Genomic DNA, 57,380 nt, shown 5'->3' with positions numbered 1-57,380 from the left:
CCGTGCGCGAGCTGCCGGCCCGCCGTGTCATCGCCCTGGTCGAGCACGACGTCCTGGCGCAGGCGCTCGTCCGCGGCGCCCAGCTCGCCGCCGGTGTGGGCGCCGAGCAGGTGCGCGTGGGGGTGGACGGGCGCGGCGTGCACGTCTCGATCCGCCCCACCTCCGGCGTCCCCGTGGACGCGGAGGCCGTGCGCGCGGCCGTGGCCGCGGACCTGGAACGCAACGGGCTGGACCCGGCCACGCCCGTGGCCGTGCAGCTCGCCGCGACCGGGGTGGTGGGACAGTGAACCGCACCCCGCGCACGCTCAACCGCGTCCTGCTCGGCCTGCTTGGCCTGCTGTGCGTGGCCGCCGGTGCCCACCTCGTGCTGGTCTGCCTCGTCCCCGCCTACGCCGGCTGGGTGAAGGGGGTGTTGGCCGAGGTCGACGCCTCGCGGCTCACACTCATGAATGACACCCGCTCGCCCGGCCGCGACGCCTCCTGGCTGTGGCTCGGGCTCGCGGTGCTTGCCGCCGTCGTTCTGGTCTTGCTCGTCGTGTGGGCCCTCGTCCAAGGACGCGGGCGCGTGACCCTCTTCAGCCGCGAGGCCGTCCGCGAGGGCGACGGACGCGGCGTCGTCGAAATTGCCGCCGCCGTGCCCGAACAGCTCCTGCGCCAGGCCCTCACCCAACGCCCCGATGTGCTGCGCGTGAGCATCAGCGCGTGGGACCAGCCCGGCGAGGCCGCCGGGCTGCGCATCAAACTGCAACCGCGCGCGGGCGCCGATCCGCTGCGGCTCGTCGAGGACGTCGACGCCCTCGTGGAAACGCTGGACGAGCGGCTCGGGCTGCGCGGGCCCGTGGTGCTCGAACTCGTCTCCGGCGCCAGGGCGCGCCTCGCCTCGGCCGAACGCGTACGCTGATGTGACACGTCGGAGGGGGCCGGTGCCCCGGAGAGCAGGAGCTTGGGGATGACGCAGCCGCAGTGGGACCAGAACCCGCAGGATCCGTACGCGCAGGGGCGCCCCGGCATGCTCAGCGGGGCCCAGCCGGGCTACCGGCCCGGCCAGAACCAGCCGGGCTACCTGCAGCAGCCCTACCCGGGCGCGCAGCCCATGTACGTGGATGCCTACGGCCGGCCCGTCTACCCCATGGTCAAGCAGCCCACCCCGCCCGGAAATCCGGCCATGGGCATCTGGTCCACCATCCTGGCCGTGGCCGGCAGCGTCCTCTGCCTCGTGAGCTTCATCTGGATCGTGGGGCAGATCGAACAGGCCGTCCGCGACCGCAACGTCGACGGCTCCGTCTTTGTGCAGTCCTTCTTCTCCGGCTTCATCATGGCGCAGTGCATCCTGGGCCTCGCGCTGCTCGCGGCGCTCGTGCTGGGGATCATCGCCACCGCCACGAACAAGGGGCGCGGCTGGGGGATCGGCGGGATCGTCGGCTCCGTGGTGGGGCCCACCGTCGCCGGCTACATCGGCATGATGTGGATCGCCCAGAAGGCCGTCGAGTGGAACAACGCGGTGCAGTCCAGCCTGGGGGCCTGAGCAGGCTCCCGAGCCGGCTAAGGAGCCGGCTCAGGAGCCGGGCGCTGCGCTAGCTCGCGCGACCCAGCGCCCTCACGCGATTCCAGCGCAACACCAGGCGGCGGTGTGCCGCGGCGGCGCTCAGGTAGTCGCCCTCGTCCAGGGCGTCGAGGCCCTCGCGCAGATCGCTCGGGGAATCATCCGGCCACACGTAGTCGGCGAGCGGGCCGTAGTCCAGCTCCACGGCGGAGCCCCGGTGGAAGCCGCCCAGCCACTCGCGCAGCTCGTCGATCTGCGCCAGGAGCGGTAGCTCGTCCGCGGTGCGGGAGAGGATCGCCGCCGCGCGGCCCAGGCGCTCCAGCACCAGCACGAGCGGCGCCACGAGCCGGACCGAGGAGAGCACCTCGTCCTGGTCATCGACCTCCTCGTGGTCGTCCTCGCGGATCGCCGCGAACCACGCCAACGGGACGCCCCACGTGGCGTCGCGCGTGTGCACCAGATCGTCGTCGAGCCACATGCCGTGCTCCTGCAGGCGCTCCGAGTGCGCCTCGGCCGCCGTCACGGGGATGACCACGTCCATGAGGGTGAAGGGGATCTCGTCCTCGAGGAGGCCGGCCGCCATGCCCGCGCGCAGCGGCAGCTGCTCGGGGCAGTAGAGGGCCACCACACCGTCGTCCCCCTGCCAGTGCAGCACCCGGTAGCTCTCCAGCGTCTGGTGCGGGAACGGGTCGGTGACGTCCCGCGAGATGCGCGCGAGCAGCGCCTGCCGCGCCTGGATCTCGAAGAGGGCGCGCGAGCGGGGCGGCTGCTCCTTGATGAGCGCCTGGTCCACGTCGTCGAACGCCCGCAGCGGCGAGAAGACGCGCAGGTGCGCCGTGGGCGGCAGGTTCCGGCGGACGCCGGGCGCGACGTCCGCGGGCATCATGCCAGCTCCACCACCACGGGGGCGTGATCGGAGGCGCCCTTGCCGCGGCGCTCGTCGCGGTCCACGTTGGCGTCCGTCACGCGCGCGGCCAGCGCGGGGGAGAGCAGCTGGAAGTCGATGCGCATGCCCTCCTTCTTGGGGAAGCGCAGGGCCTTGTAGTCCCAGTACGTGTAGACGCCAGGGCCGGGGTGACGCTCGCGCATGGGGTCCACGAGGCCCTCGTCGAGGAAGGCCTGGAAGGCCGCGCGCTCCGGGGCCGAGATGTGCGTGAGCTCGTTGTCCAGGAAGTACTGCACGTCCCAAACGTCCTCGTCCTTGGGGGCGATGTTCCAGTCGCCCACGAGCGCAAACTGCGCCTCCGGATCCGCCTGGAGCCAGCCGGCAGCGTCCTGACGCAGGACGTCGAGCCACTCGAGCTTGTAGGGCATGTGCTCGTCCTGCAGGCCACGGCCGTTGGGGACGTAGAGGCTCCAGACGCGCACGCCGTTGCACGTGGCGCCGATCGCGCGGGCCTCCTGCACGGGGTCAACGCCGCCCTTGCCGAAGGCGGGCTGGCCGGCGAAGGTGCGCTCGACGTCCTCGAGGCCCACGCGCGAGGCCAGGGCCACGCCGTTCCACTGGCTGAAGCCGAAGTGCGCCACCTCGTAGCCCAGGCGCTCGAAGAGCTCCCAGGGGAAGTTCTCGTCCTTGCACTTGGTCTCCTGGATGGCCAGGACATCCGGGTCGTTGGCCTCGAGCCACGCCTCGACGCGGTCGGCACGGGCACGGAGGGAGTTGACGTTCCAGGTGGCGATCTTCACGGGTTCAACGCTACCAAGCGCGCGGCGGGGGCGGGTGCGGCCGCCGGGCGCGGGGCCGGGGTCGCGGCCCCGTGGACTTTGCGTGCCTTGCGTCGTGATGCGGTCCGCCGTGACGGCGCGAGCCACGCAATCTCTGGGCGCGGGCGGCCGGGGACGTGAGCGCACGACGGCGCGGGGGGAGCCTGGGTCTCCCCGCGGCCCCCGGGCGCGGGGCCGGGGCCCGGATGCACGACGGCGCGGGGGCGCCACGGTCTCCCCGCGGCCCCCTGGGCGCGGGGCCGGGACCCGGCCGCCCGTCGTCGTGCATTGGGTGAGGCCGCCCGCGCGGCCCTGTGCCGCGCCCGTGGGGTCCGCGCGGGTGCCGGGGTCCACCTCCCCCAAGAATGCGTGCCTTGCGCCGTGAAGACCGGGGTCTTAACGGCGCAAGGCACGCAAACTCGGCGGGATCAGGCCTTCTTGCCGCGGAAGTCCGTGTCACGGTACTCGGTGCCGAGGCCCTCGGGGAGGTCCCCGCTACCGCCGGCGCCGTGGCGGCGCTCCTCGGCGGCGCGCAGCTCCACGCGGCGGATCTTGCCCGAGATGGTCTTGGGCAGCTCCGCGAACTCGAGGCGGCGAATGCGCTTGAAGGGCGCGAGGTGCTTCCGGCAGTACTTGAGGATGGACTCGGCCGTCGCGGCGTCCGGCTCGAAGCCCGCGGCGAGGACCACGAAGGCCTTGGGCACGGAGAGGCGGATCTCGTCGGGCGACGGGACCACGGCCGCCTCGGTGACGGCCGGGTGCTCGATGATGACCGACTCGAGCTCGAAGGGGCTGAGCTTGTAGTCGGAGGACTTGAAGACGTCGTCGCCGCGGCCGATGTACGTGATGACGCCCTGCTCGTCCATCTCCGCCATGTCGCCGGAGTGGTAGTAGCCGCCGCGCAGCACCTCGTCCGTCTTGGCCTGGTCGCCGAGGTAGCCCTTCATGAGGCCGACGGGGCGCGGGTCGAGGCGCAGGCAGATCTCACCCTCCGTGGCCTCCTGGCCCGTGGAGGGGTCGATGAGGACGACGTCGTAGCCGGGCATGGGGCGGCCCATCGCGCCGATCTTGATGGGCAGGCCCGGCGGGTTGGCGATCTGCACGGTGGATTCGGTCTGGCCGAAGCCGTCGCGAATGGCCTGGCCCCAGGCCTGCGCCACGCGGTCGATGACCTCGGCGTTGAGCGGCTCGCCGGCGGAGACGAGCTTGGCCGGCGGGTTCTCCAGGTGGCTGAGGTCCGCCTGGATGAGCATGCGCCAGACCGTGGGAGGGGCGCAGAAGCTCGTGACGTTCTCGGCGTCCATCTGATGCATGAGCGCCTTCGCGTCGAAGCGCGAGTAGTTGTAGATGAAAACCGTCGCCTCGGCGATCCACGGGGCGAAGAAGTTGGACCACGCGTGCTTGCCCCACCCGGGGCTCGCGACGTTGAGGTGCACGTCCCCCGGCTCGAGGCCGATCCAGAACATCGTGGAGAGGTGGCCCACCGGGTAGGAGGTGTGGGTGTGCTCGACGAGCTTGGCCTTGGACGTGGTGCCCGAGGTGAAGTAGAGCAGCAGGGCCTCGTCGGCGCGCGTGGGCGCGTCCGGGGTGAAGGCGCTCGGCTGGGCCGCTGCCTCGCGGTAGTCCCAAGCGGTGGGCGTGGCGCCGTCCACGTCGATGAGCTGGCACGGGGCCGTGACCTCGGCGAACTTGGCGAGGTCCTCTGCACGGGCGATCGCGAAGGCAGCGCCGCCGCGCTCCACGCGGTCCTGCAGGTCGGCGGGGCCCATCTGTGTGGTCGTGGGGATCATGGCGAGGCCGTACTTCATGCCGGCGAGCATGATCTCCCAGAGCTCCACCTGGTTGGTGAGCATGAGGATGACGCGGTCCCCGCGCTGGATGCCCTCCGCCCGGAACCAGTTGGCCACCCGGTTGGAGGCCTCGGAGAGCTCGCGCCACGTGCGGGCCGTGCGGCTGCCGTCCTCCTCGACGATGATGAGCGCCTCGGTGTCGGCGCGAGGACCGGCCGCGACGGCGTCGAACCAGTCGAGGGCGTAGTTGAAGTGCTCGAAGCGGGGCCAGACGAACTCGGCCTTGGCGGTGGCGTAGTCGGTGCGCAGCTCGAGGAGCCGGTCCCTGGCCGCTCGGTACTCGTCGGTGACGGACATGGTGCATCCCTTCGCTCCGGTGCGCCCGCTGGTGCGGGGTGTGGGGGCGTCGGCCGTCCCACCTGCGGGAGGCGATCGTGCCCTGCTGAGTACGGTAGCGCGCCGTCGTGCCGGTGGGCCGGTCCGTGAAGGCGGTCTTCGCCGGGCGCTGGCCGAAGTTGGAGTGCGAAATGCGCTCAAGTAGCCGTCCTTGAGCGCATTTCGCACTCCAACTTGGGCGGCACGGCCCGTGGCTGTGGACAACCGCAGCGGGGCCGGGCGGAGTTGGCGACACTGGGCGGATGATCCGGATGACTCCTGTGCCGGGCCACCTGGGCCGGTCTTTCACGGTGCGAGAAGCCTTGGGGTGCGGAACGCCCCGGGCAACCGTCGATTCGGCGGCGCTCCTGCGCCCCTTCCACGGGATCAGGCTGCACCGTTCCCCGCCGCGCGATGACGCCAACCCGTTCGAGGCCGCACGTGAGGCGGCGATCGAAAGGATCAAGGCACTCGCGCCGGTGCTCTCGGAGCATGCCTTCTTCAGCGGACCGTCAGCGGCCTTGTTATGGGGGCTGCCACTGCCTGGGGCCGCGGAAGAAACGCCTCACGTGGGCGTGAGGTACCCGCACACGGCGCCGCGCCGGAGAGGCGTTCGGGGGCGGCGGTTCCGCCCGCATCTCGTCTCGACGACCACCGTCATGGAGTTGCCGGTGACCGACCCGGCGACGACGTGGGCGAGCCTCGGTGCGCAGCTGAGCCGAGATGACCTGGTGGCCGTGGCCGATGCGCTGCTCTGGGTTCCGCGGGATCCGGGTGGCTACAAGCCGTGGCTGCGGCGCGACCCGCTGTGCAGGCCCACGGATCTGCGTCAGGTGCTGCAACGCGGGCAATGGCGAGGCGGTGAGGTCTTGAGGGCTGCGCTCGACCTGGCGAGGTCCGGGAGCGCCTCGCGCCCCGAGACGCTCCTGCGACTCCTGATTCTGGAGGTGGGACTACCCGAACCGGAGCTCAACGCGGACATTCACGACGACTTCGGGCAGCGGCTCGCCAATGCCGACCTCGTGTTCCGGAAACGTCGCGTTTGCGTGGAATACCAAGGGGCTCAGCATCGCATCCCGCAGGCATACGCGGCCGACCTCGACCGTCGCCGCAGGCTGGGTGAGGCCGGGTGGGTCATGGTGGAGGTCTCTGCCACGCACCTGTTCCGGACACCGGCGGAGGTGGTGCGCAGGCTACGGGGCGCGCTCGGCGCGTGAGAGATGTGATTCGTAGCCTGCGGAAAGAACTTGGAGTGCGAAATGCGCCGAAACCCAGCGGTTTCAGCGCATTTCACACTCCACGTTCGCGGGGAAGGACCCCCGCGGGCGGTCAGTCGACCAGATCGGCCACCGAGGAGAGCACGTGGTTCGGGCGGAACGGGTAGCGCTTGATGTCCTCGCGCTGCGTGATGCCGGTCAGCACCAGGAAGGTCCGCAGGCCCGCCTCCATGCCGGCGATGATGTCGGTGTCCATGCGGTCGCCGATCATGGCCGTGGTCTCGGAGTGCGCCTGGATCCGGTTCATCGCCGAGCGGAACATCATGGGGTTCGGCTTGCCGACCACGTAGGGCACGCGGCCCGTGGCCTTGGTGATGAGCGCGGCGATGGCGCCGGTCGCCGGCAGCACGCCCTCCAGCGACGGCCCGGTGGCGTCCGGGTTCGTGGAGATGAAGCGCGCGCCGCCGAGGATCAGGCGGATCGCCTTGGTGATCGCCTCGAAGGAGTACGTGCGGGTCTCGCCGAGCACCACGAAGTCCGGGTTCTGATCGGTGAGGATCACGCCGGCCTCGTGCAGCGCCGTGGTCAGCCCCGCCTCGCCGATGCAGTACACCGTGGCGCGCTCCTGCTGATCCGCGATGAACGCGCCCGTCGCCAGGGCGGACGTCCAGATGTTCTCCTCCGGCACCTCGAGCCCGGACGAGGACAGGCGCGCTGAGAGGTCTCGCGGCGTGTAGATCGAGTTGTTCGTCAGCACGAGGTAGCGCTTGCCCTGCTCGCGCCACTGCTCCAGCAGCTCGGCGGCACCCGGCACCGGCGCGTTTTCGTGCACCAGCACGCCGTCCATGTCGGTGAGCCAGCAGTCGATGTTCTGTCCCAGATCGGTCATTACTTCCTCCACCACGTGTCGAAGATCGTCACCGGCGTGGTGCGCTTGTGACGGCTGCGAAGGTACTTCTCCTCGAGCGCCACGGCCACGTCCTCGGGGACCTCGCGGCCCTCCAGGTAGGCGTCGATGTGCTCGTAGGAGATGCCCAGCTCGTCCTCGTCGGAGCGGCCCGGCCGGCCGTCGAGGAGATCTGCCGTGGGCACCTTCGACCACAGCCTTTCCGGCGCGCCCAGGTGGCGCAGCAGCTGCCGGTTTTGTTCCTTGTCCAGCCCGAAGAGCGGCAGGATGTCGGCCCCGCCGTCGCCGAACTTCGTGAAGAAGCCGACCACGGATTCGGCGCCGTGATCGGTGCCAACCACGAGCAGATTGCGCTCGCCGGCCAGGGCGTACTGCGCCACCATGCGCAGCCTGGCCTTGACGTTGCCGCGGTTGAAGTCGGAGATCGGCCGCCCCGTGGTGGCCTCGAACTCAGAGGAGAGCCCGTCCACGCCGGCCTTGATGTTGAACGTCCACTCGGTGCGGGCGGCGACGAAGTCCATGGCCGCCTGCGCGTCCGCCTCGTCGGCCTGCTCCCCGTAGGGCAGGCGCACGGCGACAAAGTCGACGTCCTCGCCCCGCTCGCGCAGCCCGTCCACGGCGAGCTGGGCCAGGCGCCCGGCCAGCGTGGAGTCGAGACCGCCGGAGATTCCGAGCACAAAGCCCTTCGTGTGCGTCGCCAGCAGGTAGTCCTGCAGGAACGCCACGCGGGCGGCGACCTCGGTGGCCGGGTCGATCGTGGGCTTGACGCCCATCTCTTCGATGATGACGCGCTGCAATTCTCGCATGCCCCTCAGCCTAGTTTCCCGATGTGTCCGGGAGATAGACGGACGCCAGCGTGACGTCTCCCACCGTGGTGAGTGCCCGACGTCGGGCGCTCACCTCCGCGCCCGCCGCACCGTGGGTGCGGCGCAAGAAACGCGAGGGGCGCGGGCCCAGCCTGCAGGCTGGGCGCCGCGCCCCGTCGTCGAGCGTGACCTTAGGAGGCCGGAGCGAAAGCGATGTCCTTGCCCTTCACCGTGAGGGTGCCGCGGAAGGAGAAGCCGCTGACCTTGCCGGAGACGCTGCGGTCCTCGCCGTCCACCTTGGCCTTGCCGGACACGGAGGCCGTGCCGCCGCTGCCGCTGACGGTCTCGGCGCCGATGCCGTAGTCGTGGAAGGAGAGCGTGGGGCGCTGGTCGATGGACCACTTCACGTCGGTCACCTTGGCACCCTCGAAGGTCGTGGGCCCGGAGAAGGGGCAGCCGGAGGGCTTCATGTCCTTGGACGCGGCGCACTTGTCGAGCCAGGCGTCCACGGCCTTGGTCGCTGCGGTCTTGAACTCGTCGGTGCGCTTGGGCTTGAGCGACACCGAGCCGGCGTTGGCGCTGCCCTCGGTCCCGAGCGCGGTGATCGGGGCGTTGAGCGTCTCGGCCTTCGCGAAGGACGTGAAGGTGTCGGCCTTGCCCTCCACGGCGTAGCTGCCCGGCAGCACGCGGAAGCGGGTCGTGGAGTAGTCGCCGGCGGTGCCGGGCACCTTCACGTCGGCGCCGTTGACCTTGATCGTGGTGCCGCTTGCGTTGGAGACGCGGATCGTCGGTAGCGTGGACGGGTCAACGAACCAGGGGCCAGTGGTGGTGGAGCGGCGCACCTGGAAGGTCGTGGGCACGTCCTTGCCGTTCTGCGTGACCACGGCGGTGACGCGGGCGCTCGTGATGTCCTCGGCGACGGCGGCCGTGGAGGCCGGGTCGATCTTGATGGCCGTGGGGCGGTTCTTCGCCGCCGCGTAGGCCTCGTTGCTCAGGAGCGCGTTGTCCACGTCGCGGGCCGGGGCGGTGAGGGACTCGTCCAGCAGGCCGAGGGCCGTGGTCGCTTCGCCCTTGGCGAGGGCCTCGCCGAGGTCGCGCACGGCCGCGGCGGGGCTGCCGTCCGCCACCTCGCCCGGCGCGGTGTTCTGCGTGGGCTGGCTCTGGGAGGGGCCCGTGCTCGGGTCGGCCGTGGGGGTCTTGTCCCACGGCTGCCACGCGAGCAGCACGATGCCCACGATGAGCGCCGCACCGATGAGGGCGCCCACGAGGATGGCCCAGACCGGGGTCTTCTTCTTCTCGGGAGCACGACGCGCGGCGCCGCGCGGACGCATCGCCGGGGCCCCCGCGGGGGTCTCGCCGTAGCCGGGGATGGGCGCCTGCGGCTGCGGCGTGGGTGGCAGCAGCGGCGCGTGAAGCATGGTGGCGTCCAGATCCGTTTCGCCCGGGCCGCCGGGACCGGCGGGTGCCGCCAGGGCCTGGATGCCCGACGTCGGCTGCTTGGCTCCGGGGGAGACCAGCCCGAAGGGGGTGGACGGGAAGGCGGCCGCGAGCTCGGCCTGCGTGGGCTCGTGGGGCGCGGCGGCGGCCTCGGGGGTCGCCGCCGGCGGGGCGACGTCGGCTGGCGGGGCGACGTCCATGGCCTGCGTGGACGGCTGGGCGGCCTCGGCCGGTGCGTCCTGAGCGGCAAGGGCGGGCTGCGCCGCGGCCTCGGCGGCCGGCGGCGCGACGTCCATGGCCTGCGTGGCCGGCTCCTCGGCGGGCGCCACGATGGGCGGCAGCGCCTGGGTCGCGGGCTGAGGGTCCTGGCCCGCTGAGGTCGCGGCGGGCAGATCGGAGGCGGCGGCGGTTCCTCCCACGGAGGCAACGCCAGTCACGGCGGCGGGGCCCCAGGCGCCGCGGTCGCGGATCGCGGTGTCCTCCGGGTCCTCATCATCCTCACCGGCGGCCTCGGGCGCCTCGGCGTTGGCCGCCGCAAAGCGGTCCTGCCAGGCGGTAGGCCCGGCGGGAGCCGGGGCGGGGCTGGAAGGCGCGTCCGCGCCGTCGTGCAGCGCATCCGCTGCCGTGGGCTCGCGATCCTCGGCGGCGTCGATGACCTCGGCGACGGAGGGGATGCTCACGGTGGGGTCCTCATCGAGGATGGAGTGCTCCTCGGCGGGGGCCTCGTCCACCGTGGTGGGAGCGTGCGGCTCCCACGCGGCGGGCTCCCAGGCCTTGGCCTCGTCGAGACGCTCCTCGACCTCGGGCTCCAGCGCGTCCTCGATGGACTCGGCCAGCTCGGCCGCCTCGGTGGCCGCCTCGTCCGCGGGAAGCTCCTCGTGCGGGCGCACTGGATCCTGCCCCGCCGGGCGCGCGTCGTCGTGATCCTGGGGACCGGTCACGGTCCACCCCCTCATCAGGCCGTAGTCGTACGCCGCCAGGGTACCAATCGCGCCCGATAGACTGGGGGCATGACCGTTGCACAGGACCGCGCCCGGCTGCTCGAACTCGTCAAGGACCTCGCCGTGGTGCGGGGCAAGGTGACGCTCTCCTCCGGCAAGGAGGCCGACTACTACGTCGACCTCCGCCGCGTCACGCTGCACCACGAGGCCTCCGTGCTCGTGGGCCGCGTCATGCTGGCCATGCTGGACGAGGCCGGCATCGACTTCGCCACCGCCGGCGGCCTGACCATGGGTGCCGACCCGGTCGGCACCGCCATCATGCACGCCGCCCGCGAGGCCGGCCGCGAGGTGGATGCCTACGTGGTCCGCAAGGCCCAGAAGTCCTACGGCATGGGCCGTCAGGTCGAGGGCCCCGGCGTGGACGGCCGCGCCTGCCTCGTCGTGGAGGACACCTCCACGACCGGCGGCTCCGCCCTGACCGCCGTGGAGGGCGTGCGCAACGCCGGCGGCCTCGTGACGGCCGTCGCCGTCATCGTTGACCGTGCCACGGGCGCCAAGGAGCGCATCGAGGCCGAGGCCAACGTCCCGTACCTCGCCGTGTTCTCCAAGGACGAGCTCGGCCTCGACTGACTTTTTTCTGCACGACGCCGCGGGGCCGGGTTCCACAGGGAACCCGGCCCCGCGCGCGTGGCGGGCAGTGCTTTCTTCTCCCTTCGGAGGGGGAGAAGCGTCCCAACCTGAAAGACACCTCTTGACCGCGCCGCGCTCCCGGTGAACGCTCATGTCAAACCGCCCGCGCGGGGCGGCACGACGAGAGGGTGGTGCGGCACATGAAGAAGCTCATCAACGACGTGGAGAAGGTCGTCTTGGACTCGTTGACGGGCGTCCAGGCGGCGCACCCGGAGCTGCGGGTGGACCTGGAGAACCGCATCGTCTTCCGCGGCGGCACGCCCCGCCAGGGCAAGGTCGGCGTCATCTCCGGCGGCGGCTCGGGCCACGAGCCCCTCCACGGCGGCTACGTGGGCACGGGCATGCTGGACGCCGCGATCGCCGGCGAGGTCTTCACCTCTCCCACCCCCGACCAGATCCTCGAGGCGACCCGCGGCGTGGACGCCGGAGCGGGCGTCCTGCACATCGTGAAGAACTACACGGGCGACGTCATGAACTTCGAGATGGCGGCCGAGCTCGCCGCCGTCGAGACCGGCGTGCGCGTCGAGGCCGTCATCGTGGACGACGACGTCGCGGTGCAGGACTCGCTCTACACGGCCGGCCGACGCGGCGTGGGCCTGACGGTCCTGCTGGAGAAGATCGTGGGCGCCGCCGCGGAGGAGGGCCTGGACCTGGACGCCGTGACGGCGCTGGCCAAGGAGGTCAACGCGCGCGGCCGCTCCATGGGCATGGCCCTCACGAGCTGCACCGTCCCGGCCGCCGGCCAGCCCACCTTCGAGCTCGGCGAGGACGAGATGGAGCTTGGCATCGGCATCCACGGCGAGCCGGGCCGCAAGCGCGTGCCGCTCGCGTCCGCCGCCGCGGTGGCCAAGGACCTCGTGGAGCCCATCCTCGCGGACCTCGACTTCACGTCCGGCCCCGCGATCGTCATGGTCAACGGCATGGGCGGCACGCCCCAGCTGGAGCTCTACATCCTCTACTCCGAGGTCGCGAAGCTGCTCAAGGACGCGGGCGTCACGGTGGCCCGCAACCTCGTGGGCAACTACATCACCTCGCTCGAGATGGCCGGCGCCTCCGTCACCATCCTGCGCGCGGACGAGGAGATGCTGCGCCTCTGGGACGCGCCGGTGAACACCCCCGGCCTGCGGTGGGGGGCCTGAGCATGCAGCTGAGCGCCTTGGTGGACTGGATCCATCGCTACAAGGACGAGGTGGTGGCCCGCAAGGACGAGCTCACCGACCTCGATCGCCAGATCGGCGACGCCGATCACGGCTCGAACATGGCCCGCGGCATGCAGGCGGCCTCCGACAAGATCGACGCCGCCGTACCGGCCACGGTGGGGGAGCTCGGCAAGAGCGTGGGCATGACCCTGGTCAGCACCGTGGGCGGCGCGAGCGGCCCGCTCTACGGCACGTTCTTCCTGCGCTTCGGCACGGCGGCGGGAGGCGTCACCGAGCTGGACGCGGCCGGCCTCTCGGCGGCGCTGCGCTCCGGGGTGGAGGGCATCGTGGCGCGCGGCAAGGCCGAGCCGGGGGACAAGACCATGCTGGATGCGCTGCTCCCGGCCCTCGACGCGATCGATGACGCGAACGCCGCCGGCCGCCCCGAGGTGGAGGCCCTCGAGGCCGCGGCCACCGCGGCCGAGGCCGGCAGTGCAGCGACCCTCGACCTCGTGGCGCGCAAGGGGCGCGCGAGCTACCTGGGCGAGCGCTCCGCCGGGCACCTCGATCCCGGCTCGGTGTCCTCCGCGATGCTCGTGCGCACCCTGGCCGACGCGGCGAAGGGCTGAGCATGGTCGGCCTCGTGGTGGTCTCGCACAGCGCAGCGCTCGCGGAGGCCGCCCTCGGGCTGGCCTTGGAGATGGTGGCGGGGCAGCCGCCCCGCGTGGTCCTTGCCGCCGGCATGGACGACGGTTCCTTCGGCACCGACGCCGCGCGCGTCGCCGCCGCGATCGAGGAGGCGGAGGACGGGGGAGGGGTCGTGGTCATCACCGACCTCGGCTCCGCCGTCCTCTCCGCCGAGATGGCGGTGGAGTTTCTGCCGGATCCGGACGCGCCCGTGCGCATCGTCCCCGCCCCGTTCGTGGAGGGGCTGCTCGCCGCCGTGGTCGCGGCGGCGGGCGGCGGCGACCTCGCCGAGGTCGCCGCGCAGGCCTCCGGCGCCCTAGCCTCGAAGCGGGAGCAGCTGGGGGAGGTTGACCCCGCGCCCGACGGCGCGGGGCCGGGTCTCGAGCCCGGCCCGCCGGGGGCGGGAGCGGGCCAGAGCGCCGAGGGCGCCGGGCCCGGCGGGGCCGGGCCGGTCGACGCCGCGTCCGTCGGCACCGAGGCCGGCGCGAGTGCCGACGTAGTGCTCGTGAATCCCATGGGCCTACACGCCCGCCCGGCGGCGACGCTGGCGGGGGCACTGGCCGGCTTCGACGCCGAGGTCAGCCTCGAGGTGCCGGGCCGCAGGCCCGCCCCGGCGCGCAGCCCGCTCTCCGTGGCGGGGCTGGGCACGCGCGGGGGCGACACCGTGCGCGTGAGCGCGGGCGGACCCCAAGCGCAGGCCGCGGTGGCCGAGGCGGTGCGGCTCATCGAGGAGGGCTTTGGGGAAGCGGGGGAGGCCCCGGCTGCCGCTCAGCCCGACTCCGCCGTCTCGACCGGGCGGCCCGCTGGCCCCGGCCTCGGGGTGAGCCCCGGCCGCGTCGTGGGCCCCGCCGTGCACATGCCCCCGCCCCTCGCGGCCCCGGCCGAGGCGGCAGCCGTGCCGCCCGAGGCGAGGCCCGCGGAGGCGAGGCGCCTCGAGGCGGCGGCCTCCGCGGTCGTGCGGGATTTGCACGACCGCGCCCGAGCGGCCCACGGCGACGCGGCGGCCATCCTCTCCGCAACCGCGGCCCTGGCCGCCGATCCGGGCCCGCTCGAGGCCGCGCTCGCGCTGCTGCGGGACGAGGGGCTGGACGCCGAGCGGGCCATCTGGTCCGCGTATTCGGACGTGGCGGAGCAGTTCGGCGCCGCGGGCGGCGCGCTGGCCGAACGGGCTAGCGATGTGAGGGACCTGCGCGGGCGGGTCGTGGCGGCCTTACGCGGCGTCCCGGCCCCTGGCGTCCCCGAGCGCGACGCGCCGTTCGTGCTTGTGGCGCGCGACCTCGCCCCCGCCGACACCGCCGGGCTGGATCCAGCGCGCGTGCTCGCGATCGTCGCGAGCGAGGGCGGGCCCACGTCCCACACCGCGATCCTGGCTCGTTCGCTCGGGATCCCGGCCGTGGTGGGCTTCCCCGGCGCCGCGGCGCTGGCCGAGGGCGAGCCGGTGCTCGTGGACGGCGGCAGCGGCGAGGTGGTGGCCGGCCCCAGCGAGGAGCAGTCCGCTGGCGCGCTGACGGCCCCCGTGCCCAAGGAACGCCGGGCCTTCACCGGATCGGCGGCCACGGCCGACGGGCACGCCGTCTCGCTCCTGGCCAACATCGGCACGGCGGCCGACGCGGCCAAGGCCGCCGCGGCGGGGGCCACGGGCTCCGGCCTGTTCCGCACCGAGTTCGCGTTCCTCGACCGGGCCCAGGCGCCGAGTGAGGACGAACAGACCGAGCTCTACGCGGGCGTCCTGCGGGCCTTCGAGGGCTCCAAGGTGGTGCTGCGCACGCTGGATTCTGGCTCGGACAAGCCCCTGCCGTTCCTCGATCCGGAGCCGGAGGAGAACCCGGCCCTCGGCGTGCGCGGCCTGCGCACGGCGTTCAGGCACGAGGGGCTCCTGCGCACGCAGCTCGCGGCTATGGCCAGGGCCCAGACCCTCGTGCCGGGCACACAGGCCTGGGTCATGGCCCCCATGGTGGCCACGGTCGAGGAGGCGGCGTGGTTCGCGGGCCTGGCGCGGGCGGCCGGGCTGGCCACCGTGGGCGTCATGATCGAGACGCCCGCGGCCGCGCTGAGCGCCGAGCACGTCCTGGAGCACGTGGACTTCGTGAGCCTCGGGACCAACGACCTGGCGCAGTACACCATGGCGGCGGACCGGCTCTCGGCCCCGCTCGCGGCGCTGAACGACCCGTGGCAGCCCGCCGTGCTCAGGCTCATCGAGGCCACGGTCAACGGCGCGGGGCTGGCCTCCGCCCGCCCCGGCGCCGCGCGGCGCACCGTGGGCGTGTGCGGCGAGGCGGCCTCCGATCCGTTGCTCGCCCGCGTGCTCATCGGCCTCGGCGTGGACAGCCTGTCGATGTCGCCCGGCGCGCTCGCGGCCGTGGCTGAGGCGCTGGCCGCCTCCACCCTCGAGCAGTGCAGGGCGGCGGCGACGGCCGCGCTGACCGCCACCGGCGCGCGCGAGGCGAGGGACGCGGCGTCGGGCGTTCTGTGAGACGACGGCGGGGCCGGCACCTCGGTGCCGGCCCCGCCGGGTGTCCGCCCACGGGCGGCTCAGCCGCCCTCGGTGTAGACGATCTTGTTGTTCCTGACGGTCACGGTGCCGTTGAACGTCACGGAGAGGTTCCCTTCCAGGGTGGTCGGCTCACCGGCGTAGCGGCCGGTGCCGCTCACGGAGACCCGTCCGTTGCCGCCGACGACGCGTTCCGAGCCGATGGAGCCGACGAGGTGCGGCGTCCCGGGGTCCTTGGTCTGGCGATACCTGATGTTGCGGGGCTGGCTTACGCCGCTCGCGTTGACGCTGAAGGGGCAGTTCTTGAGGACCAGGTCGGTGAGCCTGAGGCAACGCTCGTAGTTGGCCCGGGCCGCCGCCAGGGTCTCCTTCTTGAACGCGGCGGTGCGCTCCCCCCGCGGGGAGACGAACACGGAGCTGGCGACCCCGCCGGAGGACACCGCGCGTGTCGCCGAGGCCGTGACCGGGTTCTCTCGCCAGGCGGTGTACTTGCTCTTGGCCAGGCTGACCGACACCGTCCCCGGCCAGACCGCCACCGGGAGATCGGCCTTCTTCAGCGCCGAGACGTTCACCGGCACGCCGTTGATCTTGGTGGTTTCGTTGGGGAGGTCGCCGGCGTCGATCTCCGGGAAGGCGAGCTTCTCGGCGACCCACTCGGCGCCGTCGTCCGCGCGCGTGAAACGTAGGTTGAGGGTGATGTAGTCCTCGCCGCTGTAGTACTCGCCCGTCACCGTGGCGCTCGTGCTGAACACCGAGGAGTCGGTGACCTCGAAGCTCGCGTCCTCGCCCATGACCAGGCGCGCGGAGGCCGGCGTGAGGGTCGAGAGGTACACGCCCTTGGCGCCGACCAGGGTCTTGACGGCCGCCGGCTCCCCCGCGAGGAGCCCGTCCATGAGCGAGGTGACGGTGTCGGCGAGCTCGGGGTCCTGGGTCTCCAGGTCGAGCTCGCCGGAGTAGGTCCAGTCGCCGGTGTCGTCATCGTCGCTCGAGTCGTCCCAGGGCAGGCCCGAGACGCCGGAGCTGGCGTCGTCGAAGATCGAGTTGAGGGGTCCGGCCAAGACCACGCCGCCCACCACGAGGAGACCCACGATCGTGCCGAGCGGGCTGGCCTTCTTCTTGGGGCGGGTGCTGGCGGGGATGGCGGCACGCGGTCCAGGCGCGGGGGAGAAGGAGGTGCCCGACGGCGCGGGGTGGCCTGGGTGCGCGGGCGCCGGCCGGGCGCCGGGGGCCTGGGCGGTGCCGGCGGTGGGGGCGGCGCCGGCGACCGGTGCCTGGCGCGCGGCCTGGGCCGGGCGCTGGGTGACGCTGCGTGCCGCCGCGGCGAGGCGGGCCAGCTGCTCTTCGAGCTGGGCCTGCTCGGCGGCCGCGGCCTGCGGGCCCGTTGCCCCGGGGGTGCGCTGGGTGGAGGGGCGCGCCCCGGAGGCGCCGCCCGGCGTCGTGCCGGTGGTGGGAGCGCGCCGCGACTGGCCCTGCCGCCCGCCTGGCGGGGCAAAGCGGCTCTTGATGGCCTGGGGGTCCTCGCGATACGCGGGCGGGAAGTCCTTGGCGGGGTCGGCGGGCAGGCCGAGCCGGCGGCGCTCCGCCAGCCATTCCTCTTGGTTCATGCTGTGTCCCCCCATCGATGCGCGCCGCGCGCCGGCACACGTGATCCTAACCGCGCTCGGCGGGTGAGCAAGCTCACGGAATGACAAGTGGGGTCGTCGCGGTTATAGTTGACGTATCAATCACCTGGACGTGGGGAACGTCCGAGAGAGCAGGGAGACGGACATGGAGTTCGGCATCTTCACCGTGGGCGATCTGACCCCGGACCCGACCGGTCGTAAGTCTCAGACCGAGCGCGAGCGCCTGCAGTCCATTCGCAAGTACGCGCTCAAGGCCGAGGAAGTCGGCCTCGACGTCTTTGCGCAGGGCGAGCACCACAACCCGCCGTTCGTAGTCTCCAGCCCCACGACCAACCTCGCGTGGATCGCTGCCAAGACCGAGAAGATCAAGCTCACCACGTCCACCACGCTGATCACCACGAACGACCCGGTGCTCATCGCCGAGGACTTCGCCATGCTGCAGCACGTCTCCGACGGCCGCGTTGACCTCATGATGGGCCGCGGCAACACGGGCCCCGTGTACCCCTGGTTCGGCAAGGACATCCGCCAGGGCATCCCGCTCGCCATCGAGAACTACCACCTGCTGCGCAAGATCTGGCGCGAGGAGGTCGTGGACTGGGAGGGCCAGTTCCGCACCCCGCTGCACGGCTTCACGCTGGCCCCGCGCCCGCTGGATGACACCGCGCCCTTCGTGTGGCACGGCTCCATCCGCTCGCCCGAGATCGCCGAGCAGGCGGCCTTCTACGGCGACGGCTTCTTCCACAACAACATCTTCTGGAACATCGAGCACACCGCCCAGATGGTCAAGCTCTACCGCGAGCGCTACGAGATATACGGCCACGGCGCCAAGGAGAACGCGATCGTGGGCCTCGGTGGCCAGGCGTTCATGGCGGAGACCGAGAAGAAGGCCAAGGACTTCTTCCGCCCCTACTTCGACAACGCGCCCGTCTACGGTCACGGCCCCTCCATGGAGGACTTCACCAAGATGACGCCGCTGACGGTGGGCACGCCCGAGCAGGTCATCGAGCGCTACCTCGGCTTCGCCGATCAGGTGGGCGACTACCAGCGCCAGCTCTTCCTGCTGGATCACGCCGGCCTGCCCGAGGAGGTTGTCCTGGAGCAGATCGAGCTCCTCGGCAAGGAGGTCGTCCCCGTGCTGCGCAAGTAGTTCGAGGCTCGCCGCCCCGCCGGCGTGCGATCGAACGCCCCGAGCCACGAGGAGCTCGCGGCCCTCCCGGCCGACGCCGACTACCGCCAGGTCATCTCCTCGCCCGTGGCCCGCGCCGCGCAGGCCGAGGAAGCCGCCAAGAAGGCCGAATCCAAGTGAGCCTGACCGTCGCCGTCGTCACCGCCGGCCTGTCCCAGCCTTCCAGCACGCGCATCCTCGCTGACCTGCTGGCCGACGCCGTCAAGGCGCAGGTCTCGGCCCGCGGCGAGAGCGTGAAGATCGAGATCATCGAGCTGCGCGACCTCGCCCAGGACCTGGCCACCACCATGGTCACGGGCGGCCTGCCCACCCCCAAGGTGGCGGCGGCCCGCGAGATCCTCGCGACGGCCGACGGCCTCGTGGCGGTCACGCCGGTGTTCACGGCCAGTTACTCCGGCCTATTCAAGATGTTCTTCGACATCCTGGACCCGGACACGCTGCGCAATGTGCCCACCATCGTGGCTGCCACGGCCGGCACGCCGCGCCACTCGCTCGTCCTGGAGCACGCGCTGCGCCCGCTCTTCGCCTACCTCCACGCGCTGACGATGCCCACCGGCGTCTTCGCCGCGACGGACGACTTCGGCGATGGAGCGGAGGGCTCCGGCCTGGCCGGGCGCGTGCGCCAGGCGGCAAGCGAGCTCACCACCCAGATGATGCAGGCGGGCAACGCCGTGGCGGGTTTCGTGCAGTCGGATTCCGACCTCACGCGCCGCGTCTCCGGCAACTCGCTCGGCGCCACGCCGGACTTCGCGACCCTCCTGAAGGGCCACGCCGGCACGCTCTAAACACCAGGTTCCCCACCGATGCCCGACGGCGGTCGGTGACCTTTTCAGCGAAAAGGTCACCGACCGCCGTCGGGCGTTTCGAGCCGGATCGCCCGGATCCGTGGAGGCGGCTCAGCCCGCGGCGCGCTCCAGGTTCTCGCGGATCGCAAACGCCTTGGCCGGGTGCATGCGCGTGGAGTTGAGGAAGCCGCCCACGCCGCCGTACTCGCCCTCGACCCCGTCGATGAACACCGCCATGGCGTCCTCGGGCGCGGACATGATGATGGGCGCATTGGCCTCCGCGAGGTGCGCCAGCTGCGCCGCGGAGACAAGCGGCCGGTAGGCCTCGAACATCGCTGCCTTCACCTGCTGCATGTTCTGCCCGGTCAGGGCATAGTCCGCGATGATCTGCTCGCGCGAGTGCCCGGCCAGCATCCCGGCGAGCGCCGCCAGCATGCCCGTGCGGTCCTTGCCCGCCGCGCACTGAAAGAGCGTGGGCGTCCCCTCGGCGAGCGGGCTGAGCGCCCGCGCCACGGTTTCGCGCTTCAGATCCAGCCACTCGAGGTAGAGCTGGCCGAGGTCCTCGGCGGTCTCCAGGGCCAGCGCCGACTCGTCGGCTGAGGCGTCCATGGCCACGTCGACGTACTCCACGCCGGCCTCCTCGAGCCCTGCCCACGGCGCCAGGACGCGCTCGCGCTGCCCGCGCAGATCGGCCACGGCGCGCAGGCCAAGCGCGTCCACGACCTCGTGCAGTTGCGGCGCCCCGAGCCCGTACGGCGCGGCCGAACGGTAGACGAGCCCCGGGACCACCACGCGGGAGTTGATCAGTGCGGTCATAGCCAGTTCCTCTTCTTGAAGGCGGCGTAGAGGCCCACGCACGCGGCGGTCATGGTGGCCACGGCGGCCGGGTAACCCCAGGCCTGTTCCAGTTCCGGCATGAACCTGAAGTTCATGCCCCACACGCCAGCCAGCACGGTGGGGACGGCGAAGATGGCGGCCCAGGAGGACACCTTCTTGGCCTGCACGCTCTGCTCGAGCGAGACCTCGGTGGCCCGCTCGGAGGCGAGCGTCATGGCGAGCGAGAGCGCGTTGTTCAGGGTCGAGTGCATCTCGGCGGCGTGGGCATCCACGCGCCGCGCGTGGTCCTGGACGTCCCGCAGGAGGGCCTCAAGAAGTGCCCGACGACGCCGGTGCTCGCCGCCGCGGGCGGCGTCGTCGGTGGGGCGGGCCGGGTCGGGAGTCGCCGCCGTGGCTGGCCCCGCTCCGGGCCCTGCCTCGGCCCAGCCGGGGGAATCCGCCTCCGGCGAGCGCCCGTGGGCCGCGGTGCCGCCCTCGCCGAGCAGGAGCAGGGGATCGGTCCCCGAGAGGGACTTCCGGGCCGTCGTCAGCAGCGTCTCCAGCGGGGAGACCGCGCGCTGGAAGCGCCCCACCTGCCGCGAGAGCTTGTAGATGCGGGCGGCAACATCGTCCTCGGAGCGCGAGAAGAGCGAGTCGTCGATCTGGTCGATGTCCTCGGCCAGGCCGTCCAGGACCGGCTGGTAGCCGTCCACCACGTCGTCGAGCAGGGCGTAGCCCGCCCCGCGCGGTCCCAGCGTCGCTAGCGCCGGGGAGGCCTTCACCCGTTCCAACGCCTCGGTGGGCGGCGGCGTGGTCGGCGAACGCCGGGTGATCAGGAAGTCCCGCCCCAGGTAGATGTCCAGCTCGCCGAGGCTCACCTCCTCGGCGGCGTCGTCGTAGCGCGCGGGGTGGAGCACCATGAAGGCGTGCTGCCCGTAACGGTCGAGCTTGGTGCGTTGTTCCTGCTCGCGCATGTCCTCCACGGCCAGGCGGTTCAGCGCGAGCGTGCTCGTCAGGTGATGCCACTGCTCGTCGGTGGGGCTCAGGACCTCGATCCACGCCCACGCGCGCTCCGCCTTGGCCAGTTCCAGGGCCCCGGCAAGGTCCCCGCCAAGGTCCGTCGCCTTGCCGTCGGCAAAGAGGGTCACGCGCTCGGGATGCCCGCTATCCAGCCCCACTCACGGCCTCCTGATCAGCCCGGAAGTCCGGGCGCATCCCGGTCCAGGCCTCAGTCTGCCACCGCGGCGGCTCCGTGACGCGTTCGGGGCGGCGCGGCCGTGGGGCTATCGTTCAACGAGGATTCCGTCCTCGTCCGAGTACAGGCGTTTGCCCGGCACAAAGCTGACGCCGCCGAACTCCACCGGGATGTCCACCTCGCCCACGCCGTCCTTGGAGCTCTTGCGGGGGTTGCTGCCGAGGGCCTTCACCCCGAGGTCCAGTTCCGCGAGCGCCGCACGGTCGCGCACGGGCCCGTTGATGACCACGCCAGCCCAGCCGTTGGCCACGGCGGAGGCCGCGATCATGTCGCCCATGAGCGCCGAGTTCGGCGAGCCGGCCCCGTCCACCACCAGGACGGTGCCGTTCCCCGGCGTGGCCAAGATCGACTTCACGAGGCCGTTGTCCTCAAAGCAGCGGACGGTACGGATGGGCCCCTCGAAGGCCGCGCGCCCGCCCAGGTTCAGCAGCTGCAGGGGGAGGGAGGCCAGGGCCTCGCCGCGCTCGTCGTATAGGTCGGCCGTGCTCGTCATGTCTCTCCCAGGCGTGGTTGCGGGTGGTGGGGCCCATCCTGCCCGGCAGCGGGGCCCCCGCGCGAGCGTGCGACGCCGGGCGCGGCCCGGGTGTCGGGTCGTTCACGCAGAGGTGAGTCGGGCTAGCACTGCTCGTAGCGCCGGCCGGCCTGCCCCACGGGCACGAGCTCCACGTCCCTGAGGATCGTGAGCGGCGCGCGGTCTGGAGTCGCGCATACCTCGTCAAAGGTTTTCCCGCTGCGTTGCAGCGAGCCCGGATATTCGATCTGCAGCACGTGCTCCCCGTAAGCCTCCCGGTACTCCCCGCACTCGTCAAAGGCGCCGCACTCCTCGGTCACGGCGAAGTCGAAGCCGATGGAGCGGGCCCGTTGGGTGGCACCGGCCGCGTTCTTCTGCCCGATGGCCAAGGCATGCCGGTGGGCCACCCTCACATAGTCCGCGGCGAGGGCGAAGGCGCCGGAGCGGTCGATGGAGGCGAAGCGTTCGAAGGTGTCCAGGTTGTCGATCTCGACGGCGTCGAAGCCGCGTTCCGCGCAGGAGGCGATGACGGGTTCGACGAGGGCGAGGATTCCCTCGCGTTGCCACGGCGTACTCGGGTCGAGGATGTGTTCGTCCGGCCATTCCGGATCCACGAGCAGCGCTCCGTCGGCGTCCTGGGCGAGCAGATCCGAGTGCTGTTTCCAGGCCTCGGTCTCGTCCGGCTGGGTCTGGAATCCGTTGACGTAGCAAATGTTGTAGGCCCCTGGAAGCGCCGTGGCGGAGCTGTCTCGCTCCACCACGGTGGGAACGGGACCCTTCTCCGCGACGCGCTCGGACGGACCGCCCAGCTGGTAGTCGAAGACGCCGCCGGTGGGGGGCAACGTCACGGGCTGGCCTTGGGTGGCGGCCGACCGGTCCGGGGTGGGGGGTCTCGCCGGCGTGCAGGCGGCGAGCAGCAGGAGCAGTGCGGCGCCGGTCCCCGCTACGGCGCGCGCCCGGCGTTCCATGGCCTCCAGGGTACGCGCCGCGCTGCGGTCGCTCTGCGCCTCCCTGGGCGCCCGTGGCGGGGGCGGGGCTCGGCGCGTGGGCGGGGTGGGGAGCTGCGGCTACGGCCGGGCGGGCCTGGCGGTGGAGGTCCGCACAACGAGCGCGTGCCGCGCGGGGGCCACGGAATCCAGCGGCGCCGCGTGCTCGAGGTGCTCCACCACCGCCCGCGCCGCCTCGGCCCCGAGCTCCGGCACAAATTGCGTCACGGTCGTGAGCCCGTAGACCTCGCCCAGGGGATGGCCGTCGATTCCCACGATGGACAGGTCCCGCGGCACCGTGAAGCCGAGCTCCTGCGCCGCGAGCCAGGCGCCGATCGCCATCTCGTCGCTCGCGGCAAAGATCGCGGTGGGCACCTCGCCGGAGCCCAGGAGGGCCCGGCAGGCGTCGCGCCCGCCGAGCACCGTGAAGTCGGCGTCGACGAAGAGCACCGGCTCGGGTTCCACACCGGCTCCGAGCAGGGCCTCCTCCCAGCCGGAACGGCGCTGGGTGGGGACGTGGAAGTCGACGTCGAACTCCTCGGTGCCGCCCAGGAAGGCGATGCGCCGGTGACCCAGGCCCAACAGGTGCTCGGTGGCGAGCCGGGCCATGCCCACCTCGTCCGCGGCCAGCGCCGGGAGGTCCTCCATGCGCCCGCCCACCGTCAGCAGCGGCAAGCCCAGCCTGCGCAGGGACTCGAGCTCCTCGGCCTCGAGCGTCACGGCGATGCTCAGGAGCGCGTCGACGCGGCGGCGGCGCACCACGGTGCCGAAGAGCGCGCGGCGCTCCGCGGCGTCGTCGGTGACGGAGTAGAGGGTGGTGTCGTAGCCGGCGCGCGCCAGCTCGTCCGTCACCGCGCCCACGAGCTGGGAGAAGTACCAGCGGCCCAGCGGCGGGGTGAGCACGCCGATCGAGCGCGTGCGCCCGGAGGCCAGCGAGGAGGCCGTCGAGGAGACGACGTAGCCGAGCTTGTCGGCGGCGGCCAGGACGCGCTGACGCATCCGCTCGGAGACGTTGCCCCGCCCGGAGAGCGCGCGGGAGACGGAGGCGGTGGAGACGCCGGCCTCGGCGGCCACCTGTTCGATGCCCACCCCGGCGGACGGACGGGTGACGCTCACGCCGCCCCGGTCAGCCAGACGGTCGTGTCAGGGGGCAGAAGCTCGGCGCCGTCGGTGACGGAGGGATCGGAGGAGGCCACCAAGGAACCGTACCCGGGCAGGCTCACCGGATTCGAGCCCGTGTTGGCCACCACGGTCACGGCGCCCACCGTGAAGGCGAGGACGCCGGGCGCCTGGCCCTCATGCCACACCAGGTGTGCGTGGGCCAGGCCGTGCTCGCGGCGCAGGTGGAGCAGCGTGCGGTAGAGCTCCAGCGTTGAGCCCTCCACCCCGTCCTGGGCCGAGCGGGCGTAGCGGCCCCAGTCGCCGGGCATGGGCAGCCAGGATGCACCGGAGTCGTTGAATCCGAACGCCGCGCCGGTGGCCTCCCACGGCAGCGGCACGCGGCAGCCGTCGCGGCCGTAGCGCTCGCCGTTCGTGCGGAAGAAGGAGGGGTCCTGGCGCGCCTCGTCCGGCAGGTCGACGACCTCGGGCAGGCCGAGCTCCTCGCCCTGGTAGAGGTAGGCGCCGCCGGGCAGAGCCAGCATGAGGGACGACGCCGCGCGGGCGCGTCCCAGCGCCTGCTCCGGTTCCGGGATGCCCACCGACCGCGGGCCCAGGCCCGCGCCCTGCGGGTTCTCAGCGGTGAGCGAGAGGCGCGTGGTGTGGCGCACGAGGTCGTGATTGGAGAGCACCCACGTGCTCGGGGCGCCCACGGCGCCGAAGGCCGCGAGCGACTCGTCGATGACGGAACGCAGGGCCGCCGCGTCCCAGTCGGTGCCGGAGTACGGGAAGTTGAAGGCCTGCTGCATCTCATCGGGGCGCACCCAGCGCGCCATGCGCGAGAGCGGCGAGACCCAGGCCTCGGCGCACAGGACGCGCTCGCCGTCGTACTCCTCAAGTACCCGGTGCCATGCGCGGTAGATCTCGTGGACGCCGTCCTGGCCAAAGAACGGCGGATCCTGCTCGCCGCCGCCCATGGAGCCCTCGGAGGGGTTCGGGACGAAGTCGGGCAGGCCCTCCTCCTTGATCATCCCGTGGGCCACGTCCACGCGGAAGCCGTCGGTGCCGCGGTCCAGCCAGAAGCGCAGGATGTCCTCGAACTCGGCGCGCACCTCGGGGTTGGTCCAGTCGAAGTCGGGCTGCGTGGAGTCGAAGACGTGCAGGTACCACTGGCCGGGCGTGCCGTCGGCCTCGCTCACGCGGGTCCAGGCGCGCCCGCCGAAGACGGAGTCCCAGTTGTTCGGCGGCTCGCTGCCGTCCACCCCGCGGCCGTCGCGGAAGAGGTAGCGGGCGCGCTCCGGGGAGCCGGGCGCGGCGGCGAGGGCCGCCTGGAACCACGGATGATCGCTCGAGGAGTGGTTGGGGACGAGGTCCACGATGACGCGCAGGCCGAGCGCGTGGGCCGTGGCGACGAGGCGGTCGTAGTCGGCGAGCGTGCCGAAGATCGGGTCGACGTCGCGGTAGTCGGCCACGTCGTAGCCGGCGTCGCGCTGCGGGGAGGTCATGAACGGGGAGAGCCACACGGCGTCCACGCCAAGCCGGGCCAGCGCTGGCAGCCCGTCGATGATGCCCGGGAGGTCACCGATGCCGTCCCCATTGGCGTCGCGGAAGGAGCGCGGGTAAATCTGGTAGATGACGGCGCTTCGCCACCACTCATCCCCGGGTGCGGTGGGAGCGGCCGGGGTGCGGTGGCTCGCGGGCGCGGCGGCAACGGCTGCGGCGGAGGCGGGGCGGATCTCGGTCATGGCCGCCACCCTAGCCACGCCGATTGTTTCGATGCAAACGCTTTCAAGTTTCTGAGGGATTTCGGGAAGATGTGGTTGAGGTCACGGGCAAAGTTGTGCAACACTCGCCGAGACCATCACTGAAAGCGTTTGCAATGGAGCCGGTGATGATGCCCCGCGGTACGGGGTACAGCGGCCCCGCATCCACTGCCCAGAAAGGCAACCCCCATGGTGAACAAGTCCCAGCTCGCCGGCTTCGGCGCCCTGGCCGCCGCGACGGCCCTGGCGCTGTCTGCGTGCGGTGGCTCCGGCTCCGGTACCACCCCCAGCTCCAGCGGTTCGGCGGCCCCCGCCACCTCCGCCTCCAGCTCCGCCCCTGCCTCCTCCTCCGGTTCGCTCACCGTGTGGGTCGACTCCGAGCGCGCCTCCGCGCTCAAGGACGTTGCCACCGACTACGAGAAGAACACCGGGATCAAGGTCCAGATCGTCTCCAAGGCGACGGACAAGATCAAGGACGACTTCACGCAGCAGGGCGCCTCCGCCGGCGGCCCCGACGTGGTCATGGGCGCGCACGACTGGATCGGCGAGCTCGTCAAGAACGGCATCGCCGCCCCCATCGAGCTCGGCGACAAGAGCGCCGACTTCTCCGACGTGGCGATCAAGGCCTCCACCTACCAGGGCAAGGCGTACATGCTTCCCTACGCCGTGGAGAACCTGGCCCTCCTGCGCAACACGGAGCTGGCCCCCGAGGCCCCCACGAGCTTCGACGACATGATCGCGACGGGCAAGAAGGCCGGCCTCAAGCAGCCCTTCGTCGTGGAGCAGGGCAAGGAGGGCAACCCCTACCACCTCTACCCGTTCCAGACGGCATTCGATGCCCCGGTCTTCGGCACCGACGCCAACGGCGACTACGACGCCAGCAAGCTGCTGCTGGGCCAGGGCACCAAATTCGCCGACTGGCTCGCCGAGCAGGGCAAGGCCGGCACCATCTCCACCGAGATCACGGGCGACATCGCCGCCGACAAGTTCGCCAAGGGCCAGTCCGCCTACTGGCTGACGGGCCCGTGGAACGTCAAGGCAGCCGAGGCCGCCGGCGTGAAGTTCACGGTTGACCCGATCCCGTCGCCCACCGACAAGGAGGCTGCGCCGTTCGCCGGTGTGAAGGGCTTCTTCATCAACGAGCACTCCGAGAACAAGCTCGCGGCGACCGACTTCCTCGTGAACTACCTCGGCACCGAGCCGGTGCAGACCAAGCTCTTCGAGTCCTCCGCCGTGCTGCCGGCCCTCAAGGCCGCCGCGGACAAGGCGGCCTCCGATCCGATCATCGCCGGCTTCCAGAAGGCCGGCGCGAGCGCGGTCCCGATGCCGGCCATCCCTGAGATGGGTGTCGTGTTCGAGAGCTGGGGCGTCTCCCAGGCCGCCATCCTGGATGGCAAGGATCCCCAGAAGACCTGGAGCGACCTCGTCGCCAAGGTCGAGAAGGCCATCGCCAAGTAACGCCCGACGGCGCGCCGGCCAGTGTGCGGCTGGCGCGCCTCGGTGCCGTCCCGGCACCGAGGCTCCGGCTCCCCTCAACGCAAGGACGGGGGAGCCGGGGCCTGGGCCCCGGGAGGCCAGCCCACAAGCCGGCCGCGCAAGCGGCCGGCACCGAAGCAACCACGAGGACACCATGACGCAGACCGCCTCACCCGGCCCGGCGCCGTCGGGCATTGACGCCCCGGCCACGCCGGACGCCCCGACCCCGCGCCGCCGCGGCGACCGCGTGGGCCCCAGCCTGGGCCCCTTCCTCCTCAAGCTCGCGCTCGTGGGGATCTTCGACGCGCTCGTCCTGCTGCTGCTCATGCTCCTGCTGGGCAAGCGCGACTGGGCCCTCTTCGGCGTGGTGCTCGTGGCGGCGATCGCGATCAACGTGATCTACCTGAGGAAGGGCGCGCTGCCGGCGAAGTACCTCACGCCCGGCGTGGTCTTCCTGCTGATCTTCCAGATCTTCACGCTCGTCTACACCTGCTATGTGGCGTTCACGAACTACTCCACGGGCCACGTGCTCACCAAGCCAGCGGCGGTCCAGGCGCTCCTGAGCCAGAACCAAACGCGCGTGCCCGACTCCCCGGCCTACCCGCTCACCGTCGTCTCGAAGGGCTCCGAGCTCGGCTTCCTCGTGGTGGATCCGGTCAGCGGCAAGGCCCAGCTCGGCACCTCCACGCAGCCCCTCACCGAGGTGCCCGCCGATGTCAAGGACGGCAAGGCCGTCTCCACCGAGGGCTGGCAGAGCCTGAGCTTCGCGGACATCCTGGCCAAGCAGAAGGACGTCTTCGGGCTCACGGTCCAGCGCACCGAGGACGCGGCGGACGGCACGCTGCGCACGCAGGACGGCCGCACCGGCTACCAGTTCGTCTCCGGCCTGCGCTACGACGAGGCCGCCGGCACGCTGACCGACACGGCGCAGGGGACCGTCTACACCGACGGAGGCAAGGGCGCGTTTGTCTCCTCCACGGGCGAGGCCCTCATGCCCGGCTGGTCAGTCAACGTGGGCACCGAGAACTTCACGCGCGCCTTCACCGAGGAGTCCATCCGCGGGCCGCTCCTGAAGGTCACGCTGTGGACCTTCGCGTTCGCCCTGCTCTCCGTCGCCACGACCTTTGGCCTCGGCATGTTCCTCGCCGTGGTCTTCAACAAAAAGGGCATGCGCGGGCGCAAGATCTACCAGGCCATCATGATCCTGCCGTACGCCTTCCCCGCCTTCCTCGCGGCGATGGTGTGGGCCGGCATGTACTCCAAGAGCTTCGGCTTCTTCAATCGGGTGCTGCTCGGCGGGGCGCAGATCCCGTGGCTCGAGGACCCCACCCTCGCCAAGATCGCCGTGCTCCTGCTCAACCTCTGGCTCGGCTTCCCGTACATGTTCCTCGTGTGCCTCGGCGCGCTGCAGTCCATCCCGGACGAGCTCGAGGAGGCCGCCAAGACCGATGGCGCCACGGCCTGGCAGGCCTTCCGCCTCATCAAGTTCCCGCTGCTGCTCGTCTCGGTGGCGCCGCTGCTGATCGCGTCCTTCGCGTTCAACTTCAACAACTTCAACGTGATCTACATGCTCACGGGCGGCGGCCCGCGCGACATGGACGCCTCGATCCCCGTGGGCGAGACCGACATCCTCATCTCGCTCGTCTACAAGGTGGCCTTCACGGGCCAGGAGCGCGACTACGGCCTCGCGAGCGCCTTCTCCATCATCATCTTCGTCATCGTGGCCATCATCTCGATCGTGAGCTTCCGCCGCACCAAGGCCCTCGAGGAGGTCAACTGATGTCCGCCACCGCGAACGCCGGCTCCCAGCCCGGCACCATCCAGGGCACGACGGCGGGTGCCCGCCACGCGTCGTCGGGCAGTGGAAGCGACGGGGTCGGCGGCGGTTCCGGCTCGCCGCGGCGGCGCCGCGGCCCCCTCGCCTGGCTGCGCGAGGCTGGCTGGCGGCACGTCATCGGCATCGCCTTCTCGCTCTACGCGCTGCTGCCGATCGCGTACATCGTGTCGGTCTCGCTCAAGCCGCACGGGACGCTGACGGGCTCCAATGAGCTCTTCACGGACTTCAGCCTCGAGTCCTACGCGCGCGTGCTGACGGATCCGGCGCACCCCTTTGGGCAGTGGTTCCTCAACTCGCTGCTCGTGGGCCTGTGCACGGCCGCCGGCACGGTGTTCCTGGGCGCGCTTGCAGCGTATTCTTTCTCGCGCATGCGTTTCCGCGGGCGCCGGACGGGGCTGCTCTCGCTCATCCTGCTGCAGATGTTCCCGCAGCTGCTCGCGGTGGTGGCGGTGTTCCTGCTCGTCACGAAGCTCGGCGAGATCGTCCCGTGGCTCGGCGTGAATTCCCCGGCAGCGCTCATCGCCGTGTACCTCGGCGGCGCGCTCGGCGTGAACACCTACCTCATGTACGGCTTCTTCAACACGGTGCCGATGTCGATCGACGAGGCAGCCAAGCTGGACGGCGCGGGCCACGCGCGGATCTTCTTCACGATCATCCTGCGCCTCGTGGCGCCGATCCTCGCCGTGGTGGGGCTGCTGAGCTTCATCGCCACGATGAACGACTTCGTCATCTCCTCCGTGATCCTCGTCGACCCGCAGAAGCAGACCCTCGCCGTGGGCCTGTACAACATGGTCTCCAACCCGAACTACGCGGACTGGAGCGCGTTCGCGGCGGGCGCCGTCATGGCCGCGCTGCCCGTGGTGATCATCTTCGTGGCCCTGCAGCGCTACATCGTGGGCGGCCTGACCGCCGGGTCGGTGAAGTAGGGGGGGCGATCGCCCCGCCACCCGGCGGGGCCCCAAGATTGCGTGCCTTGCGCCGTGTTGCGGGCCGTTTAACGACGCAAGCCACGCAATCTTGGAGTGCGAAGTGCGCGCTCAGCTCCGCTCGATGGGGAACCACAGCTCGCACGTGGCCCGCGTGAAGTCGGCGTTGTGCTCCACGATCGAGACGATCGAGGGGCCCTCCCGCAGCCGCCACGCGGTGGACGGGAACCACTCGGTCGCCGAGGCGGCGTAGGCCTCCTGCAACGCGGCCGGGTGTTCACCCTCCGTGCGGAAGAGCACCCACGAGCCGGCCGGGAGCTCGATCGCGTCGAGGTCCTCCGGCACCGCGGTGTCCGCGCCGACGGCCACGCCGTGCAGGTAGGTGAGCTCGCTTCCCTCGGCGGCGTCCGGATCCACGTCCGCGCTGACCTGGAGCAGGCCGGCGGGCCGCGCGTTGCTCAGCGCCTTCAGCCGCGCGTGTTCCTCCGCCGGGATTCCGGCGAGGTGCCCGGCGATGGCCGGGTTGGGGCCGCGGTGCAGCAGCGGCACGCGCGCTGCGTGGCCGATGAGCCGCTGGGCGGGCAGATCGATGATGGTGGCATCCATGGGGGTGTTCCCTTCGACGGTCAGGCGGAACCTGAGCTGGCTTTGGCTTCGAAGGGGGCCTCCGTCCGTGCGGACCCGGCCGTGGCTCACGCCGTGGACCGAGCGGAACGCCCGGCCGAACGCCTCGACCGAGGAATACCCATGGCGCACGGCGATCTCCAGCAGCGGCTCGCCCGCCACCACCTCGGCCGCGGCCAGCGTCATGCGACGCCGGCGCACGTACTCGGAGAACGGCATGCCGGCCAGCGAGGAGAACATGCGCCTCGCGTGATATTCGGTGCTGCCGTGGCGGGCGGCCAGGGCGGTGAGGTCGAGCTCGGCGTCGAGATGATGCTCCACCTCGGCGACGAGGTCGTTCAACAGTTCGATCACGGTGACCCCCTTCGGCCTCTACTCTTCGCCCCCGGCCAGCGGCGGCGCCCGATCATCGTGGCCCGATTCAATCAGCAGATCGCGGGACGGGTCAGGGGCCGGATCCACCACGATGGCGTGCCTTGCGTGGTGATCGGGCCCGGTTGACGACGCAAGCCACGCAGACGTGGAGAAGAGAAGGCACAGGGCACACGCAAGGGCCGCTGCGCCACCGCCTAGGCTTGGTCGGTGACTTCCCCCGCGCAGGATCCCGCCACGACCACCTCCGACTCCGCCGCGCCCACGCCGCCGACCGAGACCGCCGGGCGCCCGGTGCGCGAGGACGACGCCGCGCACGCGCACGAGGTGGGCGTTGGCCCGTGGGAGGGTCAGTGGCCCACGGACGAGCGCTACGACCCCGAACTGCTGCGGGACGGCGACCGCCGCAACGTCCTTGACGAGTTCCGCTACTGGCGCCACGACGCGATCGTGGCGGAGCTGGACACCCGCCGCCACCCCTTCCAGGTGGCGATCGAGAACTGGCAGCACGACCTCAACATCGGCACCGTGGTGCGCACCGCGAACGCCTTCAACGCCGCCATGGTGCACATCGTGGGCAAGCGCCGCTGGAACCGCCGCGGCGCCATGGTCACCGACAAGTACCAGCACGTCATGCACCACCCCACGGTCGAGGACTTCGTGACCTGGGCGCACGGCGAGGGCCTGCGCGTGCTCGGCGTCGACATCTTCCCCGACTCCGTGCCGCTGGAGCGCTACGAGCTCCCCGAGCGCTGCGTCCTCGTCTTCGGCCAGGAGGGCCCGGGCCTCTCCGAGGAGATGCGCGCCGCCTCCGAGGCGACCCTGTCGATTGCGCAGTACGGCTCCACCCGCTCCATCAACGCCGCCTCCGCCGCTGCGGTCGCCATGCACGCCTGGATCCGGCGCTGGGAGTTCGGACAGCGCGTCTGAGCGACCTCCTCCGCGAAAAGACCCCGGCCCCGAGCGTGATGCTCGGGGCCGGGGTCTTTTCTTGAGGGCGGCGTGCCCGGGGGACTAGTGGCGCGGGCCGGAACCCGGCTCGCGCGGCGGGCGGGTCCACCCACCCAGCGGCGCCGACCCCGGGGCCGATGCGTCCTCCGCCTGGCCCGGCTCGGCCGCAGTCTCGGGTGAGGCGGGCTCCGCCGCTTCCGCCGGCACGACGGCGGGTGGTTCCGCCGGCGCCGAAGGCTCGGCGGGGGCGGTGGTCGGGGCCTGAACGGCAGGGGCAAGCGGCTCGGCCGGGGCGGCCGGCGGCGCCGACGGCGCCCACGCGGCGTCGGGGGCGGGAGCCGGGGGCGCGAGGCGGCGGGAGGCCTCGTCCTCGGGGGCGGGGACGGCTGCGATCGGCGGATGCCCGGGGTCCTGGATCGGCACCTGCGGCGCGGCCTGCTCGCTCGGCGCCTGGGTCCAGGGTTGGGGCGGCGCCGCGTCCCAGGGACCCGCCGACTGGGCGGGGGCGGCGGGTGCCGCGGGCGCCGCGGGTGCCGGGCTGAACGCGGCCGGGGCGGCCTGGCCTGCCGCCGGGGCGGAGCCGGGAGCGGGCGCTGCCGGCGGCGCTGGAACGTACCCGGGCGCCGCGGGCTGGGCGGCCCCGGGGCCCGGGTAGCCGCTCGGCGCGGGGAAGCCCGGGGCCGGAGCGGGGGCGGTGGCCGGCCCGGCTCCCCAGCCCTGCGGGGCGGCCGCCTTCGGCGCTGCCTGCGGCAACGGCACGCTCGGCGTGCTCGGAAGGCCCGCGCTCAGGAAGCCGCGCAGCCCCGCGGACATCGCCCGGAGCAGCGGGATGGCGACGTAGCGGGAGAGCGCCTCGATCGCGAGACCCACGAGCGCCAGGACGAGGAAGCCCCAGCCGGCGGGCCCGATGCTTCCGGAGCCGCCGGCCCGCTCGCCGAGCGACATGCCGAAGCCGAGCCGGTCGACGATGAGCAGGGCGAGCCCGAGCACGAGGTACACGGCGGGCAGCGCGGCCCACTCGAGCGGGTTGCTCCCCGGCATGCCGCGGCGGACCCGCCAGCGCACGGAGGCCAGCACGAGCCACACGAGTCCGAGCAACACCACGATGGGCCAGACCCACCCGGGCACGCCCTCGGAGAAGAGCGAGAACGACGTCCCCGCGCTGGCGCTGAGGCCGACGGTGGCCGAGCCCCCCATGCTGAACGGGATGAAGTAGCCCATCTGGAACAGCATGGTGCCGAGGAAGGGAAGCACGAGCGGGAGGGTGAGCAGCGGTTCGGCGCTCTCGGCCTTCACGCACAGGTAGATGGTGGCGATCACGCCGAGCAGGAGCCCCAGCGTCCACAGGTGCCACAGCGCCGTGGCGGAGGCGTCGCGTGCCAGCTGGCCCCACGGCCCCGAGCCGCGAGGGCGCAGAGAGAAGTAAACAAGCGTGCCGACGATCGCCCACACTCCGAGGAAGCCGAGGAACGACGCCGAGCGCAAGGTCAGTTGGGAGCTCGAGTCCTGAGACGCGAGGGGGATGAGGGCGGTGAGGACCGTGACGATCACGGCCGCCCCGAGGCCGGTGGCCGCCCCCAACACGGCGCGCGGCGCCCAGTGGGGTGCCGTGACCGCTGTGCCGAGCCGAGGCGCGAGCCAACGCAGCACCGCCCACGACGCGAGGGGCACCACCAGCGGAAGGAAGAAGAAGGCGACCCGACCGCTCAGTGACAGGATGCTCGCGGACGACTCCATGCCGCCGCCGAGCACGCCCAGGTAGCCCATGCCCCAGAGCTGAATGGTGGCGGGGAACCACTGCCCGGTCATGTCGTCGCTGAGACCCACCCTGGAGATGCCGTTCAGCGCGGAGGTCGCCTGCTGCAGGGAGAGCAGGACCGTGACGAGGGAGGCGAGGAGGCCGGCGCCGAGGGCGAGGCCCCCGAGCAGCGCCGCCCGCAGCCAGGCTTGCTTCGGGATGCCGGCGATCCACCAGGGAAGCGAGGCGCCGCCGCTCGGGCCCCCGGCGGCGACGACCGGGGCGCCCGGGTAGCCGACGGCGGGCTGGGCGGCCGGGGAGGGCACGGCCTGGCCCGGCTGGGCGCCGAAGCCGGCGGGCTGAACCGGGGGTGGGGTGTAGCCGGGCGCGGCCGGGTAGGCGGCGGCCCCGCCCGGGAAGTCCGGGGGCACGACGCCGGCCGGCTGGGCCGGCGCGAGACCCGGCTGAGAGCCGGGCTGGCCCGGGTAGCCGGGTTGACCGGGCTGACCCGGCTGGGCGGGTGCCGCCGGCGTGGCCGGTGGCTGGGTGGCGCCGGGCCACGGCGCGGCGGGCGGCGTTCCTGGGGCCTGCGGGGGCCAGGGTGCGCCGTTGTTCGGCGTGCCCGGGCCCTGGGGCGACGGGGGAAGCGTCATCTGGTGCTCCTCGAGGTGATCTCGGAAGGTGGTCTGGTGGGGCGGACGGGCGGTGGCCCGCCCAACGCCGAAGTGGCGTCACCCCCGCGTGCGGGGATGACGCCACCGTGTGGGCTTAGGGCCGCCAGCCGGTCTGTGGGGGCTGGTGCCCGGGCTCGCCGGGCTGCGGCGGCTGACCCCACGCGGGGGGCTGCTGCTCATCCTCGGCCGGCTGGGCGTCGGGGGCCGGTTGGCCCCACTGGCCCTGCTGTCCCGTGGCGTTCTGCCCGCCCCAGGCCGGGGTGGCCGCCGGAGGCTCGGGCGGGGCGCCCCATGCCAGCTGGGCCGGCTGAGGGGGCTGCGCGCCCGGAGTCGGTGCAGCCTGCTGCGCCGGGGGAGCCCCCCAGGAGGGCTGCGCCGGCTGCTCGGGGGCCGCCGGTGCGTTCTGCTGCGGGGCGGGTGCGCCCCAGGCCGGCTGGGCGGGGGCCGCTGGCTGCTCCGGGGCGGCCGGCTGGGCCTGCTGCGGCGCCGGGGCACCCCACGCCGGCTGCTGCGGCTGAGCCGGTGCGCCGGGGGCACCGCCCCAGGCCGGCTGGCTCGGCTGAGCCGGTGTGGAGGGCTGCGCGGGCTGGGCAGCGGGGGCGCCATCCCAGGCCGGCTGCGCGGGCTGGGCCGGTTGAGCGGCCTGAGCGGCGCCGTCGCCCCACGCCGGCTGGCCCTGCTCGGCCGGCTGACCCGGCTGTGCGGGGGACTGGCCGCCCTGGGACTGTCCGCCCCACGCGCCCTGCGCCGCGGCGGGCTGGCCCCAACCGGGCTGGCCGGCCTGGGGAGCGCCCCATCCGGCGGGCGCGGTGCGCTGACCCTGCAGGCTGGACCAATCGGCGTCCAGGCGCAGGCCCAGGAGGCCGCGCAGGCCGCCGGCCGAGCGCAGGATCGCCGGCGCGAGGTAGCGCGAGAGCCCCTCGACGACGAAGCCGAGAGCGGCGATGAGCGCGATGCTCCACGGGGAAACCATGCCCACCACGGTGCGGACGCCCTCCTCGAAGCTCTTGGCCGAGAAGTTGGCCACGCTGCCCACGGAGATGGAGGTCAGGAAGATGACGAGCGCGCCCACCAGGTACACGGCCGGAAGCGTGAACCACGAACGCGGCGAGCTCTGCTGCCCGGCGCGCAGGCGCCAGCGCAGGGAGGCCCAGAGCAGGCCGATGACGAGCATGAGCATGGAGACGAGGATCAGCCACCACGAACCCGTGCCGAAGACAGAGAGCCAGCTATCGCCCGAGCCGAAGGCACCGAAGGTGGAGAGATTGAAGCCGTTGAGGATGCCCATGAAGGCGGTCGCGTCGATGCCGCCGCCTCCCGCGGGCCCGCCGCCGGCGCTGCCGAAGATGTTCATGGTCGTGACGCCCCAGCCCGGGATGATTTCCAGGAAGGACAGCCAGCCGCGCTTGCCCGCGCTCGCCGAGTACACGAAGAAGTACACGAGCGAGTAGACGCCGCCCACGATGAGCACGTGCTCGACGAACTGCGAGCCGGCCTTGCGCGTGATGCTCGGCAGGAGCGAGTCGCCGCGGGGCGAGTAGGCCAGGTAGGCAACGAAGCCCACCGAGATGAGAGCGATGATGATGCCCAGCGCGCTCACGGCCTTGAGTGAGATGCGTCCCTCACCCTGGGAGATGCCCCAGTGCACCGTGAGGGCCAGGACGAGCATGAGCGCGAAGAAGACGATCGACGTGACGCCGGCCAGGATGAGCCGTGGCGCCCCCTTGCCCACGGGCACCTTGCGCAGCAGCAGGCGGCCGAGGAGCAGGACGCTGAGCAGCGTCACGGTCACCACGAACATGCCGGTGGAACCCCACGAGAGCGCCTGTGTCTTGTCCCCCTGGGTGTAGGCCAGGGTGCGGGTGTTGCCGAAGGAGCCGGAGATCCACGTGGGGATCGAGGCGAAGAAGTTGCCGCCGCCCACCTTGGATCCGAGGGCCGCGCTCTGCAGGAGCATCACGATCGAGGAGGCCACGGCCGCCACGAGATAGGCGGCCACGCCGATCAGCGCCGCGAGGCCGAGATGCCGGCCGCTCAGTCCGAGCCCCCCGGCGGCGGCGGGCGCGCCGCCCTGCCACGCGCCGTCGGGCGTTTGCCACTGTTGCTGTTGGGTGCCCTGCCCCCACGTGGGCTCGGCGCTCTGGGCCCCGAAGCCGCCGTAGGCGGCGGAGGCCGGAGGTCCCCAGGACTGCGGGGCCGGAGAGCCGGGCTGCGGCGGCTGAGCACCACCCCACGGCGGGTTCGGCGTCTGCTCGCTCATGAATCGTTCCCCCTTGAAAGTGCGTCGGTGCCGCTGCCTTGGCCGGCGCGAGACCTGACGATGTCAGTAAAAATACTCATTCCACTGGAGGAAGGGCAACGCCGCCGCGCAATCTCGCGGGATCTTGGCCCGCTCTTACGTCGCGCGACGGGCCTGCTTAGGCTGGGCACGACGACGCGTCGACACGGGGGGATGGGCATGGCCACGAAGGCGATCAGCGCACTGAGGAACATCGGCGAGTGGGGGCAGCGCCCGCGGGGCGCCGAGGAGATCCTGGACGAACAAGACGCCACGCGGATTCCCTCGCTCGTGGGGGTGCGGCAGGAGCGCATGGCGGAGTCGCCCTTCGCCTTTTATCGCGGCGCGGCCGCGGTCATGGCCTCCGATCTCTCGGCCGCGCCCTACTCCGGGACAGCCGTTCTGAGCTGCGGCGACGCGCACCTCGCCAACTTCGGCCTCTTCGGCACGCCGGAGCGGCACGTGGCGTTCGATGTGAACGACTTCGATGAGGCGGCGCCCGCGCCGTGGGACTGGGACATCAAGCGCCTCCTCACCTCGGTGCACCTCGCGGCGCGCGCCAGCGGCGCAACGGTCGACGACGCCTGGGACGCCTCCCGGCGCGCGGCCCGCGCCTACCGCAAGGCGCTGCGCCGCTTTGCGGGGATGACCTCGATCGAGCGCTTCTACGCCTCCGTCGACACGGGCGATCTCCAGGAGCTGCTCCTGAGCAAGGCCTCGGCGGCGGGCAAGAAGGCCAAGCGCCGGGCGGCCGAGGCGGCGCGCCTGGTGGGCCAGGCGGAGCGCTCGGCGCGCAAGCATACGAGCGACCGGGCGCTCAAGCGCTTCGCCGTGGTGGACGAGGCGGGCGGCGCCCGGCTCGTGGACCAGCCGCCACTGACCCAGCACGTGGAGGCCATGGGCGTCGGGGACGCTCGGGGCCTGTTTCGCGCCTACCTCGGCACGCTGGACCCGGACGCCCGCGCGCTGCTGAGCGGCTTCGAGGTGCAGGACGTGGTGCTGCGCGTGGTCGGCGTGGGCTCGGTGGGCACGCGCTGCTACATCGCGCTGCTCCGGGACGGCCAGGGGACCGAGCTGCTCCTGCAGTTCAAGCAGGCCCAGGAGTCGATGCTGCTGAGCTACGGCGGCGCCAAGCAGCCGGCCCGCGTGCGCCGCGAGGAGCAGGGGCACCGCGTGGTGGATGCCCAGCGCGTGCTCCAGGCCCACTCGGATCGCTTCCTCGGCTACGCCCGTGGCGCGGCCGACGAGCACTTCGGCGGGGCCAAGGTGGACCACTACTGGCGCCAGTTCAGGGACATGAAGGGCGGGGTCGACCTGTCCACGCTGAACCTGGGGGAGCTCGCGGCGCTGGCCTAGGCCTGCGCCGCGCTGCTCGCCCGCGCCCACGCGCAATCGCCCGGCGCGCTGGAGCTGGCCCCGCAACTCAAGGGTCGCCGCGACGTGGACGCCGCCCTCGCCACGTGCGCGCTCGAGTACGCCCAGCAGACCGAGCAGGACCACGCCGAACTCGTGGCGCGGCTCGGTGCGAACGCGGGCTGATCTTCGCCATAGAGCCTCGATTCCGGGCGGGCCGCACGCATCCTCGCTACGATGGAGGCGGACGTGACCGGCCCCACTGATGCTGCCGGTGATGAGTTCCTTCCACACCTTCATCACGAGGAGTTTCAGTGCCCGTCGCAACCCCGGCCAAGTACAACGAGATGCTGGACGCCGCCAAGAACGGCAAGTTCGCTTTCCCCGCCATCAACGTCACCAGCTCGCAGACGGTCAACGCCGCGCTCGCCGGCCTCCAGGCCGCCGGCTCCGACGGCATCCTGCAGGTCTCCACGGGCGGCTCCGCCTACTTCTCCGGCTCCTCCGTGAAGGACATGGTCCGCGGCTCGCTCGCGTTTGTTGCCTACATCCGCGAGGCCGCCAAGTCCTACGACATCAACGTGGCCCTGCACACCGACCACTGCCCCAAGGACAAGCTGGACGGCTTCGTCCTGCCGCTGCTCGACGCCTCCGCCGAGGAGGTCGCCGCCGGCCGCGACCCGTTCTTCAACTCGCACATGTGGGACGGCTCCGCCGAGACCCTCGAGGAGAACCTGCGCATCGCCAAGGAGCTCCTGGCCCGCACCAACGCCAACCACCAGATCCTTGAGGTGGAGATCGGCACCGTGGGCGGCGAGGAGGATGGCGTTGAGAACGCCATCAACGAGAAGCTCTACACCACGGTCGAGGATGCCCTCGCGACCGTCGAGGCCCTCGGCACCGGCGAGAACGGCCGCTACATCACGGCCCTGACCTTCGGCAACGTCCACGGCGTGTACAAGCCGGGCGGAGTAAAGCTGCGCCCGGAGATCCTCAAGGACATCCAGGCCGAGGTCGGCGCCAAGCTCGGCAAGTCCGAGCCCTTCGACCTGGTCTTCCACGGCGGCTCCGGCTCCAGCGACCAGGAGATCGCCGACGCCGTCTCCTACGGCGTCATCAAGATGAACGTCGACACCGACACCCAGTACGCCTTCACGCGTCCCGTGGCCGGCCACATGTTCTCCAACTACGACGGCGTCCTGAAGGTGGACGGCGAGGTCGGCAACAAGAAGACCTACGACCCGCGCGTCTGGGGTGCCGCCGCCGAGGCCGGCATGGCCGAGCGCGTGGCCGAGGCCGCCCGCCAGCTGGGTTCCGCCGGCAAGTCGGTCAAGTGAATCTCGGCGACAACCTCCTCGGCGTCCCCGCGACGCTCCTGCCGGTGAACGCCGAGCTGGACGCGCGCTTCGCCGCGGGGGACGAGCCCGAGGACCTGGCGCGCCAGTTCCCCGCGGCCCAGCTGCCCTGGGCCCTCATGGCCGAGGACGCCTGGCACGAGGGCCGCGAGGTGGAGTCCTACGCCTTCGCCCGCGTCGGTTACCACCGCGGCCTGGACGCCCTGCGCAAGGCCGGCTGGCGCGGCCAGGGCCCGGTCCCGTGGGAGCACGAGCCCAACCGCGGCTTCCTGCGAGCCCTCTACGCGCTGCGCCGCGCCGCCGGGGCCATCGGGGAGACGGAGGAGGTCGATCGCATCGGCCAGTTCCTGCGCGACTCCGATCCCACCGCGATCGAGGCGATCGAGGCCGGGGCGTAAGGGTCTCAACCGCGCTGAAAGCCCGACGGCGCCCGCTCACGTGGGCGGGCGCCGTCGGGCTTTTCGCTGTCCCCGCCATTCCCCGATCGGAGTGCGACATGTCGCCACAACGCAGCTTTTGACGACATGTCGCACTCCGATCAGGGGAGGCACGAGGCGGAGTCGTGGAGGAGGGTTGCCCTTCCCTGGTGCCCGGTGCGCGGCGGTCGGTGGGTTATCTTGGCGCGGCGCATAACGGCCCGGTGACGAATGGTGTTTTGAGCCCTGTGAGAGGGCGTTTCTCTGGAACGATGAGAGCTACATACACGCCGCGCCGTTGCCGAGGAGCACCATGTCCCGCCCTGTCACCCGTCGAGCCCTTTCCGTCACCTCCGCAGCGGCCTTGGGGGCCGCGCTGACGCTGGCCCCCGCGGCCGCGGCGATGGCCGACGACGACGCGGCGGCGCCTCCCGCGGTGGCCTCCCCTTCCGCTCCCGCGGCGGCTCCCGAAGCTCCGGTTTCGGCTCCGGCGGCGCCCGCCGTCGATGCCGCACCCGCTGCGCCCTCGACCCCCGCCGCTGCCGTCGCGAGCGTGGCGCCAGCCGCACCTGCTCCGGCCGACGTTCCGGCCGACACCCCGGCCGCGGAGTCCCCCGCCCCCGCGGTGGAGGCGCCCGCCGTGCCGTCTGCGCCCGCCGCCGAAACCCCGGCTGAGGTGTCAGTCGAGGAGCCGGCCGCTGAGACCCCGGCCGCCCCCGAAACCGACGCCTCCGGCGCCCCGTCCGCCGGCGCCCCGTCGGGCGAGGAGGCCCCCGCTCCCGAGCAGCCCGCCGCCGGTGCCGAAGGCACCGAGGGCGCCGCCTCGTCCGCGACCCCGGCCGCCCCGGAAGCCGACGCCTCCGGCGTTTCGTCCGCCGACGCGTCGTCGTCCGCTGGGCCGGAGACCGACGCCTCCGCGCCCGCCGCCCCGGCCGAGGGTGCCCTAGAAGCGACCCCCGAGGTCGATCCCTTCGCCGCGCTGAGCCCGCTGGCCGCCCGCTCGCTCGCGGCCCCCGCCGCCGTCCAGGTCCCGGACGACGCCGCCTCCACCGAGTCGACCCAGGCCCCGACCGAGACCAGTGGCGCCACGATCGACCCGGCGTTGCGCGAGGAGTACCTGGCGGACCTGAAGGATCGCTTCCCCAAGAGCGACCCCAAGCACCTCGCCTCGCTGAGCGACGACGATCTGGTCATGCTCGCCGTGATCGACGACGCCATGAATGGGATCCAGAGCAAGGAGGAGGCGGTGTCCTTCTTCCTCTCCGACGACGCGCTGATGTTCCTCGACTTGCTCTTCGGCGAGGACACCACCGACAAGTACGGCGCAGCCATCGAGGCGTACCTCAGCGGCGGCTCGCGCGCCGAGCTGGCCGCTTGGTACCGCGCCACGTTCGGTGCCGACGCCGAGACCGCGGCCGACTTCGCCCGCTCCATCTCCGATGCGCTGGACGAGGAGAGCGGCACGGACGAGGGCTCCACGCCGGGCAAGCCCGCCAAGCCGGTCTCGGTGAGCAAGCCCGCCAAGCCTGCCCCCGCCAAGCCGGCCAAGCGGGTGCCGAGCAAGGCGGCCGAGGTGGCCAAGGCCGCTCCCGCGGCGAAGCCGGCCTCAACGCAGGGCCTCGCGGAGACGGGCTTCGATGACTTCGGCGCCGCGGGCCTCGGCGTCCTGGCGCTCCTGGCCGGCGGCCTCGCGACGGTCGCCGCGCGCCGCGTGCGCTACTGATCCAGCTGGTGGCGACGGCCCCGGGGGTTTCGACTCCCGGGGCCGTCGCCCGTGCCGACTAGACTGATCCGCGCCCCCGCACCACCCACGTGAAAGGCCCGCCTTGGCTAAGCTGTACTTCCGCTACGGAGCCATGAACTCCGGCAAGTCGACGGGTCTGCTGCAGGCGGCGTTCAACTACGAGGAGCGCGGCCAGCGCGTACTGCTGGCCAAGCCCGGCGTGGATACGAAGGGGGACACCTCGATCGTCTCGCGCCTCGGCGTGACCCGCGCGGTCGACCTCGTCATCCCGGCCGACGGGAACGTGCGCGAGCTCTTCGCGCAGGCCTCGCGCGGCGACGCGCCCGAGGCGCTGGTGCCCCACGTGGATGTGCCGCCCGTGGCCTGCCTGCTCGTGGACGAGGCGCAGTTCCTCTCCCCGGAGCAGGTGGACGACCTGCTGCGCATCGCCGTCCTGGATAACGTCCCGGTGCTGGCCTACGGCATCCGCACCGACTTCCTGACGCACGCGTTCCCCGGCGCCCAGCGCCTGCTCGAGGTGGCGCACACGCTCGAGGAGCTCAAGACCATCTGCCGCTGCGGGCGCAAGGCCGTGTTCAACACGCGCCGGGTGGACGGCAAGATCGTGTTCGACGGCGATCAGGTCGCCATCGACGGCGAGGACGTCTCCTACGAGTCGCTCTGCGCGTCCTGCTACCTGGAGGAGTCCGGCGGCCGGCTGGGCTGAGGCCTGGTCACGGCGAGCCTTCGATTTCGGACAAACTCCGCGCTTTCGGCGGGCTTTTTGGCCGTTTTCGCGGAGCTCCACTGAACGACGACGCAGCTCGCCTCGATTTCGGACGGCCCCTTGCCGCCGTGCCAGACTGACCGCTACCTTATCGTTCGTCGATATTAACGATGAACGATAAGTGGGGCGACGGTGAAGGTGCTCAGTTGGATGACCGTGGCAGCTGCCGTGCTGGTGGCGGCCGTGGTGAGTGGATTGTTCGTGAAGATGGTCGATCGGCGTCGAGTGCCTGAGGACGCGGCGTCTCTTCCTCGTTCGACTCCGGTCGCCCTCGCGCGATTTTGGGCCTGGGCGGCCATCGTGGTCTTTTCGATCGGCGGCCTCCTGCGCCTTATCGGCGTGTTGATGAGCGATGCCGTCGAATTTGATGACGTGCCCGTTGGTACGTACTGGCCGCAGGTGCCGGCGGGCCCCATTGCGGAGCCTGCGCCTAGCAATGACGGGATGACGCTCGTCAGCGGGAGCATGAGCAAGGCGGACATCTTTGTGCAGGGCGTCGGTTGGGGGACGCGTCTCCTGCTTGCGAGCGGTGACCTGCTCATCGCCATCGCCTGCGTTGCTGTGGCGTTGCTCGTGCACCGCGCCTGCACCGACCTGCTGGTCGAGGATCCGTTCAACTCGACGCTGCGCCGCCGGGCGTGGTGGACCGCCATCATTGTGTTGGTGGCCGGGTTTGGCGGGGGACTCCTTCAATTCATGGCCCAGGCCCAGGCGGGTAACGCGGCGCTTCCCTGGTGGCGGGTCGATCCGAACGCTGCGCCGGAAGTGCGCGAGCCTGACGAAGTCGATGTCGAGACGGAGGGCACGCAGGCGATGCCGCTCCCGGACGGGCCCCACTTCGGGGGAGGGGAGATTGCTTTCACTCCGCTCTGGGTGGCGATCGTGATCATCGTGGTCGTCGAACTGCTCAACGCCGGCGTGAAGCTGGCCGCGGACAAGGCGCGCCCGGCCAAGGACGTGGAGGGCTTGGTGTGAGCCCGGCCGAACCCCTCGAGGAGGACCTCTCCGGCGTCCACTGCCGCCTGACCGAACTGCTGTCCGAGCGGGGCATGACGGTCACGGAGCTCAGCGCCGCCGTGGGGGTCTCGATCGTGAACCTCTCGGTCCTGAAGAACGACCGCGCCAAGGCCATCCGCTTTTCCACCCTCGTGGCGATCTGCCGTGCGCTGGACTGCGAGATCGGTGAACTACTCGTTCTGGCGTGATGCTCGAAACGGTGGCGATACTCTGCGCGGGCGAATCAAAGCACAGTCATTTTTTTGGGGGAAAGATGAAAAAGAACGCCCTGTTCCTGCCCGCCCTGGCGATCGCCGCCTTGGGCCTGAGCGCCTGCGGCGGCGGCACCGCTCCAGGCGTGAGCTCGACCCCATCCTCGGCCCCGAGCAGTGCGGCAGCTCCCGCCACCACCGCGGCGAGCTCAGCTACCACCTCCACGCCGGCCGCCGAGACGACGTCCGCGGCCCCGACCTCGGCGTCCACGGAGGCGTCGAGCTCCGCGGCAGCGGCCAGCTCGAACGCCAAGCCCGCAGCGGAGGGCAAGGTCATGAAGTCCGGCGCCGCCAAGTCCCTGCCCGCCACAGTCATGGGCTTCACGGCCGACGCCGGCAGCGGCCCGGCCGTCCTCTACAAGGACGCCAACCACAAGATGATCGGGGTGGGTGCGCCGCTCTCCTCGCCGCTGGCGAGCCTGGTGGAGTACATCAAGAAGGACAAGACCCGGGCCGGCACCGGTTGGTGCGGTGGAACCGGAGCGACCGACAGCATCGTCTGTTACGTGGATACCAAGGACGGGGTCATCAACCTCAGCTCCACCTCGAGCGAGATCCCGCTCGAGACCTTGGTGGCCTTCGCCAACGAACTGGCCGCCGCGGTCGGCGTCGAGTAGCGGCCCGCCGGTTCCTCCGGCGCGGCGGAAAACCGAGCCCTCCTGAACAAACCGCGTCCTCGAGGACGCGGAAAGTCCAGGAGGGCTCGGTTTTTCGTGGGGGTGTGAGCCGGGTGCGTGCGTGCGCAGCTCCGGACGGCTACGCCCGCGCCCAGCGCTCCATCGCCTCGCGCACGCGCTCCAGCGCATGCTCGACGGCGGGCGGTTCCGTTTCGCGGGCCGCGGCGGCCCGCGCGCCCTCCTGATGGTCGGCGACCGCGCCGAGCACGAGGTCCAGCGCGCCGCGCGCCCACGCCTGGCGGGCCGCAACGCCCGCGCCCACGCCGGCCGCACCGGCGAGCTCCTCGAAGGCAGCCAGCGCGCTGACGACCTCGGGGCGCCAGGCCAGCGCCACGCGGACCACGTCCGCGGCGTCCGGCACCGGAAGCAGTGTGGAGGCGAGCCAATCGCCCAGGCCCACCGCGTCGTCGTGCACCGGAAGCGTGTCCATCAAGGCCTCGGTGACGGCCACGAGCAGGTCCTGCTTGCTGGCGACGTGCCAATAGAGGGCGCCGGGCTGCACGCCGAGCTCGCGCGCGAGCCGGCGCATCGTGAGGTCGCCGAGCCCGTATTCGCGCAGGATGCGCGTGGCGGTCTCCACCACGGTGTCGCGCGAAAGGGCCATGCTCCCCACCCTATCGGCGCTTCCCCCTTCCGCTCGCCGCCGTGACTGCGGCACGCTGGGGGTCATGACCACCCCGCTGCGGATCGCGATCATCGGCCACGCCTTCATGGGCCGCGCCCACGCCCACGCCTGGCGCACGGCGCCCGCCTTCTTCGACCTCCCGCTCAAGCCCGAGGTGGTGCTCGCCGTGGGCCGGGAGGGCTTCAAGGCCCAGGAGTTCGCGGACACCTGGGGCATCCCGGAGATCTCCACGGATTGGCGCGAGGCGATCGCGCGCGAGGACATCGACGTCATCGACATCTGCACGCCCGGCGACACCCACGCGGAGATCGCCATTGCCGCGCTCCAGGCGGGCAAGCACGTCCTGTGCGAGAAGCCGCTCGCCAACACGCTCGCCGAGGCGACGGCCATGGCGCGGGCGGCGGAGGAGGCCCACGCGGCCAGCGGCGCCCTGGCGATGTGCGGCTTCAGCTACCGCCGCACGCCGGCCCTGTCCTACGCCCGCCAGCTGGTGGAGGAGGGCTTCCTCGGCCGGCTCTGGCAGGTGCGCGCTCAGTACCTGCAGGACTGGCTCGCCGACCCCGAGGCCCCGTGGGTCTGGCGGCTCGCCTCCGAGCTGGCCGGCTCGGGCGCCCTCGGCGACATCGGCTCGCACATCATCGACGCCGCGCAGTGGGTCTCCGGGCACACGATCGAGGGCGTCTCCGCGCTCACCTCCACGTTCGTCGACGCGCGCCCCCTGCCGGACGGCGGGCGCGGTGAGGTGGACGTCGACGACGCCGCCGTCTTCTCGTCGCGCCTGAGCGGCGGGGTGCTCGGTGCCTTCGAGGCCACGCGCTACGCCACGGGCCGCAAGAACGCGCTGCGCGTTGAGCTCTCCGGCACGGAGGGCGCCATCGCGTTCGACCTCACGGACTCCAACTTCGTGGAGCTCTACCGGGTGGCCGACGGCGAGCGGGCCGGTTTCGCGCGCATCGACGTCAGCCAACCAGGCCACCCCTACGCGGCCTGGTGGCCGCCGGGCCACGCGCTCGGCTACGAGCACGCCTTCAGCCACCAGGCCGTGGACTTCGTGCGCGCCGTGGCGGCGGGGGAGCAGCCTCGGCCCTCCTTCGCCGATGCCGCCCAGGTGCAGGCCGTGCTGGACGCCGTGCAGCGCTCGGCCGCCGCCGACGGTGCGCTGACCGCGCCCACGGCCTGAGCTCCCTCGCTCCACGCGTTTCCTTCATCTCCACGCGGGGATCTCAGTGGAGATGAAGGAAGCGCGTGGAGTGGTCACGGCGCGATCCACATCGATCAACGAAGGGACGAAGTCATGCGTGAAAAGTCGCCGACCACGCCCGAGTCGCTCGCGGCCTTCGACGCGCTCAAGGCCGAGCTGGCCGGGGCGGGGGTGGTGGAGGGTGCCATGTTCGGCACCCGCGCCCTGACCTTGGGAGGCAAGGCGCTGGCCTGCCTCTCCGGTAACGAGTTTGCAGTGAAGCTGCGCCGCGACACCCCGGAGATCGAGGCGGCGCTGGCCCTGCCCGGTGCCCAACTCTTCGACCCCTCCGGCAAGGGCCGCCCCTTCAAGGACTGGGTGCTCATCCCGGAGGGCGGCGACGCCCACTGGGCCGCGCTCGCGGAGGACGCCCTGCGCCTCGCGTCGGAGTCCTAGCCCCTCTTGTCCACGTACTGACCAGTCGGTCCGCGGGCGTGGCCGCCACGAGCCGAGAATCGGACCAGATGGGGAGCGGGCTGGGTCCCACCCGGCTCCACACCGAACCCGGCCCCGCGCCGCGGGTCGCCCACCGCCCGACCCGCCCGGCCGCCGTCGTACGTTGGATCCACAGCTTTGAGGCGCGAAATACCCGCCTCATTGCGCGAAACCGGCCTCAAAGCGCCGGAGAGGACCGCGCCCCGGGGTCTCCCGGTGCCCCGCGACGACACAGCCTTTAGCGTTTCTCCCTCCGGCGGGTAAACTTTGATCGCAAGAGCCTCTTGCACCCGCCGCCTCAACTCGAAGAGCGCGCGATGTGGGAGGCGTTCCTGTGTCCGGGCAACCGGGCCCCGGCACGGAGCCGGAAACCGCCGCGCAACGCGGCACACGGAGGGGAGAACCCGATGCCAGCGATCGTCATCGTCGGCGCCCAGTGGGGCGACGAGGGCAAGGGCAAGGCCACCGACCTGTTGGGCGGCCGCGTTGACTACGTGGTCAAGCCGAACGGCGGCAACAACGCCGGCCACACCGTGGTCGTGGGCGGGGAGAAGTACGAGCTCAAGCTCATCCCGGCCGGCATCCTCTCCGAGAACACCATCCCGATCCTTGGCAACGGCTGCGTCATCAACCTCGAGGCCCTCTTCGAGGAGATGGACGCGCTCGAGTCCCGCGGCGCCGACACCTCGCGCCTGCGCGTCTCGGCCAACGCCCACCTCGTTGCGCCGTACCACCAGACCATGGACAAGGTCTCCGAGCGCTTCCTCGGCAAGCGCGCCATCGGCACCACGGGCCGCGGCATCGGCCCCACCTACATGGACAAGGTCGGCCGCCTCGGCATCCGCGTCCAGGACATCTTCGACGAGTCCATCCTGCGCCAGAAGGTGGAGGGTGCGCTTCGCCAGAAGAACGAGCTGCTTGTGAAGATCTACAACCGTCGCGCCGTCACGGTGGACGAGATCGTGGAGTACTTCCTGCAGTTCGCCGAGCGCCTGCGCCCCATGATGATCGACTCCGAGCTGGTCCTGAACAACGCGCTGGACGAGGGCAAGGTGGTCCTCATGGAGGGCGGCCAGGCCACCTTCCTCGACGTCGACCACGGCACCTACCCGTTCGTGACGTCCTCCAACCCGACCGCCGGCGGCGCCTCGGTGGGTGCCGGCATCGGCCCCACACGCATCCAGCGCTCCATCGGCATCATCAAGGCCTACACCACCCGCGTGGGTGCCGGCCCGTTCCCGACCGAGCTCTTCGACGAGATGGGCGAGCAGCTGCGCACCGTCGGCGGCGAGTTCGGTGTCAACACCGGCCGCCCGCGCCGCACCGGCTGGTACGACGCCGTGCTGGCCCGCTACGCCGCGCGCGTCAACGGCTTCACCGACTACTTCGTCACCAAGCTGGACGTGCTCACGGGCATCGAGCAGATCCCGGTCTGCGTGGCCTACGACGTGGACGGCGTCCGCCACGACGAGGTCCCCATGACCCAGTCCGACTTCCACCACGCCAAGCCGATCTTCGAGTACTTCGACGGCTGGACCGAGGACATCTCCGGCGCTAAGACGCTAGAGGATCTGCCCGAGAACGCGCGCAAGTACGTCCTGGCCCTCGAGGCCATGTCGGGCTGCCGCTTCTCCGCGATCGGCGTGGGCCCGGACCGCGATCAGACGATCCAGATCCACGATCTGATCGGCCCCGTGGTCTGACGCTTGAGCCGCTTGACGCGGCCTTGATGCACGACGCCGCGGCCGTCCCCTTGTGGGGGCGGCCGCGGCGTTTGCCGTTCCCGGCTCAGGGCGCCGGCGGGCGGGAGGGCCGGGAGAGTGTGGTGCGGGCCCGGCTCCGGCGGGCGGGGAGGGGCGGTCGGTCCGACCGGCTGGGTGCCGTCCGACGGCGCTCTCGAGGGTCGGCGTCGGGCCGCCGGGCTACGCTTGACCTGACGCCGTCAGGGGTCGATCCGAGGGGGAATGCATCATGAACGACGCCGCCATCGCGGCGGTCCGGGCCGCCGTGGCCGCGGACCCGAACAACGCCGAGTTGCGCCTCGCCCTGGCCGAGCTGCTGGCCGCCGCCGGGCTGCGCTCCGAGGCGGTGACCGAGGCCGCCACGGTGCTCACGACGCAGCCGGGGAACGCCAGGGCCATGACGATCCTGACCGGGGTGGCGCAGGCCGCCGCAGCGCCGGCAGAGCCAGTCGCGCCGACCGCCCCGGACGAGCCAGCCGCGCAGACCGCCCAGGTCGAGCCCGTCGCCCCGGACGAGCCGGCCACCGGGCAGGTGCCGGTGACGCCCGCGTGGCCCGCCCCGCCGGCCCCCGAGGCCGCGCCTGAGCAGGCGGCCTTCGTCGATGAATGGGCCCCGCCGCCCGCCCCGGGCGATGTCATGAACGCCGCCCCGCCGAGCGGCGTCGGGCAGGAAGGCCCCGCCGCTCCCGCACCGGACGCCGCCGCCCAGGCGCTACCGGCCGAGCCGGCCGAGCCGGCGGTTCCCGCCGAGCCCTCCGCGGCGGCCGATTACGACTGGTCTCAGGCCGAGCAGGACCTCGGCAGCGACGTGCCCCCGCCCTTCATCGAGCACACGGTCGGCGACGGCGGCGAGGAGGGCGTGGCCCCGCTCGAGCCCCCGTTGCCGCGCGTCACCTTCGAGGACGTGGGCGGCCTGGAGAACGTGAAGGCCCGGCTCAACGAGTCCTTCATCCAGCCCATGCGCAACGCGGCGATCGCGCAGGCGTTCAAGAAATCCCTGCGCGGCGGTCTGCTGCTCTACGGGCCGCCCGGCTGCGGCAAGACCTTCATGGCGCGCGCCGTGGCCGGCGAGCTCGAGGCCGACTTCATGTCCGTGGTCATCACGGATGTGGTGGACGGCGTCCACGGCCAGACGGAGAAGAACATCCACGCCGTCTTCCAGGAGGCCCGGACCAGCGCCAGGAAGAGCCCCACGGTGCTCTTCCTCGACGAGATCGACGCCCTGGCGCTGAAGCGCTCGAGCATGTCGGGTTCCTCGTCCTGGCTGCGCTCCACCGTGAACCAGCTGCTGCTGGAGATGGACTCCATGTCCGGCAACAACGACGGCCTCTACATCCTGGCCGCCACCAACCACCCGTGGGACCTGGACGAGGCCGTCATGCGCCCGGGCCGCCTCGACCGTTCGGTGCTGGTCTCCCCGCCGGACCCGGCCGCGCGCGGGGCCATCATGCGCCGCCAGCTCGCCTCCCGCCCCGTGGCCGGCATCCACCTGGAGACGCTCGTGGGCGGCACCGAGGGCTTCTCCGGCGCCGACCTGGAGCACCTCGTCACGACCGCCTCGGAGAAGGTCATGATGGATTCCATCCAGGCCGGGCAGGTGCTGCCCATCGGCATGAACCACCTCGCCGAGGCCATGGCGGAGGTGCGCCCCTCCACGGCCGAGTGGCTCGCCTCGGCCCGCAATGTGGTGCGCTTCGCGGCGGACGGCGGCCGCTACGACGATCTGCGCGACTACCTCGAGGCCCACGACGGCGATCAGAAGAAGAGTCGCCGCAAGGGCTGGTGGTCGTGAGCGAGCTCGCGGACTCGCTGCGCCAGGTCAGCGCGCTCATCGGCCTGGGACAACTGGACGCCGCCGAACGCATCCTCATGGACACCGTGGCGGAGGGCTCGTCCTCGGCGACGTGGCACCGGCAGCGCGGCAATCTGGAGCTGCGTCGCGGCAGGTTGTCCCAGGCAGAGGAGGCCTTCCAGGAGGCCATCCGGCTGGAGCCGGCGCAGGCAGCCCATTGGTACAACCTGGCCGTCGTCGAGGCGGGCCAGGGCGAGGAGCGGGCCGCCGAGGCGCTCGAGCACATCAACCGCTCGCTGAGCCTCGACCCGCACGACGGCGACGCCCACCTGCTCGCGGCCCGCATTCTCGTGGAGGCCGGGGATTGGAGGGCAGGGGCGCCGGCCGCGCTGCGCGCCCTCGAGGAGGCCGAGCGGCTCGGCGCGGACGGCGGCAGGGTGGTCACCACCCGTGTGTGGGTGCTCGAGATGATCGGGCACAAGCAGGAGGCGCTCGACGTCGCCGCGGAGGGGCTCACGCGCTTCCCCGCGGATGCCGCGCTGCGCACCCGCTACGTCACGTTGCTTGGCCACGGCGGAGGCGCGCAGGCCGAGGCCGGTGCCTTGCTGCGCGGCACCCTCGCCGCCGATCCCCGCAATGAGGCGGCCAGGGAGGAGTTGCTGCGCCGCCTGCAGTTGCTCATGGTGCGCTCCCGCTACGCGATCCTCGTGGCGCAGGTCCTGGCCGCCGTGGCGCTGCTCTTCCCCCGCCCGGTCTCCGCGATCGTGGGTGGCGTGGGGCTCGCCGCGACGCTCCTTTTCCTTGGCCTCGACCGCCGCTCGGCCCGCAAGCTGGCCGGTGCCGAGCTCGTGGACGAGTACCTCGCTGGGCATCCAGGGCTGCGGGTTGGCCGCGCCCTGCAACTGGTCGCCGCCGTGTGCGCGTGGGTGCCGGCCGTGGTCGCCGGGCTCATCCCCGGCACCCCGGCGCTCGTCGTGGGTGCCCTCGTCTCGGTGCCGCTCGGCACGGCCCTGGCCTGGGCGGGCGGCGCGCTGGCCGTGCGTTCGGCCGCCAAGGACCGCAACGCCGAGGAATTTGGGGGCTCCGAGCGGCTGCGCACCATCGCCTGGCGCGAGGTCCGCATCGGCAAGGCCCTGCACTACGAACGCTGGGCCACCACGCTTGGCATGTTCCCCTTGGGGATCGCGGCGGTCATGCTTCCGCAGGGCTTCGGCCTCGCCGCCGTCGCGGCGGCGGCCGGGGCGGTGGTCGCCGCCGGCTCGGACGCCCTGGCCAAGATCGTGGGTGTTCAGCAGATGCGCAGCAAGAACGCGCCAGACGAGGTGCGCGAGGAGGCCCGCAGCCTCAACCTCTTCTGGGTGGGCTTCGCGATGCTCTTCCGGCAGGCGCTCGTCATTCTCCTGGCGTTCGGCGCCATGGTGCTGGGCTGGAGCAACATCGCCGATGCGATCCCTGGCGGTCCGCGCGACACGCAGCGTCAGCCCACGCCCACCCCCACGATCCCGCGCATCAGCGTCCCGAGCATCGAGCTGCCCAGCGTCCCGACCATGCCGAGCGTGGTGGTCCCGCCGCTCACCGGCACGGGCGGTTAGGCCGCCCCGGAGGGCGGACCCGCCGGGCTCGGCGGGCCCTGCCACGGCACGCCAAGGCAAGGCCCGCCCACGCACGCCAAGGCACGACGGCGCCCGCGCGCCGTCGTGCCCCGGCTCACCCCGGGTGGGCGCCGTCTGGGCGCCCCCGCGGAATGCGCTGAAGGCGAAGGGACTCGGAGGCCGGAGCCAGCGCCGGGGCGGCTACAGTGAGAGCAACGTGCGGCGCCCGGCGGGCGCCACAAGAGAAGGGGAACACCATGAAGATCAGTGTTGGCCAGTTCGCTCCGACCGGGGACGTCTTTGAGAACCTGGAGACGCTCGACCGTCTGGCGGGCCAGGCGAAGGCCGACGGCGCCGATCTGGTGCTCTTCCCCGAGGAATCCATGCTCGCGATCACGCGCGTGGAGGGCGACTTCCGCGCCGCCGTCGCCAAGGACTGGACGCGCTTTGTGCAGCGTCTCTCCTTCATCGCGGCCGGCCATGGCATCGCCGTGGTCGCCGGCGGCTACGAGGCCAACGGCGAGGACGCTCCGTACAACACCGTGATCGCGGTGGACGCGACGGGTGCCATCGTGGCGACCTACCGCAAGATCCACCTCTTCGACGCGTTCTCCTTCAAGGAGTCCGAGAAGATCACGGCCGGCCCCACGGATCAGCGCAGCACCTTCGAGCTGGGCGGCCTGACCTTCGGTCTCATGACCTGCTACGACATCCGCTTCCCCGAGCTCGCCCGCGACCTGGCGCTGGCCGGTGCCGACGCGCTGCTCATCGGCGCCGCTTGGTACAAGGGCGAGCACAAGGTGGCGCACTGGCGCACCCTGCTGAAGGCCCGCGCCGTCGAGAACACGGTGTGGGTGGCCGCCGCCGGAACCTCGGGTGATCGCACGGTGGGCTACTCAGCGATCCTCGACCCCATGGCGCAGCCCGTGGAGTACCTCGAGGACGAGGCCGAGGGCCTGGTCACCGCGGAGATCAGCCGCCAGCGCGTGGACGAGGTCCGCGAGTTCCTGCCCGTGCTCGCCAACCGCCGCATCGGCGTCCCGGAGCCCAGCGCGCGCTGATCCGCTCCCCTTTGCCCGTTCACTTGTTGGCTTCCTGAGCGCAAACTGGGCATCGACCGAGAACTCCGGTCGCGTTGCAGGGGGGACGCATGGAGCGACACGTTGATGTGCGCGGGGGAGGCGCTCGCTGGTACGGCCTCGCGGCCGTCACCTTGCTGTGGTTCGACGTGGTCTTGTACTCGTCGACCGTGGTGGTGATGGGTGAGATCTTCCTGCCCGGCTCCGACCCCGCCTGGGCCTGGGCTGTGGCCCTGAGCTCGGCGGGGGTCACGGTGATCTTCCGGCCGGTCGGAGGGTGGGTCGGAGGGTGGCTCGTTGACCGCTGGGGGCGTCGCCCCGTGGCGTTGCTGGCCGTCGCGGCCGGCTCCGCGACGACGCTCGTGGCGTTCCTCCCTCCCTTCGAGAGCGTGGGCGCGGTGGCCCCGCTCGGGGTGGTGGCGGTGCGTGCCCTGCAGGGCCTGGCCGTGGGGGCGATCTGGCCCTCTTTCATCGTGTGGGTCGTGGAGTCGGCCCCCGACGGGCGTCGCTGCACCGACGGGGCGTGGTGCCAGGCGGGAGTGCCCGCCGGGCTGTTGCTGAGCCAGGGGGCCGTCTGGGTTGCCCAGTCCGTGGTTCCGGGCCCGGCCTACGCCGCGTGGGGCTTCCGGCTACCCTCCTTGCTTGCCCTCATGCTTGGGGCCTTGGCCCTCTGGAGCTTGCGCAGCGGGTGGCCACCCGAGTCCACGGTCCTCGAGCGGCTGCGGCGGGAGGGGCACGAATGCAGGCGTCCCCTGAGCCACGTCCTGCGCACGAGTTGGGCCCAGGTGGTCGGCATCGCCACGCTCACGGTGATCGGCAAGATGATGGCCGTGATCATGTTCGGTGGGTTCATCCCCACGTTCGTGGAGGGGGTGGACGCCAGCCTCGGGTGGGTCGATGGGCAGTTGGCCGTCGGCTTCGGCGCCGCGGTGTGGCTGGGCACGGTGGTCGTGGCCGGGCCCGTGGCCGATCGCCTGGGGGCGCGCCGGGTGCTGCTCTTCTCCCAGCTCTTCCTCGCGGCGTGCGCCCTGCCCTTCGTCTATCTCTTGGAGTCGGCCTCGTTGCTCGCCGTCTACGCGGCGATGGTGCTGCTTGGCGTGGGCCACGGCCTGGGCACCGCCGCGCGGCCGGCGTTTGTGGTCGGCAGCTTTGCCGCCGCGCAGCGCGGGACGGGGGTTGGGGTGGCCACCGGGCTCGGGGCGCTCTCGGGCCTCGTGAGCAACGCCCTGGTGGAGCGCGCGGCGGTCGCGGCGCCGGGCGCCATGTGGCAGCTGGGAGCGACCATGACGATGTGCCTGTTGGTCGCCGCGGTGGTCGTCGCGCTGATGCGGCGGCCCGTCCAGCGGGACTATTGCCAGGTCGCCGGGTGTCTCACCAGCGATTCCGAGCATCCTCAGCCCAGCCCGTCAGCCCGTCCAAGCTGACGCTCCGGCCGTCGCTCAGCGTGGCCGAGCCAGCCCACCTGCCGAAGACCTGCACCGTGGTCCCGGCGGCAACGACGGCCTGCGTGGAGGCGGTGCGCACGTGCGCGGGGGTGATGGTGGCGTCGATCCAGCTTCCGCGGAGGCGCCAGGGCTTGTCGGGGGAGGAGAGGGAGTACTCCCAGGCGGCATCGGGCCGCGGGCCGTCCAACATGCCGTCCACGACGAGCGCGTTTTCAGTGGAGCCCGTGCCGTCCGTCCACTTGGCTCCGAGCGTGAGTCCCACGCGGTGCCCCGCCGCGTTCACGCCGGAACCGGCGGCCCAGTTCCAGTCGGTGCTGTAGCGCCAGCGGCCGCGGCCGCGGTCCAGGGTGGCCCAGGCGTCGTGGTCCAGGCGGATCTCGCGCCCGTCGACCATGACGATGCCGCTCACCGGCAACGCAGGTCCCTTGACCGTGTATTGGAAGCGCGTGGGGGACCACGGCACCACTACGGAGAGGGACTCGCCGCGCGCGTCCACCTCCAGCACGGTGGAGACGCGGGGTGTCTCCACGCGCAGGATGGTGTGGTTCTCGCCGGCAGCGTCGAAGCGGATCGAGGTGTCCCCGACCGTGCCGTGGACAAAGAACGGCGGCAGGCCCGTGGGCAGCTCGATGCGCCCGCGCGGCGTGGGGATCTTGGTGGTCTCCTCGACGATGGTCTCGCCCGTGGTGCGGTCGTGGCAGTAGAGCTGCAGCACGCACCCGAAGTCGAGGTCGGCCACGGTGAGGCCGAGGAAGAGCTCGGGGCTCGTGATGCCCCAGTAGTCCCAACGCTTGGTGCGGTAGCCGTGCAGCGCGCCGGAGGGCAGCTCGTCCGTGGTGTGCAGGGGGCGGCGCGAGAAGCCGACGGCCTCGGGGATCAGGTTCCCGCCGCGGGCGACCAGGGCGGTGGGGGACGTGATCTCGCGCATGGAGAGATTCTAGGGCTGGGCGGCGGGCGGTCGCACCGCCGGGTGCGTCGATGACGCGGGCTCGGCGGAGGCCGTGATGGCCGCGGCGTGAGCGACCCAGCCGGACTCGGCAGGCAGCCGCCGCAACTGCCGGGTCCCGAGGGCCAGCGCGGCGGACACGGCACACAAGCCGGCGCCGATGAGCAGCGTGGGCCCGCGGCCGAGGAGGGCCAGCCCCAGCCCGGCCAGGAGCGGGGCGAGCGGCATGGCGCCCGTGGCGAAGAGGTCAAGCACGGAGGTCGCGCGGCCCATGAGGTGGCTCGGCGTGGCCACCATGAAGTACCCCAGGAGGGCGGCGTTGAGCGCCGGGGTGCCGGCCATGCCCGCGGCGAGGACCGCCCCGACGGCGGCGGGGGAGTGGACCCACGGCAGCGCGAGGGTGGAGGCCGTGACGAGGACGAGCCCCAGGCCGGTCAGCAGGCCGGCCGGCACCTTGGCCACGAGGAAGGGGGCGGCGAGGGCTCCGGCGAGCATGCCCGCCCCGATGCCCGTGGACACCAGCCCGATGGTGGTCGGTGGCGTCCCGCCCTGCTGCAGGGAGTAGATCACCGTGGTCACCACCGCGTTGAAGCCGAGGTTGACGATGGTGCACACGAGCAGCGCGCCGCGCAGATCGGGTCGCCGCCACAGCCAGGCGAAGGCCTCGGCCAGCTCGGCCCGCGCCGAGCGCCGGGGAGTGCTCGAACTGCCCGACGGCGCGTGCTCGCCCGGTGCTTCCGGCTTGCCTGCCGCGGGGGTCGCCGGGGTGACGCCCGCCTGGGTCGGGTCGCCGTGCCCGGCGGCGGCGTCGGCCGGCACGCCGGGGCCCGCCGACTCGGGCGCAGGGCCCGCGGCGTCGTCGGGCAGGGCGGCGCGCCGGCGCAGGGCACGCAGGGCCCCGGCCGCGATGGTCGCGACGAGCTGGCACAGGATCATGACGGCGCCGACGAGCCAGCCGCCAGCGCCCAGGAGCAGCCCGCCGAGCGGCGCACCGCCGAGGGCAATGACGGCGTCGCGTCCCTGGTTCGAGGCCTGGGCGCGCCCGAGCGCGGAGGCGGGAACCACGTCCTTGAGGGCGGCGGAGGCGGCCGTGCCGAAGGCGCCGTTGCGGGCCGCGAGGAGCGCGTTGACGGCCAGGAGGCTCGCGAAACCGAGGGCCGGGCCGAGGGTGAGCACCGTGAACGCGACGGCGAGCACGATGCCGATCAGTCCGCCGGCGATCATGAGCCGGAGGCGATCGTGGCGGTCCGCGAGCACCCCGCCCGCCGCCGTCGCGAGCGCGCGGACGGCGAGGCCCACGGCGCCGATGACGCCGGCCTGCGCCGGCGAGCCCGTGACGCCGAGCGCCAGGAGCGGGACGGCGAAGCCCGCAAGCGAGGTGGAGAGGGCGCTCGCGGTGTCCGAGGCGAGCCACCAGCCGTAGGCGGCGCCCAGCCCGCGGCGGCGAGGGGTGCTCGGGGTGCTCGTTGCGGGCGCGGGGGCCTGTCGGGTGGTCATGCATCGAGGATAGAAGCGCAATAAAAGTTGCGCAAGAGAAATTGCGCAATGAAATCTGGGGAAGAGTGCCGAGGGGTGACTAGGGTGAACGCGTGAGCAAGAATGAGGGGCCGACGGCCGAGGAGCGCGCCACCCGCATGGCCTCCGACGAGGAGCGCGGCTTCACCACCATGTCGGCCGAGGTGCTCAAGGCCCTCGCCAACCCCCTGCGCCGCCGCATCATGAACGCCCTCGCCGCCGCGCGCTCGGGCCGCGCGGCCGACCTGGCCGAACGCCTGGACGTTCCTGCCAACAAACTCAGCTTTCACCTGCGCGTGCTCGCCGACGCCGGGTTGATCCGCGAGGACCCGAGCCTGGCCCGCGATCGCCGAGACCGCGTCTGGGTGACGGTGCGCGGAGGCCGTTCCATCGGCTCCCCCGAATCCCCCGTGGTGGATCCGGCGCTGGGGCAGGCCGTGCTGGCCGGCGTCGTCTCCGACCACATCGACATCCTGCGCCGCATCTCCGGCTGGGTGCCGCACTACGTGACGGGCGAGGATCCCGTGGTGCGCGGAACCCTCACCGATTACACGCTGCACCTCACGCGCGAGCGCTTCGCCGAGATGATCGACGAGCTCGACAAGGTGATCGCGAGCTATAAGGACGACGAACACCGGGAGGACTCCCTCGGCTGGGACTTCGTGGTGCTGGGGGCCAGCGAGGAAATCTAGGGCGTGTCTCCTAATAGGCGTTGCCAGGTGAGGATGGCGCAGAGGGTGACGCCGGCGCGGTAGGTGATGGCGA

Annotated in this window: 47 protein-coding genes and 2 pseudogenes (1 of these 49 running past the window's edge); 30 read left to right on the top strand and 19 right to left on the bottom strand. The window is 72.1% G+C overall.

Annotated elements, in window-relative coordinates:
* The 3 genes in view from DWB68_RS02805 to DWB68_RS02795 are tightly spaced (at most 48 nt apart) and all read left to right on the top strand, a layout consistent with a single transcriptional unit that may run on beyond the window.
* Window positions 1-287: the 3' portion of a DUF6286 domain-containing protein gene (locus DWB68_RS02805; RefSeq protein ID WP_119423627.1), read on the top strand. Its footprint begins 313 nt before the window's first position; 287 of the gene's 600 nt are visible here — the last part of the coding sequence; its start codon lies off the left edge, out of view; it ends in the stop codon at window positions 285-287.
* A complete protein-coding gene (locus DWB68_RS02800) occupies window positions 284-901 on the top strand; it encodes a hypothetical protein (protein WP_119423626.1) in 618 nt (205 codons plus the stop codon). The genes DWB68_RS02805 and DWB68_RS02800 overlap by 4 nt, the downstream gene beginning before the upstream one ends.
* A 48-nt stretch (window positions 902-949) precedes the next feature.
* A complete protein-coding gene (locus DWB68_RS02795) occupies window positions 950-1,525 on the top strand; it encodes a hypothetical protein (RefSeq protein WP_119423625.1) in 576 nt (191 codons plus the stop codon).
* 49 nt (window positions 1,526-1,574) lie between these two features.
* Here DWB68_RS02795 and DWB68_RS02790 read toward each other — a convergent pair whose 3' ends face one another.
* The 3 genes from DWB68_RS02790 to DWB68_RS02780 all read right to left on the bottom strand — a co-directional run bounded on the left by DWB68_RS02790 (window position 1,575) and on the right by DWB68_RS02780 (window position 5,394).
* On the bottom strand, window positions 1,575-2,429 hold the full coding sequence (locus tag DWB68_RS02790; protein WP_119423624.1) for a hypothetical protein: 855 nt from the start codon (window positions 2,427-2,429) through the stop codon (window positions 1,575-1,577).
* The gene (locus DWB68_RS02785; RefSeq protein ID WP_119423623.1) at window positions 2,426-3,229 is read right to left on the bottom strand and encodes an exodeoxyribonuclease III; all 804 of its coding nucleotides are present in this window, start codon (window positions 3,227-3,229) and stop codon (window positions 2,426-2,428) included. Before DWB68_RS02785 ends, DWB68_RS02790 begins: the two co-directional genes overlap by 4 nt.
* Before the next feature lie 446 nt (window positions 3,230-3,675).
* Window positions 3,676-5,394, bottom strand: coding sequence for an AMP-binding protein (locus tag DWB68_RS02780; protein WP_119423622.1), 1,719 nt, complete (start codon window positions 5,392-5,394; stop codon window positions 3,676-3,678).
* A gap of 281 nt (window positions 5,395-5,675) precedes the next feature.
* Between DWB68_RS02780 and DWB68_RS02775 the strand changes: the two genes are divergently transcribed.
* A complete protein-coding gene (locus tag DWB68_RS02775) occupies window positions 5,676-6,629 on the top strand; it encodes a hypothetical protein (RefSeq protein ID WP_147391557.1) in 954 nt (317 codons plus the stop codon).
* A 112-nt stretch (window positions 6,630-6,741) separates the two neighbouring features.
* On the opposite strand, the gene DWB68_RS02770 is transcribed toward DWB68_RS02775, so the two are convergent.
* The 3 genes from DWB68_RS02770 to DWB68_RS02760 form a co-directional block, all read right to left on the bottom strand.
* Complete coding sequence (locus DWB68_RS02770) at window positions 6,742-7,518, bottom strand: HAD-IIA family hydrolase (RefSeq protein ID WP_119423620.1); 777 nt, start codon at window positions 7,516-7,518, stop codon at window positions 6,742-6,744.
* Entirely contained in the window at window positions 7,518-8,342 is an 825-nt protein-coding gene (gene nadE / locus DWB68_RS02765) for an ammonia-dependent NAD(+) synthetase (protein ID WP_119423619.1), read from the bottom strand. Before nadE ends, DWB68_RS02770 begins: the two co-directional genes overlap by 1 nt.
* 191 nt (window positions 8,343-8,533) lie before the next feature.
* Window positions 8,534-10,720, bottom strand: a complete 2,187-nt coding sequence (locus tag DWB68_RS02760) for a hypothetical protein (RefSeq protein ID WP_147391556.1) — start codon at window positions 10,718-10,720, stop codon at window positions 8,534-8,536.
* A 69-nt stretch (window positions 10,721-10,789) separates the two neighbouring features.
* On the opposite strand from DWB68_RS02760, the gene pyrE reads away from it, so the two are divergent.
* The 4 genes from pyrE (at window position 10,790) to ptsP (ending at window position 15,709) form a co-directional block, all read left to right on the top strand.
* On the top strand, window positions 10,790-11,350 hold the full coding sequence (pyrE, locus tag DWB68_RS02755; RefSeq protein WP_119423617.1) for an orotate phosphoribosyltransferase: 561 nt from the start codon (window positions 10,790-10,792) through the stop codon (window positions 11,348-11,350).
* 200 nt (window positions 11,351-11,550) lie between these two features.
* Window positions 11,551-12,549, top strand: a complete 999-nt coding sequence (gene dhaK, locus DWB68_RS02750; RefSeq protein WP_119423616.1) for a dihydroxyacetone kinase subunit DhaK — start codon at window positions 11,551-11,553, stop codon at window positions 12,547-12,549.
* Window positions 12,550-12,551: 2 nt separating this feature from the next.
* Window positions 12,552-13,178: a dihydroxyacetone kinase subunit DhaL gene (gene dhaL / locus DWB68_RS02745; RefSeq protein ID WP_119423615.1), complete on the top strand. Its 627-nt coding sequence runs from the start codon at window positions 12,552-12,554 to the stop codon at window positions 13,176-13,178.
* A gap of 2 nt (window positions 13,179-13,180) precedes the next feature.
* Entirely contained in the window at window positions 13,181-15,709 is a 2,529-nt protein-coding gene (gene ptsP / locus DWB68_RS02740) for a phosphoenolpyruvate--protein phosphotransferase (RefSeq protein ID WP_119423614.1), read from the top strand.
* 59 nt (window positions 15,710-15,768) lie between these two features.
* Here the strand turns inward: ptsP and DWB68_RS02735 are convergent, their stop codons facing one another.
* On the bottom strand, window positions 15,769-17,331 hold the full coding sequence (locus tag DWB68_RS02735; RefSeq protein WP_119423613.1) for a hypothetical protein: 1,563 nt from the start codon (window positions 17,329-17,331) through the stop codon (window positions 15,769-15,771).
* Between the two features lie 163 nt (window positions 17,332-17,494).
* On the opposite strand from DWB68_RS02735, the pseudogene DWB68_RS02730 reads away from it, so the two are divergent.
* Window positions 17,495-18,655, top strand: a pseudogene (locus tag DWB68_RS02730) (CE1758 family FMN-dependent luciferase-like monooxygenase).
* Entirely contained in the window at window positions 18,652-19,320 is a 669-nt protein-coding gene (locus tag DWB68_RS02725; RefSeq protein WP_119423611.1) for an FMN reductase, read from the top strand. Before DWB68_RS02730 ends, DWB68_RS02725 begins: the two are co-directional and overlap by 4 nt.
* A gap of 111 nt (window positions 19,321-19,431) precedes the next feature.
* On the opposite strand, the gene DWB68_RS02720 is transcribed toward DWB68_RS02725, so the two are convergent.
* From DWB68_RS02720 to DWB68_RS02695, 6 genes are all read right to left on the bottom strand, one after another.
* Entirely contained in the window at window positions 19,432-20,136 is a 705-nt protein-coding gene (locus DWB68_RS02720; protein ID WP_119423610.1) for a tyrosine-protein phosphatase, read from the bottom strand.
* Window positions 20,133-21,314 (bottom strand): magnesium and cobalt transport protein CorA, encoded by a 1,182-nt coding sequence (locus DWB68_RS02715; RefSeq protein WP_119423609.1) that lies wholly within the window; start codon window positions 21,312-21,314, stop codon window positions 20,133-20,135. Before DWB68_RS02715 ends, DWB68_RS02720 begins: the two co-directional genes overlap by 4 nt.
* A gap of 105 nt (window positions 21,315-21,419) precedes the next feature.
* Window positions 21,420-21,884, bottom strand: a complete 465-nt coding sequence (gene rraA, locus DWB68_RS02710; RefSeq protein ID WP_119423608.1) for a ribonuclease E activity regulator RraA — start codon at window positions 21,882-21,884, stop codon at window positions 21,420-21,422.
* A gap of 122 nt (window positions 21,885-22,006) precedes the next feature.
* Window positions 22,007-22,750: an endo alpha-1,4 polygalactosaminidase gene (locus DWB68_RS02705; protein WP_233548572.1), complete on the bottom strand. Its 744-nt coding sequence runs from the start codon at window positions 22,748-22,750 to the stop codon at window positions 22,007-22,009.
* 219 nt (window positions 22,751-22,969) lie between these two features.
* Window positions 22,970-24,004, bottom strand: a complete 1,035-nt coding sequence (locus tag DWB68_RS02700) for a LacI family DNA-binding transcriptional regulator (RefSeq protein WP_233548571.1) — start codon at window positions 24,002-24,004, stop codon at window positions 22,970-22,972.
* A complete protein-coding gene (locus tag DWB68_RS02695; protein WP_119423606.1) occupies window positions 24,001-25,731 on the bottom strand; it encodes a glycoside hydrolase family 13 protein in 1,731 nt (576 codons plus the stop codon). The genes DWB68_RS02700 and DWB68_RS02695 overlap by 4 nt, the downstream gene beginning before the upstream one ends.
* A gap of 207 nt (window positions 25,732-25,938) precedes the next feature.
* Between DWB68_RS02695 and DWB68_RS02690 the strand changes: the two genes are divergently transcribed.
* From DWB68_RS02690 to DWB68_RS02680, 3 genes are all read left to right on the top strand, one after another.
* Window positions 25,939-27,207 (top strand): sugar ABC transporter substrate-binding protein, encoded by a 1,269-nt coding sequence (locus tag DWB68_RS02690; RefSeq protein WP_119423605.1) that lies wholly within the window; start codon window positions 25,939-25,941, stop codon window positions 27,205-27,207.
* 172 nt (window positions 27,208-27,379) lie between these two features.
* The gene (locus tag DWB68_RS02685) at window positions 27,380-29,005 is read left to right on the top strand and encodes an ABC transporter permease subunit (RefSeq protein ID WP_119423604.1); all 1,626 of its coding nucleotides are present in this window, start codon (window positions 27,380-27,382) and stop codon (window positions 29,003-29,005) included.
* Entirely contained in the window at window positions 29,005-29,988 is a 984-nt protein-coding gene (locus DWB68_RS02680; protein WP_119423603.1) for a sugar ABC transporter permease, read from the top strand. The genes DWB68_RS02685 and DWB68_RS02680 overlap by 1 nt, the downstream gene beginning before the upstream one ends.
* A 111-nt stretch (window positions 29,989-30,099) precedes the next feature.
* Here the strand turns inward: DWB68_RS02680 and DWB68_RS02675 are convergent, their stop codons facing one another.
* On the bottom strand, window positions 30,100-30,966 hold the full coding sequence (locus DWB68_RS02675) for an AraC family transcriptional regulator (protein ID WP_119423602.1): 867 nt from the start codon (window positions 30,964-30,966) through the stop codon (window positions 30,100-30,102).
* Window positions 30,967-31,278: 312 nt separating this feature from the next.
* Between DWB68_RS02675 and DWB68_RS02670 the strand changes: the two genes are divergently transcribed.
* On the top strand, window positions 31,279-31,914 hold the full coding sequence (locus DWB68_RS02670; RefSeq protein WP_119423710.1) for a TrmH family RNA methyltransferase: 636 nt from the start codon (window positions 31,279-31,281) through the stop codon (window positions 31,912-31,914).
* 84 nt (window positions 31,915-31,998) lie between these two features.
* Here the strand turns inward: DWB68_RS02670 and DWB68_RS02665 are convergent, their stop codons facing one another.
* Both DWB68_RS02665 and DWB68_RS16130 read right to left on the bottom strand, forming a co-directional pair.
* Window positions 31,999-34,326, bottom strand: a complete 2,328-nt coding sequence (locus tag DWB68_RS02665; protein ID WP_119423601.1) for a hypothetical protein — start codon at window positions 34,324-34,326, stop codon at window positions 31,999-32,001.
* 115 nt (window positions 34,327-34,441) lie between these two features.
* Entirely contained in the window at window positions 34,442-36,607 is a 2,166-nt protein-coding gene (locus tag DWB68_RS16130; RefSeq protein WP_158588184.1) for a hypothetical protein, read from the bottom strand.
* Window positions 36,608-36,667: 60 nt separating this feature from the next.
* Between DWB68_RS16130 and DWB68_RS02655 the strand changes: the two are divergent.
* From DWB68_RS02655 to DWB68_RS16120, 8 genes and pseudogenes are all read left to right on the top strand, one after another.
* Window positions 36,668-38,164: pseudogene (locus tag DWB68_RS02655) on the top strand (DUF2252 domain-containing protein).
* 128 nt (window positions 38,165-38,292) lie between these two features.
* Window positions 38,293-39,315, top strand: a complete 1,023-nt coding sequence (gene fbaA, locus DWB68_RS02645) for a class II fructose-bisphosphate aldolase (RefSeq protein ID WP_119423598.1) — start codon at window positions 38,293-38,295, stop codon at window positions 39,313-39,315.
* A complete protein-coding gene (locus tag DWB68_RS02640) occupies window positions 39,312-39,731 on the top strand; it encodes a DUF3151 domain-containing protein (RefSeq protein ID WP_119423597.1) in 420 nt (139 codons plus the stop codon). Before fbaA ends, DWB68_RS02640 begins: the two co-directional genes overlap by 4 nt.
* Window positions 39,732-40,062: 331 nt before the next feature.
* The gene (locus tag DWB68_RS16125) at window positions 40,063-41,472 is read left to right on the top strand and encodes a hypothetical protein (protein ID WP_158588182.1); all 1,410 of its coding nucleotides are present in this window, start codon (window positions 40,063-40,065) and stop codon (window positions 41,470-41,472) included.
* A gap of 103 nt (window positions 41,473-41,575) precedes the next feature.
* Entirely contained in the window at window positions 41,576-42,199 is a 624-nt protein-coding gene (locus tag DWB68_RS02630) for a thymidine kinase (RefSeq protein WP_119423595.1), read from the top strand.
* Between the two features lie 210 nt (window positions 42,200-42,409).
* On the top strand, window positions 42,410-43,234 hold the full coding sequence (locus DWB68_RS02625; protein WP_147391555.1) for a hypothetical protein: 825 nt from the start codon (window positions 42,410-42,412) through the stop codon (window positions 43,232-43,234).
* A complete protein-coding gene (locus DWB68_RS02620) occupies window positions 43,231-43,464 on the top strand; it encodes a helix-turn-helix domain-containing protein (protein ID WP_119423593.1) in 234 nt (77 codons plus the stop codon). The genes DWB68_RS02625 and DWB68_RS02620 overlap by 4 nt, the downstream gene beginning before the upstream one ends.
* 65 nt (window positions 43,465-43,529) lie before the next feature.
* On the top strand, window positions 43,530-44,144 hold the full coding sequence (locus DWB68_RS16120; RefSeq protein ID WP_158588181.1) for a hypothetical protein: 615 nt from the start codon (window positions 43,530-43,532) through the stop codon (window positions 44,142-44,144).
* A gap of 139 nt (window positions 44,145-44,283) precedes the next feature.
* Here DWB68_RS16120 and DWB68_RS02610 read toward each other — a convergent pair whose 3' ends face one another.
* Window positions 44,284-44,808, bottom strand: a complete 525-nt coding sequence (locus tag DWB68_RS02610) for a TetR family transcriptional regulator (RefSeq protein WP_119423591.1) — start codon at window positions 44,806-44,808, stop codon at window positions 44,284-44,286.
* Between the two features lie 64 nt (window positions 44,809-44,872).
* Between DWB68_RS02610 and DWB68_RS02605 the strand changes: the two genes are divergently transcribed.
* The 7 genes from DWB68_RS02605 to DWB68_RS02575 all read left to right on the top strand — a co-directional run bounded on the left by DWB68_RS02605 (window position 44,873) and on the right by DWB68_RS02575 (window position 54,133).
* Window positions 44,873-46,009, top strand: a complete 1,137-nt coding sequence (locus tag DWB68_RS02605; protein WP_119423590.1) for a Gfo/Idh/MocA family protein — start codon at window positions 44,873-44,875, stop codon at window positions 46,007-46,009.
* A 114-nt stretch (window positions 46,010-46,123) separates the two neighbouring features.
* Window positions 46,124-46,465, top strand: a complete 342-nt coding sequence (locus DWB68_RS02600) for a hypothetical protein (RefSeq protein WP_119423589.1) — start codon at window positions 46,124-46,126, stop codon at window positions 46,463-46,465.
* Window positions 46,466-46,911: 446 nt separating this feature from the next.
* The gene (locus DWB68_RS02595) at window positions 46,912-48,207 is read left to right on the top strand and encodes an adenylosuccinate synthase (protein ID WP_119423588.1); all 1,296 of its coding nucleotides are present in this window, start codon (window positions 46,912-46,914) and stop codon (window positions 48,205-48,207) included.
* Window positions 48,208-48,475: 268 nt separating this feature from the next.
* Window positions 48,476-50,038 carry an ATP-binding protein gene (locus tag DWB68_RS02590; RefSeq protein ID WP_119423587.1) on the top strand — a complete coding sequence of 521 codons (1,563 nt, stop codon included), beginning with the start codon at window positions 48,476-48,478 and terminating at the stop codon, window positions 50,036-50,038.
* Window positions 50,035-51,630 (top strand): tetratricopeptide repeat protein, encoded by a 1,596-nt coding sequence (locus tag DWB68_RS02585; protein ID WP_147391554.1) that lies wholly within the window; start codon window positions 50,035-50,037, stop codon window positions 51,628-51,630. Before DWB68_RS02590 ends, DWB68_RS02585 begins: the two co-directional genes overlap by 4 nt.
* Before the next feature lie 257 nt (window positions 51,631-51,887).
* Window positions 51,888-52,691, top strand: a complete 804-nt coding sequence (locus DWB68_RS02580) for a carbon-nitrogen hydrolase family protein (protein ID WP_119423585.1) — start codon at window positions 51,888-51,890, stop codon at window positions 52,689-52,691.
* An 89-nt stretch (window positions 52,692-52,780) separates the two neighbouring features.
* Window positions 52,781-54,133 (top strand): MFS transporter, encoded by a 1,353-nt coding sequence (locus tag DWB68_RS02575; RefSeq protein ID WP_119423584.1) that lies wholly within the window; start codon window positions 52,781-52,783, stop codon window positions 54,131-54,133.
* On the opposite strand, the gene DWB68_RS02570 is transcribed toward DWB68_RS02575, so the two are convergent.
* Both DWB68_RS02570 and DWB68_RS02565 read right to left on the bottom strand, forming a co-directional pair.
* The gene (locus DWB68_RS02570) at window positions 54,081-55,082 is read right to left on the bottom strand and encodes a DUF2804 domain-containing protein (RefSeq protein WP_119423583.1); all 1,002 of its coding nucleotides are present in this window, start codon (window positions 55,080-55,082) and stop codon (window positions 54,081-54,083) included. The genes DWB68_RS02575 and DWB68_RS02570 overlap by 53 nt on opposite strands.
* A 9-nt stretch (window positions 55,083-55,091) precedes the next feature.
* Window positions 55,092-56,597: an MFS transporter gene (locus DWB68_RS02565; protein WP_119423582.1), complete on the bottom strand. Its 1,506-nt coding sequence runs from the start codon at window positions 56,595-56,597 to the stop codon at window positions 55,092-55,094.
* Window positions 56,598-56,689: 92 nt separating this feature from the next.
* Between DWB68_RS02565 and DWB68_RS02560 the strand changes: the two genes are divergently transcribed.
* Window positions 56,690-57,307 (top strand): ArsR/SmtB family transcription factor, encoded by a 618-nt coding sequence (locus tag DWB68_RS02560; protein ID WP_199700359.1) that lies wholly within the window; start codon window positions 56,690-56,692, stop codon window positions 57,305-57,307.
* Window positions 57,308-57,380 lie beyond the last annotated feature (73 nt).

Origin of the sequence: Galactobacter valiniphilus (assembly GCF_003575975.1) — a bacterium.
GTDB lineage: Bacteria > Actinomycetota > Actinomycetes > Actinomycetales > Micrococcaceae > Galactobacter > Galactobacter valiniphilus.
The sequence above is the reverse complement of the archived record's forward strand: the minus strand, read 5'-3'. Positions and strand labels throughout refer to the sequence as shown.

Bases quoted from the DNA above. Each gene is read 5' to 3' on its own strand.
- ptsP (WP_119423614.1), top strand. From the start codon at position 13,181: ATGGTCGGCCTCGTGGTGGTCTCGCACAGCGCAGCGCTCGCGGAGGCC.
- DWB68_RS16120 (WP_158588181.1), top strand. From the start codon at position 43,530: ATGAAAAAGAACGCCCTGTTCCTGCCCGCCCTGGCGATCGCCGCCTTG.
- nadE (WP_119423619.1), bottom strand. From the start codon at position 8,342: ATGCGAGAATTGCAGCGCGTCATCATCGAAGAGATGGGCGTCAAGCCC.
- DWB68_RS02565 (WP_119423582.1), bottom strand. From the start codon at position 56,597: ATGACCACCCGACAGGCCCCCGCGCCCGCAACGAGCACCCCGAGCACC.
- DWB68_RS02685 (WP_119423604.1), top strand. From the start codon at position 27,380: ATGACGCAGACCGCCTCACCCGGCCCGGCGCCGTCGGGCATTGACGCC.
- DWB68_RS02605 (WP_119423590.1), top strand. From the start codon at position 44,873: ATGACCACCCCGCTGCGGATCGCGATCATCGGCCACGCCTTCATGGGC.
- DWB68_RS02580 (WP_119423585.1), top strand. From the start codon at position 51,888: ATGAAGATCAGTGTTGGCCAGTTCGCTCCGACCGGGGACGTCTTTGAG.
- DWB68_RS02600 (WP_119423589.1), top strand. From the start codon at position 46,124: ATGCGTGAAAAGTCGCCGACCACGCCCGAGTCGCTCGCGGCCTTCGAC.
- DWB68_RS02680 (WP_119423603.1), top strand. From the start codon at position 29,005: ATGTCCGCCACCGCGAACGCCGGCTCCCAGCCCGGCACCATCCAGGGC.
- DWB68_RS02780 (WP_119423622.1), bottom strand. From the start codon at position 5,394: ATGTCCGTCACCGACGAGTACCGAGCGGCCAGGGACCGGCTCCTCGAG.
- DWB68_RS02770 (WP_119423620.1), bottom strand. From the start codon at position 7,518: ATGACCGATCTGGGACAGAACATCGACTGCTGGCTCACCGACATGGAC.
- DWB68_RS02595 (WP_119423588.1), top strand. From the start codon at position 46,912: ATGCCAGCGATCGTCATCGTCGGCGCCCAGTGGGGCGACGAGGGCAAG.
- pyrE (WP_119423617.1), top strand. From the start codon at position 10,790: ATGACCGTTGCACAGGACCGCGCCCGGCTGCTCGAACTCGTCAAGGAC.
- DWB68_RS02690 (WP_119423605.1), top strand. From the start codon at position 25,939: ATGGTGAACAAGTCCCAGCTCGCCGGCTTCGGCGCCCTGGCCGCCGCG.
- DWB68_RS02575 (WP_119423584.1), top strand. From the start codon at position 52,781: ATGGAGCGACACGTTGATGTGCGCGGGGGAGGCGCTCGCTGGTACGGC.
- rraA (WP_119423608.1), bottom strand. From the start codon at position 21,884: ATGACGAGCACGGCCGACCTATACGACGAGCGCGGCGAGGCCCTGGCC.
- DWB68_RS02625 (WP_147391555.1), top strand. From the start codon at position 42,410: ATGACCGTGGCAGCTGCCGTGCTGGTGGCGGCCGTGGTGAGTGGATTG.
- DWB68_RS02790 (WP_119423624.1), bottom strand. From the start codon at position 2,429: ATGATGCCCGCGGACGTCGCGCCCGGCGTCCGCCGGAACCTGCCGCCC.
- DWB68_RS02795 (WP_119423625.1), top strand. From the start codon at position 950: ATGACGCAGCCGCAGTGGGACCAGAACCCGCAGGATCCGTACGCGCAG.
- DWB68_RS02665 (WP_119423601.1), bottom strand. From the start codon at position 34,326: ATGACGCTTCCCCCGTCGCCCCAGGGCCCGGGCACGCCGAACAACGGC.
- DWB68_RS02695 (WP_119423606.1), bottom strand. From the start codon at position 25,731: ATGACCGAGATCCGCCCCGCCTCCGCCGCAGCCGTTGCCGCCGCGCCC.
- DWB68_RS02775 (WP_147391557.1), top strand. From the start codon at position 5,676: ATGATCCGGATGACTCCTGTGCCGGGCCACCTGGGCCGGTCTTTCACG.
- DWB68_RS02720 (WP_119423610.1), bottom strand. From the start codon at position 20,136: ATGACCGCACTGATCAACTCCCGCGTGGTGGTCCCGGGGCTCGTCTAC.
- DWB68_RS16125 (WP_158588182.1), top strand. From the start codon at position 40,063: ATGTCCCGCCCTGTCACCCGTCGAGCCCTTTCCGTCACCTCCGCAGCG.
- DWB68_RS02590 (WP_119423587.1), top strand. From the start codon at position 48,476: ATGAACGACGCCGCCATCGCGGCGGTCCGGGCCGCCGTGGCCGCGGAC.
- dhaK (WP_119423616.1), top strand. From the start codon at position 11,551: ATGAAGAAGCTCATCAACGACGTGGAGAAGGTCGTCTTGGACTCGTTG.
- DWB68_RS02735 (WP_119423613.1), bottom strand. From the start codon at position 17,331: ATGAACCAAGAGGAATGGCTGGCGGAGCGCCGCCGGCTCGGCCTGCCC.
- dhaL (WP_119423615.1), top strand. From the start codon at position 12,552: ATGCAGCTGAGCGCCTTGGTGGACTGGATCCATCGCTACAAGGACGAG.
- DWB68_RS02610 (WP_119423591.1), bottom strand. From the start codon at position 44,808: ATGGCCCTTTCGCGCGACACCGTGGTGGAGACCGCCACGCGCATCCTG.
- DWB68_RS02570 (WP_119423583.1), bottom strand. From the start codon at position 55,082: ATGCGCGAGATCACGTCCCCCACCGCCCTGGTCGCCCGCGGCGGGAAC.
- DWB68_RS16130 (WP_158588184.1), bottom strand. From the start codon at position 36,607: ATGAGCGAGCAGACGCCGAACCCGCCGTGGGGTGGTGCTCAGCCGCCG.